Source organism: Acinetobacter sp. Tr-809 (assembly GCF_011753255.1).
In the GTDB taxonomy this organism is placed as follows: domain Bacteria; phylum Pseudomonadota; class Gammaproteobacteria; order Pseudomonadales; family Moraxellaceae; genus Acinetobacter.
Genome location: NZ_VWVZ01000006.1, coordinates 230,687 through 288,357, shown reverse-complemented (window position 1 = coordinate 288,357; position 57,671 = coordinate 230,687). Strand labels below are relative to the sequence as shown.

Here is a 57,671-nt window from a genome sequence, read left to right as displayed (position 1 = left end):
ATTGAAATGTTTCCGACTGCAAAAACAAAAAGAGCATGTAAAATACATGCCCTTGCTCACAGGCTAACCCGTTAGACTGTGGTTGAACTATGTGGTAACTGTTTAATGGCACCAGCAAAAGTCAGGTAATTAATTCCTTGAAATAGAATATCAATCGCAAGGAACATACCAAGTACCCAGAAAGGTGAATCTGGTGATGATAAAATGAGAATACCTGTTAGTAGTGTCAAGATACCTGAAAACAGTACCCAGCCCCAACCTGAAATAGGTCTGAGAATAAACGCGTTTACTGTACGAATAATCCCAGCAATGATTAATGCCACAGCTAAGAAACTGGTGAGCACCACCGCGGTAATTACGGGTGTGGTAAATGCAAAATAACCTGCTGCCAGATATAACACGCCAAACAAGGCCCATAACCACCGTGTGCCGCCTTTAAACACCATAAATGCGGCAACAAAATGCAAAATACCACCCAACATCATTAATACACCAAACAGCAATACTGCTGATAATGTAGCAAATGGTAAGGCGGCCAAAAGAACTAAGCCAAAAACAACCAATAATACGCCCAATAACAGATACCATTTACGATCAGCATGCAGCTGATTGCGAATCAGATCGTTACCCACTGTTTTCATCATTATTTACTCTTTTATCATCAATGTTATATCTCTATATTGATCGTGTTTTTCGCTGAGTTCTGTATAAGGCATGTTGAGAATTAATGACGGAATGTCAGAAAATTGATGTTTAAACTGATCTTTTTTCAGTTGAATTATTATTTTTAGAGATATGGATAAGTCGAAACTTATCCACAATTTATTTGACCCAACCTATTTCTTGTGCGGTGAGTACACTTATTACCGTCTGCTCTAAACTGTTTGGCATTTTACTTTTGTGCTCCGAGAGAGGAATACGCCCCCCATAATTTCAGCTTCGGTTTGTGGATAGAGCGGCTGTTTATCTGCCTGTGCATAGCCAATCGGGAAAATAGGTTCACCATTGCTTAAATTATATTTATCGGTCGCGCCAAAACCATGCAATAACTCATGTACCAATACCACATTGTTCTGTTCTGCTTGTTTTGCTGATGCAAATAAATTGACTGAACCAATACGTCCACGCTCCAATGCAGTCGAGTGTTTTAACTCACGTGTTTGCTTCGGATCATAGAAATTCAGATATAGAGTTAAACTCGGCGAACCATCTGAGGATTGATGCTGCTTCCATGCATAGAATCGGAATTTTAGACTCCACAGAATATTATTCAGAATACTCGGCTGTTCAGACATCTTCGGTGGTGCTTGCTGCAATTCCCGTCCGATTTGAACCATAAAGTAGCTGCTTTGCCCTCGATATTGCTGGCTATTTTTTTCCAGATACTGCTTCACCTCAGCAAAATCATCTTGCTGCAATTGTTGAATATATTGCTGTGTTGTAGGCAGCCCATCGGCATTAATCGGATGCAACAATACATTAATCGGCTGATTCCAATCCTGATTTTGATCACGATAAGCATTGATCGCAACGATCAACAATACCAGGAGTAAACAAGCGACTCGGATATTTTTCCACATGAACTTCGTCCCCAACCAAAAGTCATTATTATTTTTCTTTACTCAATAAAAAATGCCAGCAATTGCCAGCATTTTCTTAACACTTAAATAACTAAGCTTCTACCCATTTTCCATTTTGGAAAACCAGACTCCACTTGGTTTGTTTCCCTTCCGCTGTCTCAGAACCTACATACTGTGCTTGGTTCTTACGGCTGAATTTCACTACCGTTGGATTACCTTCTGGATCGACATCTGGAGCTTCTAACAAGAACTGGTATTTCGGATCAAGCTGCTCAGCAACACTGCGTAATTCAGCCACTTTCGGTGCACGTGTTTCACGAATTTTCGGGAATTTGCTGGCTGCTAAGAATAAACCTGCCGCGCCATCACGTAACACGAAGAAATCATCATGCTTGGCTGAACGTAAGTGTTCCATTTTGATTGGATCAACACGCGGTGGCGCTGGTTGACCGCTCTTTAATACTTTACGGGTATTGTCACAGCTTGAGCAGGCAAAGTACGGACCAAAACGACCTGTCTTTAACTGCATTTCACCATCACATTTATCACATGGAATGGTTGGACCATCATAGCCCTTAATCTTGAATTCGCCTTCCTCGACTTCGTAACCATCACAATCTGGGTTATTACCACAGACATGCAATTTACGACCACCATCGACCACATAGCTATCCATTGCTGTACCGCATTTAGGACAACGGTGTTTCGACATCAAATCAGCGGTTTCAGCACCATCATCATCCGACAAAGCTGCTAAAGACTCGACTGGTGTTAAGTTGAGTGTGCCTTTACAGCGCTCTTTCGGCGGCAAGTTATAACCTGAGCAACCCAAGAATACACCTGTTGTTCCGGTACGAACTTGCATTGGACGCGAACATTCAGGACATGATACATCGGCAACTTCGACTGGCTGATTACGGCGCATGCCGCTTTCACCCTGTGCATTGGTCAAACGTTTCTTGAAATCACCGTAGAAGGTATCCAGTAACTCTTTCCAATTACGCTCACCCATTGCAACACGGTCTAATTGACCTTCTAAATCAGCGGTAAAAGCATAATTCATCAGGTTATTAAAACTTTCATCCAAACGGTCTGTAACGATCTCACCCATCTTCTCTGCAAAGAGACGACGATTTTCCAGTTTTACATAACCGCGTTCTTGAATAGTCGAAATAATCGCAGCATAAGTCGATGGACGACCAATCCCTTTTTTCTCTAATTCTTTCACCAAAGACGCTTCAGTAAAGCGTGCAGGTGGCTTGGTAAAATGTTGACTCGGATCAAGTTTTTCTAACTTAAGTACTTCACCGACTTTCACCGCAGGCAATAAAATATCATCATCAGATTTATTGGCACCACGAACACGGGTAAAACCATCAAATACCAGTGTACGACCTTTCGCCTTTAACTCAACATTTGATGCTTCAACAGTCAATGTTGAAGATAAATATTCTGCTGGTGTCATTTGACAGGCAACAAATTGACGCCAAATCAAATCATATAAACGCTGTGCATCACGTTCTACACCTGCGAGTTTATCACCCGTCAAACCTACATCAGAAGGACGAATTGCTTCGTGGGCTTCTTGTGCACCCGCTTTATTGCCATAGCGATTTGGCTTGGCAGGGACATATTTTTCACCAAAATTTTGTTGAATATGGTTACGCACCATATTCACAGCGTCATCACTCAAAAAGGTGGAGTCTGTACGCATATAGGTAATAAAACCACCTTCATACAAGCGCTGCGCCAGCATCATGGTTTTCTTCACAGAAAAACCTAACCGCGTACTCGCTGCTTGTTGTAAAGTTGAAGTGATATACGGAGCGCTCGGATTAACTTTGGTTGGTTTATCTTCACGCAACGCCACTTTATATTCAGCATCTTTTAATACGCTGAGTAAGGCATCCGTTTCAGCTTTATTTTTAAGCTTGAGTGTTTTACCCGCTTGCTTAACCGCTTCAAGACGAATGTCTTCTTTCTTTGAAATGGTATCTGCAAAAACTTGCCAGTATTCTTCTGGAATAAATGCACGAATTTCACGTTCACGTTCAACCACCAGTTTCACAGCAACGGATTGCACACGTCCTGCTGATAAACCACGGGCAATTTTTTCCCACAGTAATGGCGACACCATAAAGCCCACTACACGGTCGAGGAAACGACGCGCCTGTTGAGCATTAACACGGTTTAAATCAAGTCGTGTTGGCTGTTTAAAGGCTTCCTGAATGGCATTTTTGGTAATTTCATTAAAGACCACACGATGGTAGCGACTATCATCGCCACCAATCACTTCTCTTAAATGCCAAGCAATTGCTTCCCCTTCTCTATCCAAATCCGTTGCGAGATAGATTGCATCTGCATCTTTGGCGAGTTTTTTTAGTTCGGCAACCACATGTTCTTTGCCTGGGAGCACTTCATAATGTGCGATCCAGTCATGCTCGGGATCGACACCCATACGATTGATCAGTGCAGACTGTGCTTTTTCGGCTTTCTGTTGATCCGTTAATTTGGCACGGGTTGCAGGCTTCTTTTCAGTGGATTTCGCCCCGCCTCCTGTCGGTAAATCACGCACATGACCGACCGATGACTTCACTACATATTGTGAACCCAAATATTTATTAATTGTTTTCGCTTTTGCAGGCGACTCCACAATCACTAAGGCACGTTTCTTTGCAGCAGATGCGGAAGCTGCTGTGCTTTCTGAAGCAGAGCGTGGAGTATTCGCCATAATAAATCGTTTTTCCTATGATCAATCAGAGAGTTAGCGCTGTGCTAACTCATGTAAATAAGCTTTCATATCTTCAAGCTGTGTGGCTCTTAGGTCAGTTTCTTCATCCCAATACAGTCCGACACAGTTTGCCTGCATATCAATAGCATAAACTCCTTTTAATGCAATGGTTAAATCATTAAATTTCTGATCACCCTGCACAACCTGAAGCTTGCCATCAACCACCCGTGCGCGCATCAAAGCTAAACGAGCATCTGGAATCAGCACACTATAATAAGCCACCATACTGGCACGTTTTTCCGATGCCATTGGAATCTTGGTCCATTCTGGCGCAGCGATTAAGCGTGGATGCAACCCCATTTTACGCGCCTGATCACGCATCATACCCAATGCTTTTTCTCGTGGACTGACACGCAAGCCAAAAATCGAGCCAAGTACAAACAGTACAATCGCAACGGCGATCCAAATTCCAATATTACTCATAAAGTAGCCCAAAACTTTCTTTTATTAGCGTTACATAAGTTGAATCCAAAAGGCAAGTTACAACGTAAAAAATAATCTTGTATTCAATTGCACTCTTTAAAGCATCCTTTTTCAGGCTGCCATAAACCCAAAGTAAAAATGCTTCTAACGCGCTTACTTTAATCGACTAAGGTTAATTTTCCGAATTGATCAAGATGTGCATCGCCCCAATTCTTTAATGCAACAATAATATGCTCCAGACTACGACCTAAATCAGTTAAACAATATTCAACTTTTGGAGGAACCTGAGGATAGACCTCTCGATGCAAAATGCCATCTTGTTCTAATTCACGTAACTGATTGGTCAGCATTCTCTGAGTAATACTCGGTACGCGCTTACGAATTTCATTAAAGCGCAAAGTGCCTTCATTAAATAAATGCCAGAGAATGACACATTTCCATTTACCATCAATCAAACTGATGGCTGCTTCAACGGAACAGCCTGGGGAACAATCAAAACTCGAATGTCGCATTTTTGCCATTTTACAGTATCCTTTTTGACACTATGAGCGTTATTTGTCTGTAGTCACTAAAATTAAGCTTAAGTTATGCTGAGATTCCAATCAAGTGGAAGCAGAACTATGAAAGCTGTGGCATATCAACAGGCAGGTGCAATTACATTAGACGATGCACTTGTAGACATTGAAATCGACTCACCTATTGCACATGGACATGATTTACTCATTCGTGTGCAAGCTGTTTCGGTCAATCCAGTCGACACCAAAATCCGAAACAATAAAAATGCAGAAGCTCATCAATGGAAAGTTCTGGGATGGGATGCGGTGGGCGTTGTTGAGGCGATTGGCGAGCAAGTCACTCAATTCAAAATTGGTGACCACGTTTGGTATGCAGGTGCCCTCAACCGACAAGGCAGTAATAGTGAATTACAATTGGTTGACGAACGTATTGTCGGGCATAAACCCAAGTCTCTCGATGCAAGTGAAGCGGCAGCACTGCCTTTAACCGCAATTACCGCATGGGAAATGCTGTTTGATCGTTTACAAGTTCCTCGAACTGCCGCTGAGAATACTTCAATTCTGATCATTGGCGGTGCTGGTGGGGTGGGCTCAATTACCATTCAATTGCTCAAACAATTAACCAATCTCACTGTGATCAGTACCGCATCTCGACCAGAAACGTCTGAATGGGTAAAACAGTTGGGTGCTGATTATGTCTTAGACCATCGTCAAGCTTTAGCCCCACAAATTCAACAGCTTGGCTTAAATGCCCCTTTATATGTATTTTCAACCACACAAACTGATCAGCATCTGGCTGATATTGCAGAACTGATCGCAGCACAAGGCCATTTCGGTTTAATTGATGATCCTGAGCAACTCGATATTAAGCCCTTTAAATCAAAGTCAGTTTCAGTTCACTGGGAGTTTATGTTCACACGCTCTATGTATCAGACGAAAGATATGATCCAACAGAGCCAACTTTTGAATCAAGTTGCAAGCTTAGTTGATGAAGGAAAGATTAAAACCACAGTGAGTCAGGTATTTTCGCCAATCAATGCAGAAAACCTAAAACGTGCACACCAACAAATCGAAAGTGGCACGACCAAAGGAAAAATAGTCCTGAATGGTTTTTAAACGCGATCATTCAACGTAAATCTTCCAGCAATACAATTCAGCATTGCTGGATGCTTTATTAATAATGTGGTGGTTTATCACTCACTGGGTCAAAAGCAGCAATTCCTTCCGATAAATCTGAAGATTCAACTCGACGATATAAAAGCTGCATTTGTTTTTTTAAATCAGCAATTTCTTGCGTTTGAATTGCGAGCTGTTGATTTAATTGTTCAACTAAATCATCCAAAAATGCAATTCGGACTTGCAAATCTTCAATGGGTGCGGAAAATGACGCGTGATCATCAAAATTTTGTGGTTTAGTCATTTCAGACCTCATCTGAACTCTTAGGAAACATTATGGCCTATATTACTTTAAGGGATGTCCATCTCGCATTTGGCGGACCTGCCTTACTCGACGGCGCGAACTTTAACCTAGAACGTGGCGAGCGAGTCTGTTTAATTGGTCGTAATGGAGAAGGTAAGTCTACTTTATTAAAACTAATTGAGGGAAGCTTGTTACCCGATAACGGTGAAGTTTCTATTCAAAATGGTTTAACTGTTTCAATGTTAGCCCAAGACGTTCCGATGGACTCAGGCAAAGTTGCAGACATCGTTGCCGATGGCGCAGGCGAAGCATCTATTGTATTGAAAGAATATCATGAAGCCAGTGATGCCTGCGTCTTAGGCGATATGGAAGCCTGTGACCGCATGGGCATGCTACAGCACAAACTGGATCAGTTGGATGGCTGGGCATTAGAAAATAAGGTCAACTCGATTCTCAGTAAAATGGGACTTGATCCAAATGCGGATCTAGCTGATTTATCAGGTGGTCGTAAACGTCGTGTACTCTTAGCACGTGCCCTGCTCACTCAACCAGATGTGTTGTTACTCGACGAACCGACCAACCATTTAGATGTCGAAAGTATCGAATGGTTAGAAAAGTTTTTATTGGATCAAAATAATCTGACCCTACTATTCATTTCGCATGACCGTTCATTTGTTGACAGCATTGCCACCCGTATCGTTGAGCTTGATCGTGGAGTTTTGCGTAGTTACGAAGGTAACTATTCACGCTATCTCGATCTAAAAGCACAACAAATGGAAGCTGAAGAAAAACAAAATGCTTTATTCGATAAAAAGTTAGCTGAAGAAGAGGCTTGGATTCGTCAAGGTATTAAGGCCCGTCGTACTCGTAACGAAGGTCGTGTCCGTGCATTAAAAGACTTACGTGAGCAATCTAAAGCGCGTCGTTCACAGCAGGGCAAAGTCAGCATGGCAACCCAAGAAGCACATCGTTCTGGTAAATTGGTGTTTGAGATTGAGAATCTCAGCGTCAGCTACGGTGAACAGCCATTAATTAAAGATTTCTCTGCCATTGTCCTACGTGGCGACCGTATCGGTTTAGTCGGTGACAACGGTGTCGGTAAAACCACTTTGATTAAAGCGATTCTAGGTGAAATTGAGCATGGTGGTTCTGTGAAAACAGGAACACAGCTCGAAGTCGCTTATTTTGACCAGTTGCGTAATGCCTTAGACCTTGAAAAAACCGTGATGGCCAACGTGTCGGAAGGTTCTGACTTTGTCGATGTGAATGGTAACCGCCGCCATATCTATAGTTATTTACAAGACTTTTTATTCTCTCCAGAACGTGCCCGCACACCAGTTAAAGCGCTTTCAGGAGGTGAAAGAAACCGTATCTTATTGGCAAAACTGTTACTCAAGCCATCGAATTTAATCGTGATGGATGAGCCAACCAATGACTTGGATATGGTGACACTTGAGCTACTTGAGGAAATGCTGTCTGACTATAAGGGTACTTTGCTGTTGATCTCGCATGACCGTGCCTTTATGGACAATGTCGTGACCTCGACATGGGTATTTGATGGTAAGGGTAACATTGATGAATATATCGGTGGCTATCAAGACTATTTGGAACAGCGCCCAGATCAGAAAGTGGTGGATCAAAAAAGTGATGTGAAAAAGGCACAAGCCAAAGCTGAGGCAGCGGCTGCCGCAGCATCAGCTCCGAAGAAGGTGAAGCTCAGTTATAAAGACCAGCGTGAGCTGGAACAACTCCCTGCTGAAATTGAAAAACTGGAAACTGAACAAGCAGAATTATCAGAAAAGTTAGCTGATGGTTCATGGTTTGTTTCAGATGCCAATGCCGCGACAGCAGCGAGTCAACGTCTGGCTGAAATTGAAGAAGTATTGCTTGAGAAATTGGAACGTTGGGACATTTTAGAAAATATGTCTAAAGGCAACTAAGCCTATGAAGCATTTACCCTATCGAGGGTAAATGCTTCACTTCTTCCAATTGAATTTATAGCAAATCAAAATCTTGTTGTAGTGATTGGTAAATATTAAAATTTTCATCATCAAAACAAACAAAAATGATCTGTTGTACAAACACTGCCTTACTTAATTCTTCAGCAATGGTTTTTAGTGCGATCTGTGCAGCAAGCGGTTTGGGAAAGCGATAAATCCCTGTTGAAATATTGGGAAATGCAAGGCTTTGTAGCTTCATCTCTTCTGCTAACTTAAAACTATTGCGGTAGGCACTTTCCAACAACCTCTCTTCCTGATGCTGCCCATCTACCCAAGTCGGTCCAACCGTATGGATGACATATTTAGCAGGTAGATTTCCTGCTGTGGTCACGACCGCTTCACCAACTGCACAACCACCTTGCTTGGCACGAATCTTTTGACAATCTGCCAAAATCGCTACACCACCACGACGATGAATTGCACCATCTACACCTCCACCACCTAATAGTGAAGTATTGGCCGCATTAACAATTGCATCTACCGTGATTTGGGTAATATCTCCTTTCATTATTTTTATACTTTTCAAAATCTTCTCCTCTTTATCAGAGCTGTTTAATGGCTGATTTACGCTACAACAACTGCGGTTTTATTTAACATTTAAATTACTAAACCGACTTCATGCTACACTGCTTCGAAATTCAACGTTATTCATATTTCGAGTTTATGAGTCAAAAGCAGTCTTATATCCCTGGCGAGTTTCAATGGGAATTTCTATTACCTAAATATTGGAAGATTTGGATCGCCATCACTTTTCTGATGCTATTGGCTATTCTTCCATGGGCAATTCAATGGCGCTTGGCGCATGGCTTAGCCAGTTTATGCTGGCATTTGCTCAAGTCACGCCGTAAAACCACACTGCGAAATTTAGAACTGTGTTTCCCTGAGTGGTCACCTGCTGAGGTTGAGGCACAAGCTAAACAAGTGTTTGTCGATATGATGCTCGGTGTGTTTGAAACACTGAATGCGTGGTACTGCCCCAAATGGTTTAAAGGTCGCCATAGCATTGAAGGCTTAGAGCATCTCAATGATGCAAAAGCACAAGGTAAAGGCATATTGCTACTTGGTACACACAGTACTCTACTCGATGCTGGTGGTTATATTTGTGCTCAATATTTCGAGCCTGATGTGGTTTATCGCCCACAGAATAATCCTATGCTGGACATGCTGATTCATCGTTGCCGCGCGACGATTTATCAACATCAAATTGACCATGATGACATGCGAGGTTTGATTCGTCGCCTAAAAGACGGTGGTGCAATCTGGTATAGCCCCGATCAGGATTTCGGTCTTAAACAAGGTGTGATGGCCCCCTTCTTTGGTGTACCTGCGGCAACCGTCACCGCGCATCGTCGTTTACTCAAAATATCGAAAGCCGTTGCGATTCCCTTATATTTCTATCGTTATGGCGATATCCGCAATCCACAATATAAAGTACTGATCGAACCGATTGTGGACAATATGCCAAGTGAAGATGAAGTTGATGATGCGATTCGAGTAAATCAAATTATCGAAGCCCAATTGCGTATTGCACCAACACAATGGATGTGGTTCCACCGTCGCTTCAAAACCCGTGCTGAAGGTTACGATAAAATTTATTAATACAAAAAAAGCCGCTCCATTCAACCATGGAGCGGCTCTTTACTAAAACAAGAACAACAATTAGTTAGGGAAAATAACGCCCGTATTTAAATCAAAATAAGTTGGTGTATTGCTATACACTGAGCCCAGTTTGACATTAATAAACCAACCTAAATTACCTTGGTCTTGTAAACGATTTTGAATTTCGCTCGGTAGATCTAGTTTATAGATTGCATCTTCTTTAAATACTTTGGATTCAATCGTGGCTGTACTTGCACTATCACGTTCAAATAAATAGCCTTTAGTATTATAGAATTCAACCGCATTGTCTTTATCAATCAAGTGATAACCTTCAGCTGCTTGTTGTTTAAGTAATAAATCAAGTTTGGTTGGATTATCCTCATAAAAGCCTGCGGGTGTGGTTGGCATTTCAAAATAACGATAACTATAAGTACCATTATGAGTACTACTGTTTACGCAGGTAGGGACATAAAACATATCATTGGTTGTGCCATTATTGGTATACGTGCTCCCAGCAAAAACTAGCTTACAACCCTGTGCCCCTAAAGTATTAAAAGCCTCTAAAATAACAGATCGGGTCGCCTGACTGGCGAATATGAACCGATTATCATAAGTATAGATTGCTGGTTTTTTATCATTTTTGACAAATAAATGTTTATAGGTATTGCTTGGATCTTCTCTCAGGTATGACTTATACGCAAAACCTAATGCACCTTGTTTTTTCATTTCTGCCAAACGCAGTAAATATCTATCTGCAACAACTTTGGTGGTTACATCTACAATTTTATAACTATAGGTATCCGTTGAAGCATTGTTTTTAACATACAAGTTTTTAGGTTCAGGGAAATCACTATTTGCTTTTTTCACATCCAAAGAAGTACCTGCCAAAGCAAAACCTTGTGTACCCTGCTCATTGGCTTGAGCCAAAAAGTTCGACCATGAACTTTGGTTATCTAACAAACGATAGCTTGCCGTTGCCTTTTTCGCTGTCGGTTTGAATAAACTATAACCTTCAACATTGGTGCGCGTATAGCAAGTAACAACTTTTGAAGGATCTATTGCATCCATAATGGTTTGGATGTCTTTGATCGTTGCGGTTGCTGGAACAGCACACATTCCATCACCTTTAAAAGCATAAGCAGAAGCAATAGCATTGCGGTATCTATCTGTATATTTCACCCGATTCGCTGTAGTTGTACCACTGGTTTCGGTCGGTGCGATATCAGTAATTAACGCATCATCTGAAGCAACAGCATAGTTTTTAATGACTGCACCCGTACAATCCTCTTTTTCAAACTGACGAGTTTCAATAGTAAAACGAACACTGTTTTCGGATGCTTTATGTACCGTTAAATTGGTTCGTGCGCCTTTATTGCAGAAACCACCCAACCAAGATCCCACAAAACGATCAGCTACGACTGGAGTTGGTGTTGGTGTCGGTGTAGGGGTTGGTGTAGGCGTTGGAGTCGGTGTAGGCGTTGGCGTCGGAGTCGGTGTAGGCGTCGGTGTAGGCGTTGGGCTTGAATCCGAATCATTATCCGATCCACAACCCACCAGGATTGCACAAGTTACGCTGAGTGCTAGTTGTGTCCATATATTTTTCATTGCATCACCCTCTGTGTGATTTTTTCACATATTTGTGTATGTGAAAATTTAACACTTTTATACTTGAGTGCAAATATGTTTATGCGTAAATTAATAACGAAAGGTCAAAATTATTTTTTATTGATGGTTCGAAAGTATGGATGCTCAAGAAAACCTAGCAAGACAATTTAGTGAGTTACCTGAAGCATGGCGTGCGTGGTTAGAGGAAAATTTAGAACGCGGCTGTGCTCCAATTGATTTGGCCAATATTCTGTTGCGTGAAGGTTTGATTGACCTGAATAAGGATTTTTCTGCTCCAATACATGTTGAAGAGCAACACTACCGAGAACTTGAACAGGCAGCTGCTGCTAGACAAACTCAATTCAGCAGTGTGTTTGCGCCTGAACAAAAGAAATGGTTGGCTCAGGCGGTACTTGATAACGTAAGCAAAGCAAATATTTATCAGTCATTAAGCGCACAAGGATTGAGTGAAATTGATATTGCCCTCGAATGGGTGCAACTCAAACAAGATCCTTATTTTCAAATTGCCCAAGAGCAGCATTTTTTAGTTAGAAAGCGCAATTGGCTACTGCATACCCTAGATCGTTTTGCCCGTTTAAATCCTGAATATCGGCAAATTACTCGAATTTCAAAGCCTGAATTTACAGATTTTATTCAACATTATTACAGTCGAAATTTGCCTGTGATTTTGACCGATGCCATTCAACATTGGCCTGCTTTACATAAATGGTCACCGCAATATTTCAAACAGACTGTAGGCACTCAAGAAATTGAAGTGCAGTTTAATCGTGAACAGGATCCTTTATTTGAACGCAACTCAATTCAACATAAAACCCAAATGCGAATGGATGAATATGTCGATTTAATTGAACAAACCCGACATTCCAATAATTTTTATATGACGGCAAATAATGCCAAGGCCAGCCAGTCCAGTCTGGCAGTATTGTTTCAAGATATCGGTCATTTTCATGGTTATACAGACCACTCGCAGGTCTATGATCGTAGCTTCATTTGGTTTGGACCCAAAGGGGCATTTACCCCTCTACATCATGATTTGACCAATAACCTACTGGTACAAATTTACGGACGAAAAAAAGTCACCCTGATCCCTGCACTACAAACGCCACATCTCTATAATGATGTCGCAGTATTTAGTAAAATTGCCAACCCTCATCTTCCCAATACAGTTGAGTTATTTCCAGATTTTGCTCAGAGCAGCAAAATCGAATGTATCCTGAATGAGGGGGAGGCTTTGTTTATCCCTCTCGGTTGGTGGCATTGTGTCGAAAGTTTGGATATTTCCATGAGTGTTTCTTTTACTCATTTTAGTATCGATAATACTGGGGCCGAATCATTTCCGTCTCCAGCCTAATGTTTAAATAAAGTCAGTTTATGGCTCATAACGAATCCGTTCTTAAGGTGATTTAATGGTAAAACCAACAACCCAAGTCATGATGAACAATGAACAATCTGCACTGAATACACAAGGTGTGATTCCGCAAGAAGCAGAAACAACATTGGAGAGTATCTTTCCAATGATGCAGCATATTGCACGTTGGCTCATCCATTCGGGTGTTGGCTATACTGATTTCGTAGCTGCACTTAAACCCATTTTTTATCAACAAGCATTAGTAGAATTAGAACGAATCCAACAAAATAAAACCGACTCAGCCGTGAGTTTGTTATCTGGTCTACATCGCAAAGATGTCAGTGCGTTTAGATTACAGGCCAATCAAACATCAACTGAAGCCCCCAATTTTGCCATTAGTGTGCCTGCCCGCGTTATTGCCCGCTGGATTGCACTCGACCTACCCCATCAAATTCCTGTTTCTGGTGAAGACAACAGCTTCGAGGCTTTGGTTAAGCATATTTCAACCGAGAAACATCCACGGTCAATCTTATTTGAGTTACAACGTCTAGGCGTGGTTGAGCAAATAGGCCAAGATGTACTGTTGCAACAAAATAGCTTTACCCCAGATAACCAAATGCAAGAAAGTAAAGCCCTCTTCTCAGCCAATCTCACAGACCATTTGGCTGCTGGTGTGGATAACTTTATTAGTGAGAAACCTTTTACTCATCTTGAGCAAGCTGTACATGCCGAAAATTTAACACCCCAATCGGTTGAAGCACTTCGACAGTTAAGTATCGAACTTTGGCAAGACATGGCAAAACAACTCTTAAATGCCGCGATCCAACATTGTGAACAAGACCAAGAAAAAGATGATGCACATTATCAATTTCGATTTGGCGTTTACCAATACGATAGTCAGATAAAACTACAAGTGCCTTATATCTTTAAGGAAAAATAAAAAATGCGAAGCTTACTGCTCCCTCTCGTTTCTCTCATTCCAGTGCTTAGCCTTACGGCTTGTGGAGAAAATTTTTCTGTCGCTAATGTCAGTCTGGGTGGAAGTGGATCTGGTACCCAAAAGCCACTTCCTGGTGGTGACACTGGGGGAATTTCAAACCCATCTACGGGTGACAAGGATGAAGTCTATGAATATGTGGTCACTGTTCCACAGGAAACGCAAGACACCTGTATGGGCATACAACGCAATATGCGCTTGATCGATTGGGAAACCAAACAGGCTTTGCCAATAGGCCTCACTCAGCCGATTAACATCACACCATTACAAATTGAGATTAAAAACACCACACCGAATTATGTCTATCAACTGGTTCCACTATGCAGCCCTATCGAGTTTCAGCTTGACCAAACACCTATGGCCTTTGGGCAATCGTTAAGATGTGGCGCCGATCAAGATGAACTGCAATTACTTCGGCCATATGAAACACGTACCTACGAGCTGAGCTTAAGCTTTGCAGAAACTGAACTTCCGTTCATCGTAAGTTACAACGCCTTTTATCAGACAGAATTACCAAAGGCTGACACGGTATGGAAAAAATGTGATGCCGTAAAAATGGTCGTCCCTATTCATAAACGTCGTGTTCCAAAAGTGATTGGAACAGAAGAGCCACCTATTACTAACCCAGAGATACCTACAGGTGAACATCCTGAAATACTTGCTGGGGAAACTGCGGATTAATATTTACTAAGACCAAAAATTAAAACCCGAGTTTTGCATCCTGCAAAACTCGGGCAAATGAGGTTGTGCTTTCAAACTTTTTATTATCCTGCGTCCATCGCATGCATCATATCCATGATGACTTTTCCATCTCAGCGTCGCTATCCCTAAGCGGAAGTCCATTCCTGCGTCCTTGTGCTGATGTATTTAGAATAAACCTTTTATCAAGGTCCGACTATTCGTTGCAGACTTAAATCCATGTACGAAATAACGTACATTAATTAGTTAAACTTTAAAATCAGTCGATTGCACGAGTGCTCCAGACATTGTGTCAATTTTGCATTTGTTGCTTATGTGGTTGAGCTAAAGAATCTGTCACCTGCTTTTCCTCTTGTTCCGCCTTTTCGATTCCGTCTTGTATTGCTTGTTGAGCTTCTTTTTCATCCTCTGCTGTCTGTTCCAATGCCTCTTGCTGCTGTTCAAAGACACGCCCTGTTTGTAATACCACATAGACTGGAAAATGATCAGAACCGATATGTGGCAGGCGCTTCATCTCAACTAAACCAAAATCGGTACTATGAAAGATATGATCAAGCGACCATCTCAATAAAGGATAATCTGCATGGAAGGTATTCATAAAATGGCGTCCGACTCGAGGATCAAGCAAACCACTAATACGCTGAAATAAACGCGTTGTTCTCGACCAAGCCACATCGTTTAAATCCCCCATCACAATACAACTCTGATCCAAATCTTTAATTTGATCACCAACAATTAACAATTCTGCATCTCTTAGTGTTGAATCTTTTGCTTCTGTTGGACTTGGTGGTTTTGGATGCAAACAATACAACTGCACCTGCACGCCCGATGGCAAAGTCAAACATGTATGAATAGAAGGAATTTCATCACTTAAGATAAATTTAACTTCAGTATTATTTAAAGGTAAACGGCTATACAGATGCATTCCGTACAAATTTTCTAAGGGAACAGGTACTCGAAATGGATAATCTTGCTCAATCTTACTCAAGGCTTGTTGCCAAGCTGAATTAGATTCAAGTGTAAGAACAAGATCAGGTTTTAACGTTTCAATATGCTCGATCAGCAGATGATATTTATGATTTGGTGTCAGGACATTTGCAACCAGTAGTGAAATTTGTTGCTCAGGATTGAATTGTTCCTTTTTCACTTTCTGGACTTGTTTTCGCCATAACGGGGTATAAGGCAGAACCATTTTTAATTGATAAGCAAGCGCAGCCACTAGACCAATAAACAGTAATTCTGTACTCAAAGTCCAATCAGAAAGCACAAATAACATTGCAAAAAATGTGATGATGCCGAGTGACAATATTTGTAATCTGGGAAAGTCTGCCCCACGAAACCACCATTCATCTCTGGGGATCAAAGACCAAAATGAAAGCCATATCACCAGTGCTGCACAAATCTGAATCCATATCATGTTCATTTTTCTCTTTAGGGTAGCATAGATTTACAATAAAGTTTCCGCTTTATCAATTTTCTATCTAATATAAACAAGTTATTCCACTCAATAAACGCACTGTTTTATTTCAGTAAAGCTTGCAGTTGTGGGCACTTTTGATACACTCAAACCCCTTTAAATTTTTTTACATACCGAGGCACAATGACATGAAAGTAGGTCTGGTCGGTTGGCGTGGGATGGTTGGTTCTGTCCTGATGCAACGTATGGTTGAAGAGAATGATTTTGCTCATATTGAGCCATTCTATTTCTCTACCAGTAATGCAGGTGGCGAAGCACCTTCATTTGGTGGTAAGACTGCCCCAGCACTTATGGATGCAACAGACATTAACAGTCTGAAGCAAATGGATGTCATTTTAACCTGCCAAGGTGGTGATTATACTTCAGAAGTTTTCCCTAAGCTTAAAGCTGAAGGTTGGGATGGCTATTGGATTGATGCTGCATCAACGCTGCGTATGGCAGATGACGCAATCATCGTTCTTGATCCAGTTAACTTGAATGTGATCAAAGATGGTTTGGTCAATGGCACTAAGACTTTCGTTGGCGGTAACTGTACCGTTTCATTGATGTTGATGGGCTTAGGTTCACTATTCCAAAATAACTTGGTGGAATGGGCAACTTCAATGACCTATCAGGCAGCGTCTGGTGCAGGTGCGCAGAACATGCGTGAACTAATCACTGGCATGGGCTATTTGTATAACAATACTAAGACATTATTGGATGACCCTAAATCTGCAATTCTTGATATTGACCGTCAAATCGCAGACTTACAACGTGGCGAAGGCTTCCCGAAAGCAAACTTTGGTGTGCCATTAGCGGGTTCATTGATCCCGTATATCGACAAACAACTCGAAAGTGGTCAATCAAAAGAAGAATGGAAAGGTCAAGTTGAAACCAACAAGATCTTGGGTAACCAGCAAATCGTTCCGATTGATGGTCACTGTGTCCGTATTGGTGCAATGCGTTGCCATTCTCAAGCGATTACTTTGAAACTGAAAAAAGATGTCCCGCTTGATGAAATCGAAGATATGATTCGTAACTCTAGCCAATGGGCAAAAGTAGTTCCAAATACCCGCGAAGCATCAATGACTGATCTAACCCCTGTTGCTGTAACTGGTACCTTAACTGTTCCTGTGGGCCGTTTACGTAAACTGAATATGGGTAAAGAATACCTCGGTGCATTTACTGTAGGTGACCAACTGCTTTGGGGTGCTGCTGAACCATTACGTCGTATGCTTCGTATTCTCGTAGAATACAAGAACGCTTAAGCAAAAATTCCTAAAAATCAAAAGCCGATCACATTTGATCGGCTTTTTTCTTGCGATGAAAGATGAATAATTTACAATTCATTTACATCACGGTAATGTATACTTTTTCCTGACTATAACATCACTTTTTCATGGATCGAGATGACTGTTTATAACAAATTAAAAATTGCCATTTTAGCCATCATTTCTTCGCAACACCTTTATGCAATTACGCTTGATCCAATTCAAATCCAGTCTGCACCTGGTGAACTTCTCTATGCAGAAATGAGTTTCCACCAAGCAGATGCCAACTCTAAATTAGATGTCAGTTTGGCAACACCTGAAGATTTACTGATGATTGGTGCTGCACATCAGCCACCCTCTAGTCTCAATTTTTTTACGCGTCGCAATAATCAAGGCGAAGGTGTGATTGTGATCACCTCTACACGCCCAATGACCGATGCGGAATTGAATATTATTTTAAAAATTCAGGAAGGTGGCGCATCTCATTTAAAACATATTCGCCAACCGATGCGTCAAGTCGCGAAAGCACCTTTAGCAAAGAATGCCAATGAAAAATCACTGACGCCCAAATTTATTGTTAGTGAAAAAGATATTGCTTTAAACCTACCTGAAAGTACACGCTTTAATGTTGCGAACTCAAATCCGCAGGTGCAAAGTTTAAAACAAGAAACGCTCCTGAATGCACCATTTACCCTTCCACCAGTATTAGAAACACCGAAAGCAACGGCTACAGCAGCAGTTAGTGCCAGCGCTGTTTCGATTGTTCCACCTGTAAAAGTAGAAACAACAACAGCAGCCATTACTTCGCCAATGCCACAACCAGCGAAACCTGTCGCGGAAAAAGTACAGCAACAACCGAAAGCAGCACCGCTCAAGCAGGAAATGAACCAAACTGCAAATGCGGCGACCACCGCCAAGCAAAATGCGGCAGTGGATCAGGAACAGAAAGCAGCAGACCTAAAAACGGTCGAAACCAAAGAGAAAAATAAAGCTGCTGATCCAGTTAAACAAACTGTACAAGCAACTAAGAAAAAAACGCCATCTACTACACCAAGCAACGACAAAGCCCAGCAACATGTGGTGCAGCGTAATGAGTCGTTATGGAGTATTGCACAACATGTTGCAGCACAAACACAGCAACCTGTTGCTCAGGTCATGAATCAAATCAAAGCACAAAATGAACATGCCTTTATTGGTGGTAATGCCAACCGCCTTAGACAGGGCTCACATTTAAACTTTAATCTCGCTGCAACATCTACACAGCAAAATAAAAACACCAATCAAATTGCAACACAAACACAGCGTCCTACCGTTGGAAAAGCCAAATATCGCTTACAACAAGCTGAAATGTCTCTGCTGGCTGAGAGTAATCAAGATTCCAGTACTGGAAGTGCCAAAAAAGACACATTACAGCAAAAAACCAGTGCTGATTTATCATTAAAAGTTATGACAGCACGAGAAAAAACCGTTACATTACAAAGAAACGTAACACAGTTAGAATTGGCACTACGTCAGAAGGAACAACGTATTCAGCTGTTAAATGCTCGGCTTGCCGAACTGCAAGATCAGTTGAAAGCGCAACAGGACACTAAAAAGCCAACACGCTAGGTTACGAGATTATTCTCATAAATTTGCACAAAAGCGGCTCTATCTTTAAGGGGTATAGATCATGTCAACTATAATCATTGTACTGCTCGTCATTGTACTGATTGTAGCTATCGTTTTAAAAAAACGTGAAAGCAATCAAGCCAATACTGCACCTAAAAAAGGTGCAAGTAAAACGACAAAAAAAGCAGCGACACGATCTGCTTCACGAACCACACTGGTACGTGAAGAGCAAGAGCCAGCAGCACCTCCAACAACTACGGTGATTTCTGAAAGCTTACGCCAAAAACTTGAACAACAAATTCAAAGTGGTAACTTCCAAGCTGCCGAGGCGCAAATCAATCAAGCCTTAAAACAAGACAATTCTCAACATGAACTGTATTTGTTTTTACTTGATATTCACTTAAAGCAAAAAGATGATTTGGCAATTGATCAGTTGATCAAGCATATTCATGCCTTAAAACTTGAAGATATTGCGCAAGCAGCTGAAGCGAAGTACCGTGAATATGAGCAGAATAAACAACCTGACTCAATTGAATTTAACTTAGCATCGCATAGCTTTCAGCAAACACCTGCATCTGAACCACAGGTTCAAAGCAACATCGCTGACTTTGATGCTTTAGTCCAAACACCAGCAGCACAATCATTTGATGACCTACAATCAGAATATGCTGCTCCTGCGGAAGAAACCAAGCCAGCAGAACCTGTACCAGACGTACAACCTTTAGACTTCAACTTTTCTTTTGAACAAAAACAAGCAGTTGAATCGGTGCCTGCACCCGTTGAAGCATCTGAAAGCAAAGAACAGCAACCACTTGAGTTTTCTTTTAACTTAGAATCAACAACACCAAGCGCTGAAGAACCGAAAGTTGAAGAAATAAAGCCAGCGTTAGATTTTGACTTCGCCAACTTAGAAGTAGCGTCAAATCAAACCGAAGAAAAAACACCTGTTGAAGAAGCTGCACCAAGTTTAGATTTTAATTTTGAACCAACAATTGAAAAAACTGAGCAGCCTGCACCGCTAAAGACAGCAGAATTTTCGTTTGAAGTTGAAAAACCTGCAGCAGTAGTTGAACCTCAACCTGAGTTTATTGCCCCTGTAGCTCCTACTCCTGCTGTTGCTATCCATGATCCATTGGCACAATCTTTCCCAGACCTACAACAACTTGATGAAGCACAACTGAATTTAGAGCTTGCAGAGCAGTATATTGAATTAGGTGCATATGATTCTGCGCGCGAATTGTTAAAAAACAACTCGTCGTTTAGTGCAGAACAACAGCAACGTTCAGAAAATTTACTGAATAAAATAGCTTCCTGAATTTGATCAGTCTAATATAAGCAGTCTCTCAGACTGCTTTTTTTATGATGAAAACAATCGCTTTAATTTATATGGGTGGGACGTTTGGTTGTATTGGTGAGCCATTAATGCCAATGCCTGAACAGGATTTTTTGCCTTTATTGAGTCAGGTCATTCCCCCTCATTTACAAGTCGAATGTTTTGCTGCACCTAGTATTAAAGACAGTAGTGCGTGCACCGCAACAGATTGGTTAAAACTAGTACAACAAATCCAGCAATTACAGCTCAATGGCTTTCAGCATTTTGTCATTATTCATGGAACAGACACCCTGAGTTATGCTGCAGCAACATTAGCACGTTTTTTAGGTCATTCTTGCCACGCGATTATTACCGGTAGCCAGTATCCATTACTCAATACCGATGGCAACAATACTCGAGAATTTACCGATGCGATTGCTAATCTCTATTTAGCACTGGAACAGGTTCTCAGCTTGCCAAGTGGTGCCTACCTCGCCTTTCATCAGCAAGTCTTTCATGCACAAACCACTTTAAAAGCACATACGACTGAGTTAGATGCATTTGTCGGTGTTAAGGCAGAACAAAACTGTTCAACCACCACTGCCTATTTTATTGTACAAAATGAACACCTTGAGCAAGCAGCTCAACTGAGTGTACTGAATCTAATGCTACAACCGGTTGCAAAAGAGCAGTTGATCCAACAGTTAAAAAATCTTCTATTTTCACCTCCAAACTTTTTAGTTCTACAGGGTTTTGGCACAGGTAATATTGCTGTGAATGATGAAATCCTAGCGTTATTTGAGCAGCTCTATCAGCAGCAGTGCTTAGCTATTATCAGCACCCAAGTAACTTTTGGACAAATCGATCAACGCTATGCTGTCAGCTCATGGATTCAATCTGCCAAAGTTTTAGTCGATGATTGCCATAGCCATGCCGATTTATATGCAAAAGTCTTGCAAATGTATTTAAAATACCCGACCCACGAACAATGGTTCGCGCATTGGCATCAACATTAATTCTGAGGTTAGAACATGCAACGTTATGCAATCGGTATTGAATTTTGCGGTACTCAATACCGTGGTTGGCAAACCCAGCAGGCTGGCGTGATCACTGTTCAGGAAACCATAGAAAAAGTTCTCAGCACCATTGCCAATGAACCCATCATTTTGCATGGTGCTGGACGAACCGATGCAGGCGTGCATGCAACCAATATGGTGGCGCATTTCGATACCGAAGCCATTCGCCCAGAACAAGGCTGGATTCGTGGTGCAAACAGTCAACTACCTAAAGATATTTCAATCCAATGGATTAAATCTATGGATGAAGATTTCCATGCGCGTTTCAAAGCAGTGGCGCGTCGTTATCGCTATGTAGTGTATAACGCTCCGACTCGCCCTGCCTTGTTATATAAACAGGTCACCCATCTTTATCAAACGCTTGATGTACAAAAGATGATTGCGGCGGCAGCAAAATTTGAGGGTACCCATAATTTCGAGACTTTCCGCGCTGCAGCCTGTCAATCCAACCAACCAGTACGCCATGTAAAACACTGTCGTTTATTCGAACATGGTCGTTATCTGGTCTTAGATATTCAAGCAGATGGCTTCTTGCACCATATGGTGCGTAATATTATGGGATGCCTGCTTGAAATTGGGCAAGGTATGTATGAGATTGATCATATTGATACTATGTTTGCAGCAGAAGACCGCACCGCTGCAGGCATAACCGCTCCACCTGATGGTTTATATTTTATTCAGTCTTACTATCCTGATGAGTTTGATTTACCACAGCTACCCTTAGGTCCACACTGGTTAAATTTAGCTGAATAACAAAAAAAGCCTTATCACAATGATAAGGCTTTTTATTTAGAATCAATTAACGTTGTTTGCGCTTGCGATATTCGACTGGGGTTTCATTGGTCCAACGCTTAAAGGCACGATAGAAAGTACTTGGTTCAGAGAAACCTGTTAAATATACGATACGCTCGACGCTTTCATTGGTATTTGCTAATAATTTTTTCGCTAAACGACAACGATAATCAGAAAGAATCTGCTGGAAGCTGGTATTGGCTTCACTCAGTTGTGTTCTTAAACGACGAGGAGTGATATTCAACTGAGCTGCCACCGTTTCCAAAGTGGTTTCACCACTTTCAAGAGTTGATCCAATCGCTCGACGAACTTCACCCACCAGATCATACCGCGCCAGTTCTTGTAATTTCTCAATCGCTAATTGTTCATGCAATTGTAGCAATTCAGGCTCTGCTTGCCAGAGTGGATAATCAAGTACGGCAGCATCAAAATAAAGACGGGTTTCTTTTTGCCCTAAACTAACAGGACAGCCATACACTCTAAAGTATTCATCATCATCAGCACCCTCATTGAAGTTAAAATCAATGTAAATTGGATGAAACTGACCTTCAGTAATAAATTTAAAGAAACGTAAAATGCCTGACATAGCACATTCAGAAAAATGGCGATTCACCAAATTATCTGGCCAATACTGTTCACCATTACTCAGATAACAACGACCATCTTCGATCACCAATTTGGCATCGAAAGCATCACTAATCAGGCGTTGATAAGCCAAAGCTCGCTTTAAGCCTTCGCCAAAGGTTTCACTACTAATAAAGAGATGTTCAATCACTTGCCCACGATAAAGAGGTAAGTGTTCACCAAGATGAAGTCCGATATCAGGATCGTTACTGACATCCTGTGCAGCGATCCAAAACGCATTTTGTGCACTGAGTGGCGTTCTTGCATTGGTATCCACCTGATTTAATGCCACACCAGCCTTTGTTAAAATCTCTTCAGTTGGTAATCCTGCTTTACGAATTGCCTGATAACCAAAGCGCAATACAACTGATGCATCTGTTAGCTGACCCACGCTGTGCCCTTCCCTGTAGATACGTTATTATGACAATGAACAACAATTTTAGATTAACGTTGATTGACCAAACTGACAACAATATTCTGCTTATTTTGTTAAAAAAATTCATAGATTGTCTGACAGTTCCTTTCGGTTAATAACTGACAGCCTCTCACAGACTTGATCTTGTAAATTTTAAATAAATTGTCTATAATTTGCGCCTTCCCAATTTGATCTCAGGTAGGCTATGGCCAATAAAGAGGAACTCATTGAGTTCGAAGGCGTTGTCACCGAAACGCTTCCTAATACGATGTTCCGTGTACGTTTAGAAAACGGTCACGAAGTTATTGCTCACATTTCTGGTAAAATGCGTAAACACTATATTCGTATTTTGACAGGTGACAGTGTTAAAGTTGAAATGACACCTTATGATTTAACTAAGGGTCGTATCACTTATCGTGCGCGCTAAGTCAGATTAGTGAATGCAAAAAAGCCACATTATGTGGCTTTTTTTATTTTTATATCAATTATTTGAGTTTATTCACTTAGGCGCGTGGTTTTACAGCCCACCGTCTGGCATTCACGTATACGTTCTTGCAACCAATTATTACGCTCTTGGGTCGTGGTTAAACGGCACTGAACATTAACTGAACTTTGTACATCATCAGTGCATTCTGCATCACGATGGCGAATCCAGGCCAGTTGCGATTTTTTCAAAATTTTTTGTTGTGTGTCGTTCAGTTGCTTACGCAATTGCTGATAGTTTTTATTTAAATCGGCATCAGCACTGGCATAAATTTTATTGGTACAGTAGATATCATCATAAGTGTTGCGAGCATTGTCGCAATTATCTGCATAGCTCAATGTCGCCATTGCCCCACAGATCAAGCCAAATATTATTTTGCGCATGAAATTGTCCAAATCGCTTAATTATCATTGCTATCTAAGCATATTTTACTGAGCTTGAACATTGCCCAAAAGTAGGTAGCTTTATACATTTTTGTCTTTGCATTGTTCTGTCGTTAGAATAGTTAAATTGACTATACATTAAGGAAAATAAGATGGCGAATTATAAAATATACCTAGCTGCTCTCATTTTAGGACTACAAGGATGTGCAACTTCTGGATGGCAATCAGTTCGACTTCAAGACTATTTACAGCCTTATATTGGACAATCAGCAGATCAAATTCAGCAGAATCTCAATCTGAGAACTTTAGGTTTTCAAACCTTAAAACAACCTCAAAGAAGCGATGAAAATTTAGTCTTTACGGTGCTTCGCCCAATCAATATTCCAGTCCCTATCGCACAGTCTTATGGTGATGCCAGTTCACCTATGAGCGGTTCAGTCCGTTTAGGCTCCATTTCAACCAGCCAACAGTCCTATGACGTTAATTTTTATTGCCACATTATCTTTGAACTGGATCAACAACAAATTGCACGCTCCATTCGTTATGAAGGTAAAGCCTGCTAATTCATTCAATAAAAAAACGCAGCTATAGCTGCGTTTTTTATTGGCTTTAATGCTTCTTAGTTCAATGCTGTCACTACAGCTTCGCCCATCGCATCAGTACCGACCTTGCTCATACCTTCTGACATGATATCGGCAGTACGTAAGCCTTGATCTAAAACCTGACCGACTGCATCTTCAATCGCTTTCGCAGCAGCTTCCTCACGGAAGGTATAACGCAACATCATCGCCACTGAAAGCACTGTTGCGAGTGGGTTAGCAATATTTTGACCTGCGATATCTGGTGCAGAACCATGACATGGTTCGTACATCCCTTTGCCATTTTCGTCTAAAGACGCAGATGGCAACATACCGATTGAACCGGTTAACATCGCGGCTTCATCGGAGAGAATATCCCCGAACAAATTACCTGTGACAATCACATCAAACTGCTTCGGCGCACGCACCAATTGCATCGCAGCATTATCCACATACATATGCGACAACTGAATATTTGAATACTGTGCTTGCTGTAAATCCGTAACCGTTTGCTTCCACAACTCCGTCACTTCAAGTACATTAGCTTTATCTACTGAACATACTTTACCACCACGTAATCCAGCCAGTTCAAAAGCAACTTTAGCGATGCGCTTGATTTCACTTTCTGAATAAACGTCAGTGTTATAACCCTGCTTTTCACCATTTTCAAGTTCTCGAATACCACGTGGTTGACCAAAGTAGATCCCACCTGTTAATTCACGAACAATCAAAATATCAAGGCCTGCAACAATTTCTGGCTTCAAGCTTGAAGCATCTGCCAATTGCGGGTACAGAATTGCAGGACGTAAATTAGCAAATAAGTTTAATTCGCTACGAATTTTTAATAAGCCACGTTCAGGGCGGATTGAGCGTTCGATGGTATCCCACTTAGGCCCACCAACAGCACCAAGTAAAATCGCATCCGCTTTTTTTGCCTGTTCACTGGTCACAGTTGGGTACGGTTCACCATGTGCATCAATTGCTGAGCCACCCAGTAAACCATGTTCCCATGTCAAACCTAGATTAAATTTATCATTGACCTTGGTTAAAACCTTTTCAGCAGCAGCTACGATTTCAGGACCAATGCCATCACCCGCTAAAATTAAAATATGCTTAGACATCTATTTTTCCAGTTTCCTATGTGCAGCTTTGACACTGCGAGCCGATTAAATCTTTTTCTCAACAAACTCACCTAGTCCCGTACTCACGTCAAACGGACGGCAAAAACGGCGAATGGTGTGTTGCTCTTGTTGTAAATCCACGCACAACGGATCAGGTACAGAAACATTAAGTAAGCTGCCTGAACGACGTGTTCGGTCTCGGTACATTTTAAAGGTATAGCGCACATGCGGTTTAAATGCATGAATCACATGGAAAGTCTCAGCACGATCAGGTGAGATTGGGTAAAAACGAATCACAACTTCATATTGCTTGGCAGGCACACTTAAGTAGACCTGCTGTTTACGACTAAATACTGAGCCATGTAATCGTACAATGCCACGTTCCATTGCCTGTTGGCTAATTCGGCGGGTCTTTGCATCAATGACCGCAATATCACCGATTCGTTCAAACTCACAATTCTCAACGCCTGAACAATATAAAGTTGTGTTGTCCGCCTTACTTTCTAACGTGTTTTGTGCGATACGAACTTGATCCACCACATTGGGTGCATTTTGACACGCGGTCAATGTCGTAACAGCGCATAGACACAGTAAAATACTGCGAGCGAGTCTTCTTTTCATTATTCAAGCCCAGTCCTCATGTCTTGTTAACATGTAAGCAAAATATTATCCGCTAGCATGTTAACAAGAGTTCAATCTCTGCGCTATGCCTATGTTAAAAATGTCTAAAACCCAAGTTTTGTTTGTTGCACCCAAACTTAAGCTTGAATATCCTGAAATACCCAAGGACGTGCTTGTTTTGCTTTCTCTTCAAAAGCACGAATATCATCTGCAACTTGTAAAGTTAAGCCAATATCATCCAAACCATTCAATAAGCAATGTTTACGGAATGGATCGATTTCAAACTTAAATGCTTCACCTGCGGGCGTACGAACTTCCTGTGCTTCTAAATCAATCGTAAGTTGATAACCTTCTGTTTCGGCACACTCTTTAAATAACTGATCCACAGTCTGTTCAGATAAGATCACAGGTAACATGCCATTTTTAAAGCAGTTATTAAAGAAAATATCGGCAAAGCTAGGCGCAATTACGGTACGGAATCCGTATTCATTCAATGCCCATGGCGCATGCTCACGGCTTGAACCACAACCAAAGTTAGTACGTGCCAATAAAATACTTGAACCTTGATAGCGCGGTTGATTTAACACGAAATCAGGATTCTTTGGACGTTTACTAATGTCTTGGCCTAAGAAACCTTCGTCTAAATAGCGCAACTCATCAAATAAGTTGTCACCAAAACCTGTGCGTTTAATCGATTTCAAAAACTGCTTTGGAATGATTAAATCAGTATCCACATTGGCACGATCTAAAGGTCCAACAATACCTTGTTCTACAGTGTATTTTTCCATGATCTTGCTCCCTTAGAATGAACGAACGTCAACAAAATGACCTGCAATGGCGGCTGCGGCTGCCATCGCTGGACTCACTAAATGCGTCCGTCCACCATTGCCTTGACGACCTTCAAAATTACGATTCGAGGTTGAAGCACAATGTTCACCCGGTTGTAACTTGTCAGCATTCATCGCCAAACACATTGAACAACCCGGTTCACGCCACTCAAAACCTGCTGCCAAGAAAATTTGATCTAAACCTTCTTGCTCAGCTTGCTGTTTCACCAAACCAGAACCCGGAACAATCATCGCCTGCTTAATACTTGAAGCAACTGTACGACCTTTTACGACATCTGCAGCAGCTCGGATATCTTCAATACGCGAGTTAGTACATGAGCCAATGAAAACACGATCTAACTGAATATCCGCCAAAGCTTGACCAGCAGTTAAACCCATATATTGATAAGCACGGGTCCAGTCATTACGTTGGACATCATCTTTGGCTTGTTCTAAGGTTGGTACTGCCTGCGAAACAGGAATCACCATTTCTGGAGAAGTTCCCCAAGATACTTGTGGCTCAATCTCTGCACCATTCAATACCACTACGGCATCAAATACAGCATCTTCATCCGAATGCAAGGTATCCCAGTATGCGACTGCTTGATCCCACTGCTCACCTTTAGGTGCATAGTTACGGTCTTTCACATAGGCAATGGTTTTGTCATCGACTGCAACCATTCCAACACGAGCACCTGCTTCGATTGCCATATTACATACGGTCATACGGCCTTCGATTGACATGTCACGGAATACTTGCCCGCCAAACTCAATGGCATAACCTGTACCACCGGCAGTACCAATCTTGCCGATAATTGCTAACACAACATCTTTCGAAGTCACGCCTTTGCCTAATACACCATCGACACGAACCAACATGTTCTTCGATTTTTTCTGTACTAAACATTGTGTTGCCAACACATGCTCAACTTCCGATGTTCCAATCCCGTGTGCTAAACATCCGAAAGCACCATGCGTTGCGGTATGCGAATCACCACAGACTACGGTCATACCAGGTAAAGTCAAGCCTTGCTCTGGACCAACGACATGGGCAATCCCTTGACGGATATCATTAATACCAAACTCAACGATATTAAAGGTTTTGCAATTGTCATCTAAGGTTTGTACTTGAATACGCGAGGTATCGTCCTCAATCCCAGCAATCCCCTGTTCGCGTTCTTTTTTAGAGGTGGGCACGTTATGGTCAGGCGTCGCCACATTGGCACTCAAACGCCAAGGTTGACGATCAGCAAGCTGTAAGCCTTCGAAAGCTTGAGGACTGGTCACTTCATGTAATAAATGGCGATCGATATAAATTAAGCTCGAACCATCATCACGTTGTTTTACTAAATGGTCATCCCATAATTTGTCATACAAGGTTTTGCCTGTTTGGGTCTTGCCTGCCATGTCCTCGCCTCCATCGTGCTTGCCATTGGTCTGGGTATTTTCATCTTGAATTAATTATAGCAACCACTTCACATAAATCTAATTTATCATTTTTATAAATTAACAAACTTTTAGGAATGATAAATTGGAATTTTATATCTTGATCATCTCATTTTAAATTAAAAATTTAAATCATCTTGGCTTAGTGCATTTCATACACACCATAGCTTTGAGTGGCTTATTTTAAATGAATCATCTCACGATTTATAAATCCAATCGTCCTAAATTGAAATTTCTTTTTTACATTTTATTCGATAATGATTATTATTTACATATATAGAGATTCTTAAGGGCATCCCCATGACTCGTATTAAAAAATTTGTACATAACAATCGTCGAACTTTTAAAAAAACTTTAAGTTATTATATTGTGCATATCAGTGTTGCAATGATGGTTGCTTATGTGATTACAGGAAACTTTTGGATTGCAGCGACCTTAAGTTTGCTTGAACCAACGGTACAAGCCTTTGCTTTTTTCTTTCATGAAAAGATTTGGAATCATTTCGAATTTAAATTAAATAAAGATACTCAACAGCTTTAAAATTTCTTTGGATACTCTTGTATGAATCTCGCTGCTTTTGAAGCATTTGTAAAAGTCATGGAAACAGGTTCGATTTCCATTGCAGCAGAACAATTATTTATTACCCAACCCGCAGTCACCAAACGGATTCATAGCTTAGAAGACTACTTCGGGGTCAAGCTGTTTGAATCTGCAGGTCGGGGAATTCAGCCCACCCATGCAGCGCATTCTCTATTACCTAAAGTTCGTACTTGGTTAAATGAATTAGGGGAAATTCACCATACCTTAAGTCATGAACAAGCGCAGGTCCAAGGCCGCTTAAAAATAGGTACTAGCCATCATATTGGCTTACATCATCTAGCGGAACCACTTAAAAACTTTGTTCAGCATTATCCTCAAGTGACCTTAGATGTGCATTTTGTCGACTCTGAGCAAGCGCATGAACAAGTTTTGGCAGGTGAACTGGAACTGGCTTTTTTAACCTTACCACCAGTTGGAGATGATCGCCTTAAATACGTCACCATCTGGAATGATCCATTGGTTTTTGTTACTGCTCCGTTTCATCCTTTGGCTCAGCAAGCACAACTAAAACTCGAAGACCTGATTGCCTACCCAAGCCTTTTACCAGCAGCACAAACCTATACCAGTCAAATTACCCTTTCAGAATTTGAAAAAAATAACTTAAAACCGAAAATTACCATGAGCAATAATCCTCTTGAGTCAATCAGAATGCTGGTGTCGATTGGTTTAGGTTGGTCAGTTTTACCCAAAACTTTGGTCAATCAAGATTTAAAACAACTCGATTTAAAGCTGGATATGCAGCGTCAGCTCGGTATGGTTTGGCATCCTTCACGGATTCAGTCTAAAGCGGCTGAGGAGTTAATTCGAATGATGCATGTTGGCTAGCGAAATCTTTAATCGCCACCGCCACCACCACAGCTGCTGCAACTACTACAGCTACTGCTACTTCCGCAACTCGAAGAGGATGACGAAGACTGAGCTTGCAGATACTGTGCATAATCCTTGGTCATCAACTCTAAATTAAAATATTGCCCATCCTGCCAATTTAAGGCCTGATCAATCGCAAACAGTCTAGGTAACAGTGTGGTATTTCTTGGCTGATAGGCATGTAAACTACAGCTATTTCGCCATGCTTCAAATAGCTGTTGGGCTTGTTGCTTAGACGTGATGTTGCCGTCATAAGGATTATGCTGTAGTTGACGACCAATCGTTTGTTGACATAACTGCTGATATTGTTTTGGAAACTCCAACATCACATGCCATAAAGAATCAACCGCATGTGAAGGCATGGCATACGCTTGTTTTTGCATAACATGCAAAGCCAAGTAATCCTTAAATCCTACTTCGATCAATTGTCGTTGTTTTAGCCCTAATTCTGGGTAGTAATATCTAAATTGACTCCAGAACATTGGATCAAATTTGAGTTGCTCAATCTTTTGTAGTTTCTTGAACTTGGAACGCGCAATCAAGGCAAGATTTAGCACAATCACAGTCCAAAGCAAAGGTAAGATTACCCAAGCAGTAAAAAGCTGTTGCTGCCAACTGTACATAACTATCAATAGCAAGATCGGGAGAGCGATCCATCGCTTTTTGATCATCGGTTGTTGTCGTTTTAATTGCAGTAATGCATCAATTGAAATAGAAGTCGGTACTTCCTGATTTATTTTTATTTTCATAAAATGATATTAAAAATAAATGATGACATTAATATGACAAAAAAATCCACCTTTGAGGAGACCCTCTTCAAGTTAAGTAAGCGATCGAGTCATTTATTTTGTTGATGCTAACACCTGCCTACTATTAAAGAGCATCCTCTCCAGCGAGCTGAATTTTAGCATCCGCAATCGCATGCATAAATTGCTGATAGTCATTTAAGTTACGAGCCTCATACTGTAATGCATACTCCTGCAGTACCTTGATAATGGTATCACCCTCACCTAAATACCCTCTCAAGACATCAGCATTACCTGCTTTGGCGTGTGCATGGGCCAAAGCCAGACCACAACTATCAGCATATTCTTGAAAAAAAGCATCATCCATGCCAGCCAAATCAATAGATACTTTCATATCACGCAGTTGGCGAACCAAATAATCTTGTTGTTGCGCACTTGAATATCCTAAGAAAATATCACTCGCAGCTTGCATGAGTTGCTGACCATAGACCACTCGCTCCCCTTCATGTGGAACTTTCTGTAAAAACAATGGACTTAAAATCGAAGGATTGGCTTCTTTCATCTGTAAAATAAGAGGTTCACGATCCGCATCTTCAAACAAGGCAATGGCTGAGCGCGTCCCGACACTCCCCACGCCAACAACTTTCAAAGCCACATCAGTACATTGATAGCGGTCAAATAAAACTTGGCGATCATATTTCAGTGTGCTGCGATATTTCTCAAAAAAAGCATCAACGCCTTCAGCAAAGGGCTCATCTGTTTGAGGATGCCAAAGTAAAGGTTCATCATCAATAAAATGGCGAAACCCTGTGGCTTCATCCTGTTGCGTCAATTTTGGTAAAATTGAAGAACTATTCCGACGTGATGCAGTACTGACTTTTTTTTCTAATTTTTTACGGACTTTCTGGTTTTCAGTTTTTTCCAATAAGGTCGTGGCATCAATTTTTTCATACCAAATTTGTAAAGGAGATAATACGATTTGTTGTTCTAAATGAGTGATATATGCATTTAACATCCGTTGAATTGCTTTTAAACCAGCCTCCTCTCCCAAACCTATATCTTTCGCGGCAATCACAAAGCTGGTCACCAAGCGCTTTAGATCCCATTCAAACGGCGCAACCAATGTTTCATCAAAGTCATTAATACCAAATAACAGATTACGCTCTGGACTGGCAAATCCCCCAAAGTTGCTCAAATGGCAATCGCCACAAATTTGCTGAAACAGGCCTGAATTGCTCTGCTCCCAAACTTGGTCAAATAACATCAGGGCTGGCATACCACGATAGAAGGTAAATGGAGATACACTCATCCGCTTGGCACGAATTGGTTTTAGCCGCTCCAAGCGCCCCTCATTACTCCAATCATAAAGGGTTAAAGCTGTAATCTCTTTTGGGCGTTCTGATAGCTGTGCCAATTGTTCACGTGGAATTCTTTTCCGTTGCGATTTCCCAAAAGCAAAACCTTCGCTTTTGGTCAGCAACTTACCTTGATAGCGGTGTCGCGTCAGATCAACACTTTGTTCTGTCCACAGTTGTTTTGGTAATTTAATTTGTAGTTTTGACATATCACGCTCTCAATCTATTTAGTCAGAATTTCTATATTTCTCTAGATATAATGCGTCATTCAATATTTTTTATTGTTGTTCATACATTGCCAAATACCCCCACTTACAGCAGGTGATATTTGACATCAAATCATCAGTTTATATCGACCAGTCCTGGATCTCCCAAGCTTGCTGTTGTGCCAGTTTTTCTAAACGATCATCTGGATTCACAGCAATCGCATGCGTGGCATATTCAAGCAAGAAACGATCATTAATTGAATCAGAATAAGCCCATGACTCTATGACTGATCGTCCATCGAGCCATTGATCTAAACGTGCGAGCTTGCCTTTTTGATAACACGGAATCCCCGTCACTTTGCCTGTATATTGACCATCCACCACTTCAGCATTGGTTGCAATAATTTCAGTAATGCCAAATTCACGGAAAATCGGTGCGGTAATAAAGTCACTTGTTGCGGTAATTCCAACCAGCACATGTCCTAGATCCTGATGTCTTTTAATCGCATCAAAACCCTTAGGACGCATTTGTGGACGGATTACTTTTTGCATAAACAACTGATGTAACTCAGTTAAATAATTATTATCGTGTTTAGTCAGAAATTCAAAAACAAATTCGTTATAGGCAATCGGGTCAAGTTGCCCTGCTTTATAATCCTCATAGAACTTGTCATTCATTTGACGATGATGAACTGGATCAACCAAACCTTCATTGACCAAAAATTCACCCCAAGAGTGATCAGAGTCAGTATTTAACAGGGTGTGATCTAAATCAAACAAAGCCAATTGCATAGAATTTCTCGTTTAAACTGAAAATTAAGAAAAAAAATGTAAATCTATCTCCGCTAGTCGATAGAAATTCGTTAAGATCATAGCAATTTTTAAACATTTTACTTTGACCTTTTTCGAGTTGGGCAAAAGAGTGACTGTCCCCGAGATCAAAGTCAACGATATAGACAAAATTTAGGTAGCCAAATGATCGACTCAGAAGGTTTCCGACCCAACGTCGGGATCATTTTGGCAAACGATGACGGACAAGTTTTATGGGCAAAGCGCATTGGTCACAATGCTTGGCAATTTCCACAAGGAGGTATCCAATTTGGAGAAACCCCTGAACAGGCACTTTTTCGTGAACTGAGAGAAGAAGTCGGTTTATTGCCCGAACACGTCCAAATTATAGCGCAAACAAAAGGCTGGCTGCGTTATCGTTTGCCACATCGGTACATTCGGTCAGATTCAGATCCGGTATGTATTGGTCAAAAGCAAAAATGGTTTTTACTGAAATTAACGGCATCGCCTCATCATATTCAGTTAAACCTCTCAGACCCACCCGAATTCGATGAGTGGCAATGGGTGAGTTATTGGTATCCATTAGGTCAAGTGGTCAACTTCAAACGAGATGTTTACCGAAAAGCCATGATGGAGTTATGTTTACAACTACCTCAGCGACAATAAGCTTCAGTTGATATTTCAACCACTCTCGTTGCCGCAAACATCTGTAAAAAATCAATAGTGTCTCTTGTTAAATCATCATTTTAAGCAATGATTTTTAGCAAGAGAGCTGTTATAACTAGGCCTATAATGATTCAATAAATTGGAGTAAACATCCATGTCAAACATGCAACTCGACACGCTTAGACGCATTGTGCAAGAAATAAATGCGTCCGTCAGTTTGCATGATTCTTTGGATATTATGGTCAATCATGTGGCCGATGCCATGCATGTCGATGTTTGTTCAATCTACTTGTTGGACGAGCGTAATCGTCGTTATGTGCTCATGGCCTCTAAAGGCTTAAAACCTGAAGCTGTGGGTACCGTCTCACTCAGTGTTGGTGAAGGTCTGGTGGGACTGGTCGGTCAACGAGAAGAAATCGTTAACTTAGACAATGCACCCAAACACGAACGTTTCGCTTATTTACCCGAAACAGGTGAAGAGCTATTTAACTCTTTCCTTGGTGTGCCTGTCATGTACCGCCGTAAGGTGATGGGTGTTTTAGTTGTTCAAAACAAAGAGTCTCAAGATTTTAGTGAAGCTGCTGAATCCTTTTTAGTGACGCTTTGCGCGCAGCTTTCAGGTGTTATTGCCCATGCACATGCGGTAGGAAATATTGATGTATTCCGCAAACCCAGCAATGGTCCTAGCTATAAAACCTTCCAAGGTGTTTCAGGTGCTGGCGGTGTCGCTTTAGGTCGTGCCATCGTGTTGTACCCTCCTGCTGACCTTGCTGCGATTCCAGATCGTGAAGCAGAAGACATTAGCGATGAATTAGAATTATTGGATCAAGCTATTGCTGCGGTACGTTTAGAGATTCAGTCCTTAGACGAGAAAATGCAAGACTCACTGATGTCCGAAGAACGTGCCTTATTTAGCGTGTTCTTGCGCATGTTGGATGAAAATGCTTTACCAAGTGAAATTAAAGACCATATTCGTGTCGGTAGTTGGGCTCAAGGTGCTGTACGCAAAGTCATCGATAAACATGTTGCGCTGTTTGCACAAATGGAAGATGACTACCTGCGTGAACGCGTCTCTGATCTGAAAGACCTCGGTCGTCGAATTTTGGCTTGCTTGCAAGAAAATGATACCAGCCACCGTGAACTCAGCCCTGACAGTATTTTGATTGGAGAAGAAATCAGTACTGCAGCCTTAGTTGAGCTCCCTGTAGATAATATTGCTGCGATAGTGACCTCTGAAGGTGCCGCCAACTCGCATATGGTGATCGTGGCACGTGCGCTCGGTATTCCAACTGTAGTCGGCGTGACTGAATTACCCATCACCACACTTGATGATATCGAGATGATTGTCGATGCCTATCAAGGACGTGTCTTCGTCAATCCACCGCGTCGCCTACGTCAACGTTATAAAGAGGTACAAAAAGAAGAAGAACAAATTGCTAAAGATTTGAAGCAATACGAAACCAAAGATGCGATTACGCCTGATGGTGTATCAATTCCTTTATTCGTCAATACAGGCTTGATGATTGACGTTGTTCGTGGTGTACAACGTGGTGCCAAAGGTGTCGGTTTATATCGCAGTGAAATCCCATTCATGCTACGTGAACGTTTCCCTGGTGAAGAAGAACAACGCGCTATCTACCGTCAACAGCTGAGTCATTTTGCGAACAAACCTGTGATTATGCGAACCCTCGATATTGGTGCGGATAAAGATTTGCCTTACTTCAGCATTGAAGAGGAAAACTCAGCATTGGGCTGGCGTGGCTTACGCTTTACCCTAGATCATCCTGAAATTTTCTCTGCGCAAATTCGTGCGATGCTGAAAGCCAGCATTGGTCTAAATAATTTGCATATCCTATTGCCGATGGTGACCAGCGTCAGTGAAGTCGAAGAAGTACTGTATCTGTTAGAACGTGACTGGATTGCGGTACAAGAAGAAGAGCAAGTCAAAATCACCAAACCAAAAATCGGGATTATGGTTGAAGTACCAAGCGTACTTTTACAGATCGATGAATTTGCTGAATTAGTCGACTTTTTCTCGGTGGGTTCTAACGATTTGACCCAGTATTTACTGGCTGTGGATCGTAATAACCCACATGTTGCCAACGTCTATTCGCACTTCCATCCATCCGTACTACGTGCCTTAAAACGTTTGGTTCAAGACTGTCATGTCCATCAAAAACCAGTTAGCGTTTGTGGTGAAATGGCGGGGGATCCATTATCAGCAATTCTACTCATGGCAATGGGCTTTAATACCCTTTCAATGAGTTCGAGCAATATTCTCAGAGTACGCAAAGCGATTTGCCATGTACCAATGACTGATGCAAAGAAACTATTGGATGATGTGTTACAAATGAATAATCCACTGGTGATTAAAAGCTGGCTTGAACATTATTTTAAAACACATGGTCTTGCCGACATGGTCAAATCTAATCGTATGTTGAATGTCTGAAACAGACTTCAACTGGTAAAAAATGCAAACATAAAAAAGGCGACTTTCTATAAAGTCGCCTTTTTTATTACAGTATTTATTTAGCTGAACGCAGGTAAATCTGCTGTTTACCGCCATTCAAAGTCACGCTTGGAAATTTACGATCGTAATCAATCACAATCGCATCTTTACCAGTTAGATTCTTGGCATCCGATTCCCAAGTCACATAGTACTTGATTTGAGCATCATCTCGAACTGAAGGTTGAATAAGCTTGCGGTGATCTGCTGGGACAGTAAAATCAACTGCAAATGGTACTTGAGAAATCTGGACTTTTTTCTGCTGAATCAAAGTCGCTGGAACATCTGCGATCTGACTGTCCACTGCATATAAACTTACAGTACCCTGCTGTTGCGTAACCGTATAATTACCTTGTCCAACAAACTCAACATTCAATGAATTTGCTTTAGTCTCATCTTTTTGTGGCATGGAAGTACAACCTGCTAAAACAGTTAAAGACAACCCGAAACTCAATGCTAACTTCTTCATTTTTTTAATCTCTTAAAAGATAAGCACAAAATAACATAGCGCACATTAAAATCCTGAGGATTTACATATCTCCTACCGAGCATATCGTTTCAGACAGTCGAATCGTTTGAATAAAGTGCAATCGTTTAAAATACGGCAGTTAAAGCCAGTCTAAATTCAACCGAGGTAAAAGGATTACGGAAATGTCCTAACTTACTTTTACATAACTCCAACATGTAAAAGTAGCTGCTCCTCATGCACGTTAAGCCATTTTTGTTTCTTCTAACCAAGTCTTATATTGATACTCGATCAAAACCAAGTAATACAGTAAGTCTTTATTTTTTATTTATCTTTTATCTTTTTTTAACAAATCTAACATTCAAAAAAACCCAGTTCATGTTTAAGATTTAGACAGCTTCAATCGAATAAAGCATTTATGACATCAACTTTAATCCATTGGAAAAAAAGCTTTCATCAACCTACAGTAAAAATACAAAGGATGTGAACTTGATCATTATAAATCGCATTTAGGCATCTGAAATTTCGATACCCAATTTGCACATGAGACAGTTAAACATTCATATCTTTGAACGGTCAAACAGTTGAGATGGTCTCACTCACGGGTCATCTTGATGGAGATAGAACATGAGCCAAGACGATAAAAAATGTCCTTATAGCCACTTAACTACTGACTTCGGCGCACCTGTCGTCGACAACCAAAATAGTATGACCGCTGGCGCTAGAGGACCATTATTAGCCCAGGATTTATGGCTGAATGAAAAACTTGCCAACTTTGTCCGTGAAGTCATTCCTGAACGTCGTATGCATGCCAAAGGTTCTGGTGCATTTGGCACATTCACCGTAACCCATGACATTACCCAATATACTCGCGCTAAAATTTTTAGCGAAATCGGTAAAAAAACTGAGATGTTTGCACGTTTTACTACGGTTGCAGGGGAACGTGGTGCAGCGGATGCAGAACGAGATATCCGAGGTTTTGCCTTAAAGTTTTACACTGAAGAAGGTAACTGGGACATGGTCGGGAACAATACTCCTGTGTTCTTCTTACGTGATCCACGTAAGTTCCCAGATTTAAACAAAGCGGTAAAACGCGATCCTAAAACCAACATGCGTAGTGCAACCAACAACTGGGATTTCTGGACATTACTTCCAGAAGCCTTGCACCAAGTGACGATCGTGATGTCTGATCGCGGTATTCCTTCAAGCTACCGCCATATGCATGGATTTAGTAGCCATACCTATAGTTTTATTAATGCAGACAATGAACGTTTCTGGGTGAAATTCCATTTTAGAACACAGCAAGGTATTAAAAACCTAACTGATGCTGAAGCTGGCGAATTAGTTGGTCAAGATCGTGAAAGTCATCAACGAGATTTATTTGATGCAATTGAGCGCCAAGATTATCCAAAATGGACGCTTTTTGTACAAATTATGCCAGAGCAAGATGCAGAAAAAGTTCCTTACCACCCATTCGACTTAACCAAAGTGTGGCCTCACGGCGACTATCCATTGATTGAAGTTGGTGAGTTTGAATTAAACCGCAATTCAGAGAACTTCTTCTTGGATGTGGAACAATCTGCTTTTGCACCAAGCAACTTGGTGCCAGGTATCAGTGTTTCACCAGACCGTATGTTACAAGCACGTTTGTTTAACTATGCGGATGCTCAACGCTACCGTCTCGGTGTGAACTACCAACAAATTCCAGTCAATGCAGCGCGTTGCCCTGTGCACAGTAATCACCGCGATGGTCAAGGTCGTACGGATGCAAACTATGGTGGCTTACCACATTATGAGCCAAACAGCTTCGGTCAGTGGCAAGAGCAGCCTCAGTACAAAGAGCCACCATTGAAAATTAATGGTGATGCTGATTTCTGGGACTATCGTGAAGATGACAGCGACTACTTCAGTCAACCACGTGCCTTGTTTGAATTGATGACACCAGAGCAACAACAAGCATTGTTTGGCAATACTGCACGTGCGATGGGTGATGCTTTAGACTTCATCAAGTATCGTCATATCCGTAACTGCTATGCTTGCCATCCAGCTTATGGTGAAGGTGTTGCAGCAGCACTAGGGCTTAGCGTTGCCGATGCTCAGGCAGCACGTGAAACTGATCCAGCACGTCATTTGCCAAGTTTTCTCTAAACTTTAAACCTCGAAAACAAAAAGCCATCTTCGGATGGCTTTTTTTATGGAACTGGGTGACAATTTATTCAAAACAACATCAGAAAAATAACCATGCAAAATCGATTAGAACAACTGATTCAAACTCATAACATCATCCTATTTGATGCCGAATGTGTGTTGTGCTCAGCATGGGCTGGCTTTATGATCAAACATGATGTTGAGTACCTGTTCAAACTGGTCTCTGTTCAATCCAATATTGGGCAGCAACTCCTTACCTATTGCCATCTTCCTACTGATCATTTTGAAACAATGGTCTTACTGGAGAATGGTCAATGCTATACCGAATCGAACGCATTTCTACGCATCATTCAACGGCTAGACTCCCCTTACGCCAGTTTAAAATATGCGCGTGTTATCCCTAAAGTCATCCGTGATTTTGCTTATCGTCGTATTGCACTCAATCGTTATCGCTTATTTGGTCAAAATGAACAATGCTATCGAGTGACACCTGAAACTCAGCAACATTTTCTCTTGGATGAGGTCTGCACATGAATCACGAGAACCTGACCATTCAACGGATTTTGAAGTTTTGTCAGTTGATTATTGCAAGTCTCTGGATTTATCAAGGACTCATTCCGAAACTGATTTTTCAAGTCGAAGGTGAACAATATGTTTGGCAGCAACTTCATGTGCCTGCGCCTTATATTGCATGGATGATTTCACTGTCCGGCATTGCCGAGATCATTTTTGGTAGTCTGTTTTTATTTTTAACTCACAAATATTTGCATTGGCTCAGCATTATCAGCCTGATTGGGCTATTTATTTTCGTTTTGTTTATTTATCCCAATCAGATCTATCAAGCCTTTAATCCTGTAGTCATGAATATTGCGCTGGCAAGTCTTTCGATGATTTCAATTTGGTGTCTTGACACCCTTCGAGATACTAAGCACGAATAAAGTGCCCTTCGCGGATACAATAGAAGGGATTCACCAATTTCGAGGATGATTTCATTGCTTGTTGAAGTTCATGCTCAGGAGCATCTCGATCTTCGTCAGTCAGTTGAAAAGTTCGATAATGAATCGCCAGAGAACGGTGAGCGTGTAAGTCTAAATGGGCATGGAATGCATCTTGAGGGTTCATATGGACATATCGCATCAACATCCGCGGTTCATAAGCCCCTATCGGCAATAATGCCACCCGAACATCGCCATAACGCTCATGGATTTGTTTGAAGTGTGTGGAATAACCCGTATCCCCAGCAAAGAAACAATGTCCTGTTTTAGCAAGTAAGGAAAAACCACCCCACAATGCTCTGTTCTGATCACGCACCCCACGTCCAGAAGTATGCTGTGCAGGTGTATAGGCAATCTTCAACTCATCATGAAACGGGATTTCCTGCCACCAATCCATTTCAATCACATGCAAATGTTTAGGTAGGTAATAACCATTGCCTAAGCCCGTATAAATCGGCATTTCAAATTTTTGATGCAACCACTCTAAAGTTGCCAAATCCATATGATCATAATGGTTATGACTGAGTAGCACGCCATGAATGGTCGGCAAGTGCTCTAAGGCAATCCCTGCTGGGCAAACACGCTGTGGGCCATTGCCCTGTTTCGGGCTAACATACTCACACCAGACTGGATCGGTCAGAAAATTATAGGGTCCGATTTGAATTAACACCGTCGCATGACCGACAAACCAGATTTGCCAATCATTCATATCAGCATGTGGGCGATTCTGTGGAAGTTCCAGCATGTGATTACGCATGTTCCATTCATGCGAACGATCTACAGTCCAAGTCGATGATTTACGTGTTGCCAACCATTTGAGTAAGCCTTTACGATCAAATGGTGTTAAGGGTTTCTGTAAATTATAGAAACGATCAATCCCACAATGATCAGAAGCTTCATGTGGAAAAGGAGGTTTCCCCCAAGTATGGCTCAAGCAAGATTGTGTCGGCAATTGGTAGGTTAATGTCGGCTTATCTTTCATGTACGTCTTCTTTGGTGGAATCTCATCGCATGAGGTGAATGGTTTGGTATCCCGTTTAGGTCATGGATTATTTTTTAACGCGATAGCCTTTCAAATCATGATGATTTTTTTAGGATTCTCGTCTTATTCCAAATCACTATAATCGGTCTTTGATCCTAACATAAGCTTGTTAGTTATGCTGATTTTCTCTGGTAGAGTCAACACAATTTTACCGAACTAATAACGCATAATCACAATTTAGGTCACGGCCTAAATTTCATCTTTTACTCTATTTCTTTTATTTTATAAAAAAGCATATTGTATATAAAACCACCTCAGATATAATGCGGCAACAACATGATGTTCTCATCACGATAACTAAAATAATAGTAAGACACTCTTGGACCAGTCTTATGGAATTACGTCATTTACGCTATTTCATTACCGTTGCTGAAGAGCTAAGTTTCAGTAAAGCAGCGCTTAAATTACACACGTCTCAGCCTTCACTCAGTCAGCAAATTAAAGATCTCGAAGATGATGTTGGGGTGCAACTGTTGCATCGTACCAAACGCAAAGTGGAGTTAACCGACGAAGGTCAAGTTTTTCTGGAACAAGCACGTTTAACCCTCACTCAAGCTGACAAAGCTGTCACCATGGCGCGACAGGTTGCTGCGGCCAAAGTACAATGCTTAAAAATCGGCTTTGTCCCTTCTGCGGAAATTCGTATTTTCCCTTATATTTTGCCGCGCTTAAGAGTTCGACTGCCCAAACTGCAAATTCGTACACTTAATCTCAAAGAAAGCGATCAAATCGCCAAGCTTAAAAAAGGTGAGCTGGACATTATTTTTATTAATCAAAAATTTGAAAATGAAGCTTTTGCCAGTCAACTGGTGTTAAGAGAACCTTTGATGTTTATGCTTCCCAAGCAGCATCCTTTAGCACAATATTCAGAAATCACTACAGCCCAACTCAAAGATTTTCCATTAACGATTCTGACCCATAAGCTCTCCCAGCCTTTAGCTCGAACAATTACACAGTTCATTAAACAACAGCAAATTCATTTTCAAAGTATCGATGAAGCCAATAGTATTGCCGAAGCGCTCCAAGCCGTACATTCGGGGCATGGTTGCGCCATTTTACCCGCCTATATCCAAGCCTTGGCCACTGACCAGATCGTCGTCAGACCATTGCATCACCCATTGCCCTGTCTCGATGTTTTTATGAGTTATCCAAAAAATGAATTGAACCTTGCCACACAGCAATTCCTAGAAGAAATTCGGCATATATTTGGCTTAGATGGTTCCCATTTGAATTCGCACTAAATTTCTCATAAATAAAAAAGCCGAATCAATCGGCTTCGTTATTCTTTAAGCAAAGCCAATTGGCCTAGGCATTACTAAAAAATGCAGCGAATTTTTGGTAACTTGGTCGCTGTTTAATGTTTTCTAAATAGTGTTCAATCGCTGGATGAGACTGTACCTCTCCCATCTTAAGCTGCCAAAATAACATCGCAGCAACCGTCACATCTGCAGCCGTAAACTGTTTACCACATAAATAGGGATCAACTTCACTGAGTCCTTGCACAAAGGCGTTATAGGCATCTTGATAATCACCATATCCTACAGAACCTTTCTGATCGGGTTTCACTTCAACGCCCAGCATTTTATTAGTTGAAGCTGCTTCCCAAGGCCCAGAGATGAAGAATAACCAACGATAATACACGCCACGTTTTGGATCATTCAATGCGGGCGCCAAGCCTTTATCCGCAAATTTATCGGCCAAATAAGCACAAATTGCATCTAGCTCATACACCACCACATCACCATCGACAAGCACAGGTACTTTGCCAAAAGGATTAATTTTTAGGTATTCAGGGGCTTTCATTTCCGTTTGGAAAGCCACCTCAATGCGTTCACATTGCACACCTAACTCGATGAGTAACCAGTCGACAACGACGCCACGTGAAAAACTATTGGTATAAAGTTTAAGTGCCATTTTGATATTTCCTTGGTGAGTTATTCTTATTTCAATGTAATTGTTTTGATTGTCAGTTTATGTCAGTAGTCGAACGACAAACTTCTTGTGTCCACCATTGTTGAAATAATTGCTGTTTGAATTGCGGGTAAAGCTCCTGACTTAAGCTCAGCGCTCGAATTCGATCAATACGGAAGTGACGAAAACTTTTACGTAGCTCACACCATGCCGCCAATACAATTCGATCATTAAAATAACCTAGCGCAAATGGCCACAAAATACGAGAGCTTACCCGTTGTTGTTCATCGGCATAATCTACGGTAATTTTTAACTGCTGACGGATGGCTAAACGCACTTGCTCCACCAAAGTTTCATCAACAGGCAACCAAACATTGATGGATCTTAAAGTGGTTTGTTTAAGTTGCTGCTGACAATGTTCAGGCAGTACCGCATTGAGCTTTGCCAACACCGAAGTCGAGGCTGATTTCAACGCCAGATCAGGAATATCGTTCAACCAATTTAAAGCTAAAAAAATTGCTTCGATCTCAGTTTCATTCAGCGTCATGGGTGGCAATAAGAAATCTTGTTTCAGTTGAAACCCTAGTCCAGCGGCAGCATCAATACACACGCCCTGCTCACGTAAGGTTTCAATATCACGATAAACACTGCGCTGACTGATCTGCAAACGCTCTGCCAACACCTGCGCGGTCACAGGATAGCGATATTCTCTGAGCAACTGTAATAGATTGAGCAAACGGATTGAACGACTCATACGATCCCTATTGTTATTATGGATGATGGGAGTGTGAACACTCCCATCATTGTCGTTTCATATGATGTGGATGGATTAATTCTCGGTCAAGGCAGCAACATTTAGCATACTTTTCAAATAAGCATGCAAATCATGCACATTGTGCGCGATGGCGAGTGGCTGAAATTGCTGCAAGGTTTCAATGCTATGCACACCATAACTCACCCCAATACGCGGCATATTCAGATTTCGAGCCATTTCTAGATCATAACTGGTATCACCCACCATAACAGCACGATCAGCAGCTACATCCATTTCAGTCAAAATTTCCTGCAACATCAATGGATCAGGTTTAGATTTGGTTTCACTGGCTGCACGGGTAATATCAAAGATCTCATAACTATTGGTTTGTGCTAAAACTCGATCTAAACCCTTACGACTTTTGCCTGTTGCCACAGCGAGCTTTAAGCCTTGCTGTTTTAGATCAGCCAGTAACTCTGCAACACCGCTAAACCATGCGTCCTCTTTGGAGTTCGCGACATAATGATCTGCATAACACTGCAAAATGTCTTGCTGTAAATGCGGCACTTGTGGAAACAAGATCTGCATGACTTCGGGTAAACCTAAGCCAATAATGCTTTTTGCTGCTTCATCTGTCAGCGGTTGTTCAAATTGTTGTGCTGCATATTGCAGGCTTGCCACGATTTGCCCAACCGAATCGAATAAAGTGCCATCCCAGTCGAAAATCACTAACTCGATATTTTGATTCATTTCTGCTTTCTCAACTGATCGATCACCTGTTGCATATCTTCAGGCATTGGCGCTTCAATGGTTGGATAGTTTGGAATCTCTAAACGCATTGCATGTAGACACAAACGACGCGCTTCAGGGCCTGTATATGCCGTATTGTGCCCATATTTATCATCCCCGACTAAAGGATGACCAATACTTAAACCATGCACACGAATTTGATGGGTCCGCCCCGATAACGGTGACGCATGTACCAAAGTAGCTGATTTAAAGCGTTCAACTACTTTCCAATCGGTCTTACTCGGCTTACCTTCTTTGGTCACACGAACGCGACGTTCGCCATTGGCAAGTTCATAACGCAACAATGGTGCATCAATCAATTGCTGATCCAGACTGACTTGTCCTTTGACGATCGCAGCATACGTTTTTTGAATTTTATGCTCACGCAATAAGTCTTGCAGCAGCTTTAAAGTACTACGCTTTTTACTGATCATGACCAAGCCTGAAGTATCTCGGTCAATCCGATGGATCAGCTCCAGATATTTTTTACCTGTCGCGGCACGTAGAGCTTCGATTAAGCCATAAGCCACACCACTACCCCCATGTACGGCAATACCTGAAGGTTTATTCACAACCAATAGCCCTTCGTCCTCATATACCACACGGCTGAGTAGGCTTTGTGCCACGCCATCACTAACTGGTGCCGCAGTTTCATCCTTTTGTTCATAGCGGATTGGTGCGACACGAATCTGGTCGCCAATATTCAAACGTGTTTCTGCTTTTATTCTTTTTTTATTAACGCGTACTTGCCCTTCACGAATCAAACGGTAGATTCGACTTTTTGGAACACCTTTTAATCGGGTAAATAAAAAATTATCTATTCGCTGCCCGTCTTGATGCTCATCCACGTCAAACCAAGTGACACTTTGCCATTGTTGTGTAGAATTCATACGCTCGATTAATCCAAGATTTGCTAAATATGATTAAAAAATGATCATTTAGCTAAGTTATTTCACAAGAAACCTAAACTTAGCCCATAGGCAGATGCTGCAAGGTTTGGTATATTCAGCGCACGGATACCACCGTAAGTGAGCATCAAATCAGAAATTTTATTTAGATAAAATTTTCAATCGATGAGATATTCACCAACAACTCGGATAGGTCCTAAAGAATTATGCCGACGCCGAAGGCTTATTATATCGGCAAAATGGCAAACTGTTGCGTTTAATTGTGCATATGCACATACAGTTTGTTCAGAAAAAATATGTCGCCAGCAATTTGCTGGTTATTAAACGTAAACTGATCCACATCAGACAATTTGCTCCCTGATGTCGCATTCAGGCTAAAGCGTTGATGCATTGGAACTGCTAAGCAGAGATACGATGATCATTCCGTATCAAGACTTCCAGATGGATCGACTTCAATGCTTAATGACAGTGAAAGTCACCATCCAATGCACCGCTCACCCGCCAGTGAAGCGTACAGGAAACTTTGATTATGTCGGATCTAGTGATATTTCACAGATGTAAGACATACATGAAATATCAACGGATTCAAGATTGAAGCAGTATTGCCGACATCAAAATAACCGTATCAAAACCCCAGCTGGATATTTACAGTCAGTGGTTTCAGAGCTTCCTACACAAAGTTGCTTCTGAGTCTTGATCGCGCCAATTTGATGTTTGCTCAAAAATATTGAGCTTGTTGTTTGTGTGCATCACTATTAGGTGTCACACCCATGAAACGTATGTTGATTAATGCAACCCACGCCGAAGAAGTTCGCGTTGCACTTATCACTGGTAATCGTCTTTACGATTTCGATTTAGAGAATCGTACTCGCGAACAAAAAAAATCAAATATCTATAAAGGTCACGTCACTCGCGTTGAACCATCTTTAGAAGCGGTTTTCGTTGAGTACGGCGCACAGCGTCAAGGCTTTTTGTCTATGCGAGAAATTGCAAACTCGTATTTCAAAGCTGACCCTCGTCAAACTTCAAATATTCGTGAACTCATCACTGAAGGCACTGAATTACTGGTTCAAGTTGAGAAAGAAGAGCGTGGCAATAAAGGTGCTGCCCTTTCTACTTTTATCTCACTTGCTGGTCGTTATTTAGTTCTCATGCCAAATAACCCGAAAGGTGGTGGCATCAGCCGTCAAATTTCGGGTTCAGTACGTGAAGAGCTAAAAGAAATTTTAGCGTCTTTAAATGTACCGCGTGGCATGAGTGTGATCGTTCGTACTGCGGGTATTGGTCGCACACAGGAAGAGTTACAACTCGACTTGCAACATTTGCTTGACCTTTGGGCGCAAATCCAAGGTTCTGCAAGCACTGGTCCATCACCAATGCTGGTTCATCAAGAAGCTGGTGTGGTGACACGTGCCATCCGTGATTATTTACGTGATGATGTGGCTGAAATCCTGATTGATAGCGAGCAAGCCTATAACGAAGCTTATAACTTCGTAAAAGCAGTCATGCCGCGTCAACTCGACAAACTCAAAACCTATACCTTGAACGAGCCATTATTTGCTCATTTTGGTATCGAAAGCCAAATCCAGACTGCCTATGAACGTGAAGTAAAACTTCCTTCAGGTGGTTCAATCGTGATTGACCAAACAGAAGCATTGGTATCGATCGATATCAACTCTGCGAAATCAACCCGCGGTCATGATGTTGAAGAAACAGCTTTAAATACCAATTTAGAAGCTGCCGAAGAAATCGCACGTCAACTTCGTTTACGCGATATTGGTGGCTTAGTCGTAATCGACTTCATCGACATGACTAAAGACCGCAACCAGCGTATGGTTGAAGCGAAATTACGTGAAGCAACGCAAAGCGATCGCGCACGTATTCAATTCGGTCAACTGTCACGTTTTGGTCTCATGGAAATGAGTCGTCAACGTTTACGTCCTTCTTTAGAAGAAGCGACTGGCTACGTTTGCCCACGCTGTCATGGCACAGGTATGGTACGTGACTTACGCTCACTATCACTTTCGATTATGCGTAAGGTTGAAGAAATTGCACTACGCGAGCGTCAAGGTGAAGTTCAAGTTGAAGTCCCTGTAGAAATTGCAGCATTCTTATTGAATGAAAAGCGTCACAGCTTGGTTTATTTAGAACAAACCTCGAATGTACGTGTTACCGTGTTGCCTCACCCGCACTTAGAAACACCACACTACCAAATCCAGTTCAATCCAGATGGTTTTGCGCCTTCTAGCTATGAACGTACAGAAGCAACCCGTTCAAGCGAAAAAGAACTTGGTTATGAGTCTTCTGACTGGCATTTAGAAGATGCAGAGCATCATCATGCTGCACCTTCACAAAATCAAGCAGCTGCACCACAGAAGAAAGCAAACCAGCAACACGCTGCGCAAGCAAAACAGACTCAAGCAACGACACAAAAGTCAGCGAGTCCTTGTGCTTGGTTAGAGAACCTATTTGTTCAAAAACAAGCGCAAACCACTGATCAATCTCGTTCTGCACAAAATGCAGCAGCCGCGATTGAACAAATGGTGAACAATGGTGCTGTGAGCCGTGGTCAATTTGGTCAAGTGACTACACCTGTTGTCGCTGAAGTTGCTGCTCCAGCTGCAAACAATGCTTATATTTCACAAAATCCTGTGAAACAAGAAGCGCGTGAAACATTTGAGAAAGACGAAAAATCACATCGTCCAAATCAAAACCAGAAGAAACGCAAACACAAAGAGCAACGTGAACAACATGTTCATGCGCATGAACAACAAAATCAAGTGCATGAAGAAGTCGTTCAACTGTCACGTCAAGAACAGCGCCAAGAACAACGTGAGCTAAAACGTCAACAAAAACGTCAGCAGCCACAAGAATCTCAAAACCAGCAACAGCATCATGATGCTGCTCAAGGCAATGAGTCTGCGCCTTTACCACGTCGTGACCGTAACCAGCAACGTCCAAATCGACCGAACCGCCACCGTGATCAAAGTGTTTTAAACGAAACACCTGCTGCACCTGAAACTGCAGTAAATTCACAGCAAGTGAAAGTTGATGTTATTGATACACCACGCGTAGAGCCAATGAACACTGCGTTGATCGTGAATCTTGATCAAGGTCAAAGTGAAATTGTTGCATTGAATCCACAACAGGCACCAACACCGACTGCTAAAGCAGAAAAGGTAAAACCTGTAGTCGAGAAAGTTGAAACGCCAGCACCAGCTCAAGTAGAACAAACAGCTACTGAAAAGGCAGCAGACGAAGAAACTGTACAAGCACCTGCACAACGTGCCAGCAATGATCCTCGTTCACGTCGTCGTCAGCGCAATAATCAAACTGCACCGAAAACGGCTACAGTCAAAGTTGCTCTATCACAGACGCCTACACTTGGTCAGTACACAATGGGTAGCTTAATCCGCCATGTCTATGGTGATGATTGCACAATCCTGATTGAGCAATTTGGCTTAGTTACAACCTTCAACCGTGCTTTACAAAAGTTCGCTGAACAACATGCAAGTAGCTTAGTGACGGAAACTGTAGTTGAGAAAGAAAAGCGTCCTGTAACACGCGATGCTGAACTTCCGACGCAAAAACCAACTGAAGAAGCTGAACCAGCGCCAGTGTTAGCATTAACACCACCAGACGCAGCGGCAGTTCGTGTTGCCAATGACCCTCGTGAGCGCCGTCGTTTAGCGAAACTTGCTGCGGAACAAGCGAAAGAAGCACATGTTGCCTCAAATGCGACGCCAGCTGCTGTAGAAAGCACTGAATCGAAAGAAGAAGTGAAACAAGCAGACGATGCAGTCGTCACAGAAGCAACCGTAATTGCACCTGAGCAACAACCTTTAGAACTTGCCAGTACAGATGCTGTAGCTGATGTTGCACCAGTTGAGGCTGAAGTAGTTGAACCTGCTGTAACTGCTGAAGTTGAAACCGTAAGCGAGACTGTTGCAGAAGTTACTGAATCTACTCAAGCTGTTGAAAAAGCTGAATCTACGGCTGAAACGGAAGCAGAAGATGAAGCAGCGAAAGCGGAAAAAGAGAAATCAAACCGCCCTCGCCGCCCTCGCGGACGCCCACCGAAAAAGACCACCGCTGAGTGAGTAATTTGCTAAATTGCACTCAATAAGGCTAAGCCTAGTCATTTCGATGACTAGGCTTTTTTGTTATTTTGTCAAATTAGGTTGATTGCTCTAGGCACTTACCATTACAAAACAGCATTAACAAAATGGTGTGAATGGTTGTGTTCTAACGGATAGCCATTTCTTGGATTGATCGAAAAATAAATAGGATTGATATGAGCCAAACTACGCAGACCGATATTATTACCCTTGGTGATGTCGCTACTCGACTTCCTAACTTCATCACTAAAGTACCTCATATCCTCAATGGTCTTAAACAAGCATATTTGCGAACGCCAACATCTCCTGCTGGTTTAGGTATTGCCTTTGAAAAAGCAGTCAAGCGTAACCCTCAAGGCATCGCACTGTTATTTGAAGATCAAAGCTATAGCTATCAAGCACTCAATGAATGGGCAAACCAGATTGCACATTACTACTTATCACTTGGGGCAAAGAAAGGCGACGTGATTGCAGTGATGGTTGAAAACCGTCCAGAGCTGATCGCTTCTATTGTTGCTTTGGCAAAAATTGGCGTCACTATTGCACTCGTCAATACCTCACAAGTCGGTAAAGTGCTTGCACACAGTATCAACTTGGTGAACCCAATTGCAGTCATTGCAGGGGAAGAAGTCCGTGCTGCGATTGATGAAGCACGCCAAGACTTAAAAGTTGCTCAAGATCGTTTCCACTGGTTTGCCGATCAAGAAACGCGTAAAAATGCAGGGATTGCACCACAAGGTTATGTGAACCTTGCGCAACAAATTGACCAATTTCCAAAATTCAATCCATCGACTACCCGCACCGTGACAGGTAAAGATGGTTTGTTCTACATCTATACCTCTGGTACAACAGGCTTACCAAAAGCCGTGATTTTCACCCATAGCCGCTGGACACTTGCTTATGGCACCTATGGTCATATCCTGAACTTAGGTAAAGATGATGTGATGTACGTGACCCTCCCGCTTTACCATGCAACAGGTGTAGTCGTGTGCTGGTGTGGTGTGATTGCAGGCAGTGCAACACTTGCCGTACGCCGCAAGTATTCAACCAGTGCATTCTGGAAAGATGTACAGAAATTCAATGCCTCTGCAATTGGTTATGTCGGTGAACTGTGTCGTTACTTGATTGATGCACCTGTCACAGAACAAGATCGTGCCCATCGCGTGACTAAGATGATTGGTAATGGCATGCGTCCAAATATCTGGGGCAAGTTTAAAGAACGTTTTGGTGTTGAAGAAGTACTTGAACTTTACGCATCTAGCGAAGGTAACGTTGGTTTTAGCAACATCTTCAACTTTGACAACACTGTAGGCTTCTCTCCAACACCATACGCGATCGTTGAATTTGACAAAGAAAAGAATGAATTAGTTCGCGATAAGAAAGGTCACTGCAAGAAAGTGAAGACTGGTGAGGTTGGCTTACTGATTGGTAAGATCACCAGCCGTTCACCATTTGATGGCTACACCGATCCAGAAAAGAACAAATCTGTGATTTTGAAAGATGTGTTTACCCAAGGTGACTCATATTTTAATACTGGAGACTTGGTCCGTGATATTGGTTTCCGCCATGCACAGTTTGTTGACCGTCTAGGTGATACATTCCGCTGGAAAGGTGAAAACGTTTCTACAACAGAAGTAGAAAACATGGTCTGCGAATATGAAAAGATTGCCGAAGCAGTGGTATACGGTGTTGAAATTCCAAATACCAATGGTCGTGCAGGTATGGCTGCGATTACCTTGATCGACGGTGCAGAACTGAATGAAGCGGATTTAAGCGACATGGTTAATGTGTTTAAAAAATGCTTACCATCTTATGCCATTCCTGTTTTCTTACGTGTTCAAGAGAAAGTGGAAACGACTGGGACATTTAAATACCAGAAGAATAAACTGAAAGAAGACTCATTTAATCCAAGCAAAACTTCTGAACGTTTACTGGTTTTATTACCTGGTGCAAGCAGCTATAGTGATGTAAATACTGAGATCTTTGATAATATTCAAAGCTATCAATACCGTTTCTAGTTTATTTTTTAGCTAAATAAGAGGAAATCGTGCTTTTTATAAACAATCATGCACATGTTTTTTAATTTCCTCTTGTGTTAGCTGAATAAGTTGCTAGAATACGCAACATCAAAACGAAGACGCATTTAGAACAAATTAGTTTTTCTTGCGAAGCTTGTTGAAACACTTGCTTAGGGTCGTTAGCTCAGCTGGTAGAGCAGCGGACTTTTAATCCGTTGGTCCCGCGTTCGAATCGCGGACGACCCACCATCTAATGTTTTGATAGTTTGTAAAATGTATTTTACAAATGCCTGTTAGAGGTTAAGCTACAGAAAATCATAGATTTTCTCTTGCGCTCAGGTAAAACGTTGTTTTACTTACCCTCGCTCAGGGTCGTTAGCTCAGCTGGTAGAGCAGCGGACTTTTAATCCGTTGGTCCCGCGTTCGAATCGCGGACGACCCACCAAATTCTAAAAAGCCTCATCATTGATGAGGCTTTTTTATTTTCTATTTAAGTTCTTTCTAAAAGATGACAACAGAACTGGTTTTACTCTAAGCATCCTTGCTCAAAGTCATCATGTGTTGAAATTATAAAAACGCTTCTAATACCGAATTTAAAAAGATATGCCCCTGCTCGGTACAGGCAATTCGATCCTGATCAGCAATGAGCAGTTTTTTCTCACGCAACTGATGCAACGTCTCATTCAAATCTTCCAACGCCAGCCCTGTACGTTGAGCATAAGATGCAGCAGCAATACCATCATTTAAACGCAAAGCATTCATCATAAATTCAAAAGGTAATTCCTCAGCTTCAATAGGCTTCATTTGCACATGCTCTGCTGGAACTTTGGCTAAATAATCTTTCGGCAAGCGGGTTTTCTGGAACCGATAAACCCCATCTGGTCGGGTAACTTTGCCATGTGCACCTGCACCAATCGCCAGATAATCACCAAATTGCCAATAATTCAAATTATGTGCAGATGGTTGTTCTTTACGCCATGCTGAAACTTCATAATTCACATAACCATTGGCTTTTAAATACGCCTCACCCTTCTCTTGAATATGTTCTAAAACTTCATCTTGAGGCAATACAGGCTGGGTGCGGAAGAAAACCGTATTTGGCTCAATGGTCAGTTGATACCAGCTAATATGTGTTGCACCCTGCTCCACAGCCAATCTCAGGTCGGTTAAGGCCTGCTCCTCAGTCTGTTGGGGTAAACCATGCATCAGATCGACATTGACGCGCTCAAAGCCTGCCTGACGCGCCTGCTGAATGGCATCCAATGCATTATTGGCTGAGTGGATACGACCTAAGCGCTGTAAATGTTCAGGATCAAAACTTTGAACACCCAATGACAAACGATTAATGCCCACCGCCAGATAATCAGCAAATGGATCATGCTCAACCGTCCCAGGATTAGCTTCCAGTGTAATTTCACAGCCAGCTTCAAAGTCTAAACGTGCTTTGAGTTGATCAAACAACCATTGATAACCTTGTGCAGAAATCAGTGACGGTGTCCCGCCACCAATAAACACACTATGAATGGATCTGCCTTGCGCCATTTCAACCTGAGTCTCAAAGTCAGCCACCAGTGCAGCAAGATATTGCTGTTCCAAATCCAACGACAATTGCCCATCAGGTACAGCGTGCGAATTAAAGTCACAATAAGGACATTTACGTACACACCATGGCATATGGATATACAAGGACAGTGGGATATTTGCTGGATTTAACGGACTCAAAATACAAGCTCAATGACAGAACCTGATTATTTTAACATGACTCGACTCGGCACGGTTGCAGCATCAATACGCATACGGCTTATCATCCCCTATGTATTCAGTTAGACTGAAAGCATAAAGAACAATTAGACCGATAATATGATGAAAATTTCCAGCCAATTGCTATTTATACTGCCCCTCGCTTTAGGGATTGGCATAGCAATGGCCTTTCAAACGGCGATCAATGCACAACTTCGAGAGTATCTGAACTCACCACTACAAGCCGCGTTGCTTTCCTTCTTGATTGGGACGATTATTCTAGCCTTGCTGGTTTATTTTCAAGGTGCAGACAAACCCAGTTTAGTTGAACTTTCACAAATTCCTTGGTATCTGTGGTTAGGTGGTTGTCTTGGGGTTTATGCAATTAGCATGAGCATTTATACTGCACCTAAACTCGGATTTTTAACTTTTTCAGGTTTAGTGATTTTTGGACAATTGGTGATTTCCATGTTGATTGATCACTTTGGCTGGTTAGGTACAGACAAAACACCGATCAATTGGCAACGTCTACTGGGTAGCATTGTGATTTTTATTGGTGTGTTATTAACACTACAACGCTAATTCCCCCATTTTAATAAGAGTATTTTTTGTGTCCCATGCCACAACCAAGCGCTTTGAACTCAAACAGCTATTTCATTTGATGTTTCCAATTCTAATTACACAGTTTGCCCAAGCTGGATTAGGTTTAATCGATACCATTATGGCAGGTCATCTTTCTGCTACGGATTTGGCAGCGATTGCAGTCGGTGTTGGACTATGGATTCCGGTCATGCTGCTCTTTGCAGGAATAATGTTGGCAACAACACCTTTGGTTGCTGAGGCACGTGGTGCAAGAACACCCGAAAAAATTCCAACCATTGCCCGCCAGTCTTTATGGGTTGCTGTCATTCTCGGTATTGTTGCGATGCTAATTCTGCAATGTATGCCAATGTTCCTGCCCCTGTTTGGTGTGCCTGAAAGCTTAATACCGAAAGCAAGCCTGTTCTTACATGCAATTGGCTTTGGTATGCCTGCAGTGATGATGTATGCAGCTCTACGAAGTTATTCAGAAGCGTTGGGACATCCACGTCCTGTCACAGCCATTAGCTTGATTGCCTTACTGGTATTGATTCCACTGAACTTTATCTTTATGTATGGCTTTGGGCCAATTCCAGCATTGGGCAGCGCAGGTTGTGGTTTTGCAACAGCGATCTTGCAATGGCTGATGTTTATCACTTTGGCCATTTATATTTCCAAAGCCAAAGCCTATAAACAGGCACCAGTCTTCACAAAATGGGAAAGAATTGATCCAGTTTGGATTAAACGCATTTTAAAACTGGGTTTACCCATTGGGCTTGCTGTATTTTTTGAAGTCAGTATTTTCAGTACAGGTGCGATTGTACTGGGTCCGCTTGGTGAAAATGCGATTGCAGCTCATCAGATTGCGATCTCAGTCACTTCTCAGCTGTTTATGATCCCACTGTCTTTAGCCATTGCATTAACCATTCGTGTTGGCATGTATTACGGTGAACAAAACTGGCATGCAATGCGCCAAGTACAAATCGTGGGATTGATTACGGCCACGATCTTTGCAGCCTTGACCATGACATTGATTGCGCTTGCGCGCCCCTATATCGTTGCGATCTATACCACGGATATTAATGTCATTCCTGTGGCGATGTACCTACTCTGGTTTGCGATGGCCTATCAGCTAATGGATGCATGGCAAGTTAGTGCGGCAGGTTGTTTACGTGGTATGCAAGACACTCAAGCCCCGATGTGGATCACCTTAATGGCGTATTGGATCGTCGCCTTCCCGATTGGTTTATACCTTGCTCGCTATACAGTTTGGGGCGCTGCTGGTGTCTGGCTCGGTCTGATTATTGGTTTAACTATTGCCTGTGTACTACTGATCGGCCGTTTATATTTGAACAATAAACGTTTGGCACAACGAGCAGGTTTCAATACATAAAATTTTACACGTATTTAGTGTTATTGATTAAGGGTAGTAAGGATGCTGCTCTTAATCTCATCCCCTCATCGATACATCTTTTATATCCGCTCTTCGCTGCATGCTTACATCACTTAACATTTTGGTATAGGCAATTTAAGTTTTGTCGCCTATGATCAAAGAATCTCTTTAAAACTGGATCGCCCGAGGTCAAGTACATATGGCAAAACATGCAAGCTCTCCCAGTAAGCGTTTTTTAAAACTGGCTGGTATGACCGCAAGTATTGCCAGCAAAAGTGTTGCCAACACCATTCGTAATCTAACTGCAGATGAGGAACAAAAAAATGCTGCACGTAGCAAACTGTTCCAAGACATTGGCTTACAGATCGCAGACACTTTAGGTGAAATGAAAGGCGCAGTGATGAAAGTCGGACAAATCGCCTCGCAATATAAAGATATCTTCCCACCAGAAGTGGCAAAGGCAATTGCCAAACTACAACGCCAAGCACCTGCAATGCCATTTACAGCGATTCAGCAACAAGTCGAAAAAGAGTTGGGCAAACCTTTAGACCAGATTTTTAGTTCTTTTGAAGCAGAACCTTTTGCCGCAGCTTCAATTGGACAAGTACACCGTGCAGTACTGCCAAATGGTCAGGCTGTCGTAGTGAAAGTGCAATATCCAGGTGTTGACCAAGCTTGTGAAAGCGACTTAAAACAAGTCCGTCTGGCTTTGCGATTGATGGGTGTTTTAAAGATTGATAAGAAGCTGCAAGATCAACTGTTTCAGGAGATTCAGGACAGTTTGTCTGCCGAGCTCAACTACGAAATTGAAGCACAAAACCTAGAAGTATTTAAAACCTTCCATGAAAAGCTCGATGATCAAATCATTATCCCAACCGTATACAAAGATTATTCTTCTCGTCGCGTACTGACACTCAGCCTTGAACAAGGCGAGTCAATTGAAACGGCAAGCACATGGTCAGTTGAAACCCGCAATCAAATTGGTCGTCGTCTGATTCGTGCTTTAGGACAGGAAATGTTTTTCTTGAAGCGTTTCCATTGTGACCCACATCCAGGCAACTTTGCTTTCCGTGAAGATGGCAGTGTCATTATTTATGATTATGGCAGCGTTAAGACCCTTTCGCCTGAAATCATTCAACATTTCAAAGCACTGGTGAATGCTGCTCGCCAAGAAGATATTGCTCAGGTCGAAGATCTGTTGGTGGAATTACATTCGATTGCTGAAAAGCAGAAATTCCCAAGCGAGCTATATACACAATGGATTGAAATCCTGTTGCGTCCTTTAAGCACGCATTATGATTTTGCTGAAAATTCATCGCATCATGATGGTATGCGCTTAGTGAAACAATCATTGAAATACTGGGATGTGTTTAAACCCTCTCCTGATACTTTAATGGTCAATCGAACTATTTCAGGACATTACTGGAACCTGATTCACCTCAAAGTACATGACAATCTTAATGATTTATTTGAAGAGTTAGTCCCGAACTAAACTTCATAAAAAATGCCAATCATCTGATTGGCATTTTTTATTTCACTCATATTCAAGCCTCTAACAAATCAAATGGCTTGAACAAAGTTCCATATGCCATGCTCACTGATTCATTGTTTACAAATAAATTTCAATAAAACTTGAAATGAATAAGATTGACTGCACATATTGTTATGTTATAACATTTCTATAAATAATAGGAGCCATTCCAAATGCGTAAAGATATCCACCCTGCTTATCAACAAGTCTTGTTCCATGATACCAATGCAGATGCCTACTTCTTAATTGGTAGTACACTGCAAACGAAACAAACTAAAGAATATCAAGGTCAAGTCTACCCTTACGTCACCCTTGATATTTCTAGTGCATCACACCCGTTTTATACAGGTGAAGTACGCCAAGCAAGCAATGAAGGCCGTGTTGCAAGCTTTAACAAACGCTTTGCACGTTTTAACCGCAAAGGTTAATTTTCATTTAAGTTTCACACATTAGGCTGTAAGCATTAGGAGTCTAAGCTTATCTCTCCTCCACTTAGACTTCTTTTTTTATACCTAACATTTACCCTCTAAGA

The 57,671-nt window shown here is 41.7% G+C and carries 53 protein-coding genes, 2 tRNA genes and 1 pseudogene (1 of these 56 cut by a window edge); 30 read left to right on the top strand and 26 right to left on the bottom strand.

What is annotated here, in order from left to right; translation table 11 throughout:
• Positions 1–71: 71 nt before the first annotated feature.
• The 5 genes and pseudogenes from F3J02_RS14990 to F3J02_RS14970 all read right to left on the bottom strand — a co-directional run bounded on the left by F3J02_RS14990 (position 72) and on the right by F3J02_RS14970 (position 5,315).
• On the bottom strand, positions 72–644 hold the full coding sequence (locus F3J02_RS14990; RefSeq protein ID WP_032864881.1) for an HdeD family acid-resistance protein: 573 nt from the start codon (positions 642–644) through the stop codon (positions 72–74).
• A gap of 178 nt (positions 645–822) precedes the next feature.
• Positions 823–1,580 (bottom strand): annotated as a pseudogene (locus F3J02_RS14985) (hypothetical protein).
• Between the two features lie 91 nt (positions 1,581–1,671).
• Complete coding sequence (topA, locus tag F3J02_RS14980) at positions 1,672–4,311, bottom strand: type I DNA topoisomerase (RefSeq protein WP_167250524.1); 2,640 nt, start codon at positions 4,309–4,311, stop codon at positions 1,672–1,674.
• 33 nt (positions 4,312–4,344) lie between these two features.
• Complete coding sequence (locus F3J02_RS14975) at positions 4,345–4,794, bottom strand: ammonium transporter (RefSeq protein ID WP_167250522.1); 450 nt, start codon at positions 4,792–4,794, stop codon at positions 4,345–4,347.
• A 158-nt stretch (positions 4,795–4,952) separates the two neighbouring features.
• Positions 4,953–5,315: a winged helix-turn-helix transcriptional regulator gene (locus F3J02_RS14970; protein ID WP_167250520.1), complete on the bottom strand. Its 363-nt coding sequence runs from the start codon at positions 5,313–5,315 to the stop codon at positions 4,953–4,955.
• A 99-nt stretch (positions 5,316–5,414) separates the two neighbouring features.
• Here F3J02_RS14970 and F3J02_RS14965 point away from each other — a divergent pair, with 99 nt between their 5' ends.
• Positions 5,415–6,425, top strand: a complete 1,011-nt coding sequence (locus F3J02_RS14965) for a zinc-binding alcohol dehydrogenase family protein (RefSeq protein WP_167250518.1) — start codon at positions 5,415–5,417, stop codon at positions 6,423–6,425.
• Positions 6,426–6,483: 58 nt separating this feature from the next.
• On the opposite strand, the gene F3J02_RS14960 is transcribed toward F3J02_RS14965, so the two are convergent.
• Positions 6,484–6,729: a SlyX family protein gene (locus F3J02_RS14960; RefSeq protein ID WP_167250516.1), complete on the bottom strand. Its 246-nt coding sequence runs from the start codon at positions 6,727–6,729 to the stop codon at positions 6,484–6,486.
• Between the two features lie 32 nt (positions 6,730–6,761).
• Here F3J02_RS14960 and F3J02_RS14955 point away from each other — a divergent pair, with 32 nt between their 5' ends.
• A complete protein-coding gene (locus F3J02_RS14955) occupies positions 6,762–8,669 on the top strand; it encodes an ATP-binding cassette domain-containing protein (protein ID WP_167250514.1) in 1,908 nt (635 codons plus the stop codon).
• A gap of 55 nt (positions 8,670–8,724) precedes the next feature.
• On the opposite strand, the gene F3J02_RS14950 is transcribed toward F3J02_RS14955, so the two are convergent.
• Positions 8,725–9,255, bottom strand: a complete 531-nt coding sequence (locus F3J02_RS14950; protein WP_167250512.1) for an O-acetyl-ADP-ribose deacetylase — start codon at positions 9,253–9,255, stop codon at positions 8,725–8,727.
• A gap of 137 nt (positions 9,256–9,392) precedes the next feature.
• Between F3J02_RS14950 and F3J02_RS14945 the strand changes: the two genes are divergently transcribed.
• Positions 9,393–10,328 (top strand): lauroyl acyltransferase, encoded by a 936-nt coding sequence (locus tag F3J02_RS14945; protein ID WP_167250510.1) that lies wholly within the window; start codon positions 9,393–9,395, stop codon positions 10,326–10,328.
• A gap of 60 nt (positions 10,329–10,388) precedes the next feature.
• Here the strand turns inward: F3J02_RS14945 and F3J02_RS14940 are convergent, their stop codons facing one another.
• A complete protein-coding gene (locus tag F3J02_RS14940) occupies positions 10,389–11,933 on the bottom strand; it encodes a PT dipeptide repeat lipoprotein (protein ID WP_167250508.1) in 1,545 nt (514 codons plus the stop codon).
• 136 nt (positions 11,934–12,069) lie between these two features.
• On the opposite strand from F3J02_RS14940, the gene F3J02_RS14935 reads away from it, so the two are divergent.
• The 3 genes from F3J02_RS14935 to F3J02_RS14925 are packed head-to-tail and all read left to right on the top strand — an operon-like array spanning position 12,070 to position 14,980.
• The gene (locus F3J02_RS14935) at positions 12,070–13,305 is read left to right on the top strand and encodes a cupin-like domain-containing protein (RefSeq protein ID WP_167250506.1); all 1,236 of its coding nucleotides are present in this window, start codon (positions 12,070–12,072) and stop codon (positions 13,303–13,305) included.
• Between the two features lie 55 nt (positions 13,306–13,360).
• Positions 13,361–14,242: a DUF6502 family protein gene (locus tag F3J02_RS14930; protein ID WP_167250504.1), complete on the top strand. Its 882-nt coding sequence runs from the start codon at positions 13,361–13,363 to the stop codon at positions 14,240–14,242.
• 3 nt (positions 14,243–14,245) lie between these two features.
• Positions 14,246–14,980, top strand: coding sequence for a hypothetical protein (locus F3J02_RS14925; protein WP_167250502.1), 735 nt, complete (start codon positions 14,246–14,248; stop codon positions 14,978–14,980).
• Positions 14,981–15,290: 310 nt separating this feature from the next.
• Here F3J02_RS14925 and F3J02_RS14920 read toward each other — a convergent pair whose 3' ends face one another.
• Positions 15,291–16,415: an endonuclease/exonuclease/phosphatase family protein gene (locus F3J02_RS14920; RefSeq protein ID WP_167250596.1), complete on the bottom strand. Its 1,125-nt coding sequence runs from the start codon at positions 16,413–16,415 to the stop codon at positions 15,291–15,293.
• 188 nt (positions 16,416–16,603) lie between these two features.
• Between F3J02_RS14920 and asd the strand changes: the two genes are divergently transcribed.
• From asd to truA, 5 genes are all read left to right on the top strand, one after another.
• Complete coding sequence (gene asd, locus F3J02_RS14915) at positions 16,604–17,722, top strand: aspartate-semialdehyde dehydrogenase (RefSeq protein WP_005210320.1); 1,119 nt, start codon at positions 16,604–16,606, stop codon at positions 17,720–17,722.
• Positions 17,723–17,863: 141 nt separating this feature from the next.
• Positions 17,864–19,333 carry a FimV domain-containing protein gene (locus F3J02_RS14910; protein WP_167250500.1) on the top strand — a complete coding sequence of 490 codons (1,470 nt, stop codon included), beginning with the start codon at positions 17,864–17,866 and terminating at the stop codon, positions 19,331–19,333.
• 61 nt (positions 19,334–19,394) lie between these two features.
• Positions 19,395–20,648, top strand: a complete 1,254-nt coding sequence (locus F3J02_RS14905) for a FimV domain-containing protein (RefSeq protein ID WP_167250498.1) — start codon at positions 19,395–19,397, stop codon at positions 20,646–20,648.
• 44 nt (positions 20,649–20,692) lie between these two features.
• Complete coding sequence (locus tag F3J02_RS14900) at positions 20,693–21,661, top strand: asparaginase domain-containing protein (RefSeq protein WP_171526135.1); 969 nt, start codon at positions 20,693–20,695, stop codon at positions 21,659–21,661.
• 15 nt (positions 21,662–21,676) lie between these two features.
• Complete coding sequence (gene truA, locus F3J02_RS14895; protein WP_167250496.1) at positions 21,677–22,474, top strand: tRNA pseudouridine(38-40) synthase TruA; 798 nt, start codon at positions 21,677–21,679, stop codon at positions 22,472–22,474.
• Positions 22,475–22,520: 46 nt separating this feature from the next.
• Here truA and F3J02_RS14890 read toward each other — a convergent pair whose 3' ends face one another.
• Positions 22,521–23,528: an AraC family transcriptional regulator gene (locus F3J02_RS14890; protein WP_167250494.1), complete on the bottom strand. Its 1,008-nt coding sequence runs from the start codon at positions 23,526–23,528 to the stop codon at positions 22,521–22,523.
• Between the two features lie 229 nt (positions 23,529–23,757).
• Here F3J02_RS14890 and infA point away from each other — a divergent pair, with 229 nt between their 5' ends.
• A complete protein-coding gene (gene infA / locus F3J02_RS14885) occupies positions 23,758–23,979 on the top strand; it encodes a translation initiation factor IF-1 (protein ID WP_001284370.1) in 222 nt (73 codons plus the stop codon).
• A gap of 68 nt (positions 23,980–24,047) precedes the next feature.
• Here infA and F3J02_RS14880 read toward each other — a convergent pair whose 3' ends face one another.
• The gene (locus F3J02_RS14880) at positions 24,048–24,419 is read right to left on the bottom strand and encodes a lysozyme inhibitor LprI family protein (protein ID WP_167250492.1); all 372 of its coding nucleotides are present in this window, start codon (positions 24,417–24,419) and stop codon (positions 24,048–24,050) included.
• A 152-nt stretch (positions 24,420–24,571) separates the two neighbouring features.
• On the opposite strand from F3J02_RS14880, the gene F3J02_RS14875 reads away from it, so the two are divergent.
• Positions 24,572–24,982 (top strand): hypothetical protein, encoded by a 411-nt coding sequence (locus F3J02_RS14875; protein ID WP_167250490.1) that lies wholly within the window; start codon positions 24,572–24,574, stop codon positions 24,980–24,982.
• Positions 24,983–25,038: 56 nt separating this feature from the next.
• Here the strand turns inward: F3J02_RS14875 and leuB are convergent, their stop codons facing one another.
• From leuB to leuC, 4 genes are all read right to left on the bottom strand, one after another.
• Positions 25,039–26,118: a 3-isopropylmalate dehydrogenase gene (gene leuB / locus F3J02_RS14870; protein WP_167250488.1), complete on the bottom strand. Its 1,080-nt coding sequence runs from the start codon at positions 26,116–26,118 to the stop codon at positions 25,039–25,041.
• A 45-nt stretch (positions 26,119–26,163) separates the two neighbouring features.
• Positions 26,164–26,739, bottom strand: coding sequence for a hypothetical protein (locus F3J02_RS14865; RefSeq protein ID WP_167250487.1), 576 nt, complete (start codon positions 26,737–26,739; stop codon positions 26,164–26,166).
• Positions 26,740–26,876: 137 nt separating this feature from the next.
• Positions 26,877–27,527 carry a 3-isopropylmalate dehydratase small subunit gene (gene leuD / locus F3J02_RS14860; protein ID WP_167250485.1) on the bottom strand — a complete coding sequence of 217 codons (651 nt, stop codon included), beginning with the start codon at positions 27,525–27,527 and terminating at the stop codon, positions 26,877–26,879.
• A 12-nt stretch (positions 27,528–27,539) separates the two neighbouring features.
• Complete coding sequence (leuC, locus tag F3J02_RS14855; RefSeq protein ID WP_167250483.1) at positions 27,540–28,973, bottom strand: 3-isopropylmalate dehydratase large subunit; 1,434 nt, start codon at positions 28,971–28,973, stop codon at positions 27,540–27,542.
• A 339-nt stretch (positions 28,974–29,312) separates the two neighbouring features.
• Here leuC and F3J02_RS14850 point away from each other — a divergent pair, with 339 nt between their 5' ends.
• Positions 29,313–29,552 carry a DUF2061 domain-containing protein gene (locus F3J02_RS14850; RefSeq protein ID WP_005192174.1) on the top strand — a complete coding sequence of 80 codons (240 nt, stop codon included), beginning with the start codon at positions 29,313–29,315 and terminating at the stop codon, positions 29,550–29,552.
• Between the two features lie 21 nt (positions 29,553–29,573).
• Positions 29,574–30,437 carry a LysR family transcriptional regulator gene (locus tag F3J02_RS14845; protein WP_167250480.1) on the top strand — a complete coding sequence of 288 codons (864 nt, stop codon included), beginning with the start codon at positions 29,574–29,576 and terminating at the stop codon, positions 30,435–30,437.
• A gap of 8 nt (positions 30,438–30,445) precedes the next feature.
• Here F3J02_RS14845 and F3J02_RS14840 read toward each other — a convergent pair whose 3' ends face one another.
• The 3 genes from F3J02_RS14840 to F3J02_RS14830 form a co-directional block, all read right to left on the bottom strand.
• Positions 30,446–31,228, bottom strand: a complete 783-nt coding sequence (locus tag F3J02_RS14840) for a hypothetical protein (RefSeq protein ID WP_167250478.1) — start codon at positions 31,226–31,228, stop codon at positions 30,446–30,448.
• A gap of 124 nt (positions 31,229–31,352) precedes the next feature.
• On the bottom strand, positions 31,353–32,789 hold the full coding sequence (locus F3J02_RS14835) for a DUF2252 domain-containing protein (RefSeq protein WP_167250476.1): 1,437 nt from the start codon (positions 32,787–32,789) through the stop codon (positions 31,353–31,355).
• 138 nt (positions 32,790–32,927) lie between these two features.
• Positions 32,928–33,578, bottom strand: a complete 651-nt coding sequence (locus F3J02_RS14830; RefSeq protein ID WP_167250474.1) for an HAD family hydrolase — start codon at positions 33,576–33,578, stop codon at positions 32,928–32,930.
• A gap of 183 nt (positions 33,579–33,761) precedes the next feature.
• On the opposite strand from F3J02_RS14830, the gene F3J02_RS14825 reads away from it, so the two are divergent.
• Complete coding sequence (locus F3J02_RS14825) at positions 33,762–34,241, top strand: RNA pyrophosphohydrolase (protein ID WP_167250473.1); 480 nt, start codon at positions 33,762–33,764, stop codon at positions 34,239–34,241.
• A 154-nt stretch (positions 34,242–34,395) separates the two neighbouring features.
• Positions 34,396–36,690: a phosphoenolpyruvate--protein phosphotransferase gene (gene ptsP, locus F3J02_RS14820; protein ID WP_167250471.1), complete on the top strand. Its 2,295-nt coding sequence runs from the start codon at positions 34,396–34,398 to the stop codon at positions 36,688–36,690.
• A gap of 76 nt (positions 36,691–36,766) precedes the next feature.
• Here ptsP and F3J02_RS14815 read toward each other — a convergent pair whose 3' ends face one another.
• A complete protein-coding gene (locus tag F3J02_RS14815; protein ID WP_167250469.1) occupies positions 36,767–37,216 on the bottom strand; it encodes a hypothetical protein in 450 nt (149 codons plus the stop codon).
• A 624-nt stretch (positions 37,217–37,840) separates the two neighbouring features.
• Between F3J02_RS14815 and F3J02_RS14810 the strand changes: the two genes are divergently transcribed.
• The 3 genes from F3J02_RS14810 (at position 37,841) to F3J02_RS14800 (ending at position 40,299) form a co-directional block, all read left to right on the top strand.
• Complete coding sequence (locus tag F3J02_RS14810) at positions 37,841–39,361, top strand: catalase (protein ID WP_167250467.1); 1,521 nt, start codon at positions 37,841–37,843, stop codon at positions 39,359–39,361.
• Positions 39,362–39,454: 93 nt separating this feature from the next.
• On the top strand, positions 39,455–39,895 hold the full coding sequence (locus F3J02_RS14805) for a thiol-disulfide oxidoreductase DCC family protein (protein WP_167250465.1): 441 nt from the start codon (positions 39,455–39,457) through the stop codon (positions 39,893–39,895).
• On the top strand, positions 39,892–40,299 hold the full coding sequence (locus tag F3J02_RS14800; protein ID WP_167250463.1) for a DoxX-like family protein: 408 nt from the start codon (positions 39,892–39,894) through the stop codon (positions 40,297–40,299). The genes F3J02_RS14805 and F3J02_RS14800 overlap by 4 nt, the downstream gene beginning before the upstream one ends.
• Here the strand turns inward: F3J02_RS14800 and F3J02_RS14795 are convergent.
• Entirely contained in the window at positions 40,286–41,338 is a 1,053-nt protein-coding gene (locus F3J02_RS14795) for an MBL fold metallo-hydrolase (RefSeq protein WP_167250461.1), read from the bottom strand. The genes F3J02_RS14800 and F3J02_RS14795 overlap by 14 nt on opposite strands.
• A gap of 392 nt (positions 41,339–41,730) precedes the next feature.
• On the opposite strand from F3J02_RS14795, the gene hcaR reads away from it, so the two are divergent.
• A complete protein-coding gene (gene hcaR, locus F3J02_RS14790; RefSeq protein WP_167250459.1) occupies positions 41,731–42,639 on the top strand; it encodes a DNA-binding transcriptional regulator HcaR in 909 nt (302 codons plus the stop codon).
• 64 nt (positions 42,640–42,703) lie between these two features.
• Here hcaR and F3J02_RS14785 read toward each other — a convergent pair whose 3' ends face one another.
• From F3J02_RS14785 to F3J02_RS14770, 4 genes are all read right to left on the bottom strand, one after another.
• Positions 42,704–43,312, bottom strand: coding sequence for a glutathione S-transferase family protein (locus F3J02_RS14785; protein ID WP_167250457.1), 609 nt, complete (start codon positions 43,310–43,312; stop codon positions 42,704–42,706).
• Between the two features lie 52 nt (positions 43,313–43,364).
• Positions 43,365–44,063, bottom strand: coding sequence for a helix-turn-helix transcriptional regulator (locus tag F3J02_RS14780; protein WP_167250455.1), 699 nt, complete (start codon positions 44,061–44,063; stop codon positions 43,365–43,367).
• A 75-nt stretch (positions 44,064–44,138) separates the two neighbouring features.
• Positions 44,139–44,813: an HAD family hydrolase gene (locus F3J02_RS14775; RefSeq protein WP_167250453.1), complete on the bottom strand. Its 675-nt coding sequence runs from the start codon at positions 44,811–44,813 to the stop codon at positions 44,139–44,141.
• Positions 44,810–45,742 (bottom strand): RluA family pseudouridine synthase, encoded by a 933-nt coding sequence (locus tag F3J02_RS14770; protein WP_167250451.1) that lies wholly within the window; start codon positions 45,740–45,742, stop codon positions 44,810–44,812. The genes F3J02_RS14775 and F3J02_RS14770 overlap by 4 nt, the downstream gene beginning before the upstream one ends.
• 432 nt (positions 45,743–46,174) lie before the next feature.
• On the opposite strand from F3J02_RS14770, the gene F3J02_RS14765 reads away from it, so the two are divergent.
• The 5 genes from F3J02_RS14765 to F3J02_RS14745 all read left to right on the top strand — a co-directional run bounded on the left by F3J02_RS14765 (position 46,175) and on the right by F3J02_RS14745 (position 52,341).
• The gene (locus F3J02_RS14765) at positions 46,175–46,321 is read left to right on the top strand and encodes a hypothetical protein (RefSeq protein WP_004637771.1); all 147 of its coding nucleotides are present in this window, start codon (positions 46,175–46,177) and stop codon (positions 46,319–46,321) included.
• 209 nt (positions 46,322–46,530) lie between these two features.
• Positions 46,531–49,860, top strand: a complete 3,330-nt coding sequence (locus tag F3J02_RS14760) for an Rne/Rng family ribonuclease (protein WP_167250449.1) — start codon at positions 46,531–46,533, stop codon at positions 49,858–49,860.
• Between the two features lie 194 nt (positions 49,861–50,054).
• Positions 50,055–51,896 carry a long-chain-acyl-CoA synthetase gene (locus tag F3J02_RS14755; protein ID WP_167250448.1) on the top strand — a complete coding sequence of 614 codons (1,842 nt, stop codon included), beginning with the start codon at positions 50,055–50,057 and terminating at the stop codon, positions 51,894–51,896.
• A 173-nt stretch (positions 51,897–52,069) separates the two neighbouring features.
• Positions 52,070–52,145 (top strand) — tRNA-Lys (locus tag F3J02_RS14750).
• A gap of 120 nt (positions 52,146–52,265) precedes the next feature.
• Positions 52,266–52,341, top strand: a tRNA-Lys gene (locus tag F3J02_RS14745).
• A gap of 122 nt (positions 52,342–52,463) precedes the next feature.
• On the opposite strand, the gene hemW is transcribed toward F3J02_RS14745, so the two are convergent.
• Positions 52,464–53,618, bottom strand: a complete 1,155-nt coding sequence (gene hemW / locus F3J02_RS14740; RefSeq protein ID WP_167250446.1) for a radical SAM family heme chaperone HemW — start codon at positions 53,616–53,618, stop codon at positions 52,464–52,466.
• A 138-nt stretch (positions 53,619–53,756) separates the two neighbouring features.
• Between hemW and F3J02_RS14735 the strand changes: the two genes are divergently transcribed.
• The 4 genes from F3J02_RS14735 to F3J02_RS14720 all read left to right on the top strand — a co-directional run bounded on the left by F3J02_RS14735 (position 53,757) and on the right by F3J02_RS14720 (position 57,567).
• Complete coding sequence (locus tag F3J02_RS14735; protein WP_167250444.1) at positions 53,757–54,218, top strand: DMT family transporter; 462 nt, start codon at positions 53,757–53,759, stop codon at positions 54,216–54,218.
• A 28-nt stretch (positions 54,219–54,246) separates the two neighbouring features.
• Positions 54,247–55,608 carry an MATE family efflux transporter gene (locus F3J02_RS14730; protein WP_251110203.1) on the top strand — a complete coding sequence of 454 codons (1,362 nt, stop codon included), beginning with the start codon at positions 54,247–54,249 and terminating at the stop codon, positions 55,606–55,608.
• A 199-nt stretch (positions 55,609–55,807) separates the two neighbouring features.
• Entirely contained in the window at positions 55,808–57,100 is a 1,293-nt protein-coding gene (locus F3J02_RS14725) for an ABC1 kinase family protein (protein ID WP_167250442.1), read from the top strand.
• Positions 57,101–57,312: 212 nt separating this feature from the next.
• Entirely contained in the window at positions 57,313–57,567 is a 255-nt protein-coding gene (locus F3J02_RS14720; RefSeq protein WP_005239968.1) for a type B 50S ribosomal protein L31, read from the top strand.
• Between the two features lie 98 nt (positions 57,568–57,665).
• Here the strand turns inward: F3J02_RS14720 and F3J02_RS14715 are convergent, their stop codons facing one another.
• A protein-coding gene (locus F3J02_RS14715; protein WP_167250440.1) for a DUF190 domain-containing protein crosses the window boundary here: on the bottom strand, positions 57,666–57,671 show its 3' end. Its footprint extends 324 nt past the window's final position; 6 of the gene's 330 nt are visible here — the last part of the coding sequence; its start codon lies off the right edge, out of view — the gene reads right to left on this strand; it ends in the stop codon at positions 57,666–57,668.

Excerpts from the sequence above, each read along its gene's own strand:
- F3J02_RS14775 (WP_167250453.1), bottom strand. The coding sequence starts at position 44,813 with ATGAATCAAAATATCGAGTTAGTGATTTTCGACTGGGATGGCACTTTA.
- F3J02_RS14875 (WP_167250490.1), top strand. The coding sequence starts at position 24,572 with ATGGCGAATTATAAAATATACCTAGCTGCTCTCATTTTAGGACTACAA.
- F3J02_RS14825 (WP_167250473.1), top strand. The coding sequence starts at position 33,762 with ATGATCGACTCAGAAGGTTTCCGACCCAACGTCGGGATCATTTTGGCA.
- F3J02_RS14770 (WP_167250451.1), bottom strand. The coding sequence starts at position 45,742 with ATGAATTCTACACAACAATGGCAAAGTGTCACTTGGTTTGACGTGGAT.
- F3J02_RS14830 (WP_167250474.1), bottom strand. The coding sequence starts at position 33,578 with ATGCAATTGGCTTTGTTTGATTTAGATCACACCCTGTTAAATACTGAC.
- F3J02_RS14970 (WP_167250520.1), bottom strand. The coding sequence starts at position 5,315 with ATGGCAAAAATGCGACATTCGAGTTTTGATTGTTCCCCAGGCTGTTCC.
- leuC (WP_167250483.1), bottom strand. The coding sequence starts at position 28,973 with ATGGCAGGCAAGACCCAAACAGGCAAAACCTTGTATGACAAATTATGG.
- F3J02_RS14955 (WP_167250514.1), top strand. The coding sequence starts at position 6,762 with ATGGCCTATATTACTTTAAGGGATGTCCATCTCGCATTTGGCGGACCT.
- F3J02_RS14785 (WP_167250457.1), bottom strand. The coding sequence starts at position 43,312 with ATGGCACTTAAACTTTATACCAATAGTTTTTCACGTGGCGTCGTTGTC.
- F3J02_RS14850 (WP_005192174.1), top strand. The coding sequence starts at position 29,313 with ATGACTCGTATTAAAAAATTTGTACATAACAATCGTCGAACTTTTAAA.
- F3J02_RS14725 (WP_167250442.1), top strand. The coding sequence starts at position 55,808 with ATGGCAAAACATGCAAGCTCTCCCAGTAAGCGTTTTTTAAAACTGGCT.
- F3J02_RS14990 (WP_032864881.1), bottom strand. The coding sequence starts at position 644 with ATGATGAAAACAGTGGGTAACGATCTGATTCGCAATCAGCTGCATGCT.
- F3J02_RS14930 (WP_167250504.1), top strand. The coding sequence starts at position 13,361 with ATGGTAAAACCAACAACCCAAGTCATGATGAACAATGAACAATCTGCA.
- F3J02_RS14900 (WP_171526135.1), top strand. The coding sequence starts at position 20,693 with ATGATGAAAACAATCGCTTTAATTTATATGGGTGGGACGTTTGGTTGT.
- leuD (WP_167250485.1), bottom strand. The coding sequence starts at position 27,527 with ATGGAAAAATACACTGTAGAACAAGGTATTGTTGGACCTTTAGATCGT.
- ptsP (WP_167250471.1), top strand. The coding sequence starts at position 34,396 with ATGTCAAACATGCAACTCGACACGCTTAGACGCATTGTGCAAGAAATA.
- F3J02_RS14795 (WP_167250461.1), bottom strand. The coding sequence starts at position 41,338 with ATGAAAGATAAGCCGACATTAACCTACCAATTGCCGACACAATCTTGC.
- F3J02_RS14810 (WP_167250467.1), top strand. The coding sequence starts at position 37,841 with ATGAGCCAAGACGATAAAAAATGTCCTTATAGCCACTTAACTACTGAC.
- F3J02_RS14800 (WP_167250463.1), top strand. The coding sequence starts at position 39,892 with ATGAATCACGAGAACCTGACCATTCAACGGATTTTGAAGTTTTGTCAG.
- F3J02_RS14840 (WP_167250478.1), bottom strand. The coding sequence starts at position 31,228 with ATGAAAATAAAAATAAATCAGGAAGTACCGACTTCTATTTCAATTGAT.
- F3J02_RS14735 (WP_167250444.1), top strand. The coding sequence starts at position 53,757 with ATGATGAAAATTTCCAGCCAATTGCTATTTATACTGCCCCTCGCTTTA.
- F3J02_RS14765 (WP_004637771.1), top strand. The coding sequence starts at position 46,175 with ATGATCATTCCGTATCAAGACTTCCAGATGGATCGACTTCAATGCTTA.
- leuB (WP_167250488.1), bottom strand. The coding sequence starts at position 26,118 with ATGTCTAAGCATATTTTAATTTTAGCGGGTGATGGCATTGGTCCTGAA.
- F3J02_RS14835 (WP_167250476.1), bottom strand. The coding sequence starts at position 32,789 with ATGTCAAAACTACAAATTAAATTACCAAAACAACTGTGGACAGAACAA.
- F3J02_RS14815 (WP_167250469.1), bottom strand. The coding sequence starts at position 37,216 with ATGAAGAAGTTAGCATTGAGTTTCGGGTTGTCTTTAACTGTTTTAGCA.
- F3J02_RS14805 (WP_167250465.1), top strand. The coding sequence starts at position 39,455 with ATGCAAAATCGATTAGAACAACTGATTCAAACTCATAACATCATCCTA.
- truA (WP_167250496.1), top strand. The coding sequence starts at position 21,677 with ATGCAACGTTATGCAATCGGTATTGAATTTTGCGGTACTCAATACCGT.
- F3J02_RS14845 (WP_167250480.1), top strand. The coding sequence starts at position 29,574 with ATGAATCTCGCTGCTTTTGAAGCATTTGTAAAAGTCATGGAAACAGGT.
- F3J02_RS14975 (WP_167250522.1), bottom strand. The coding sequence starts at position 4,794 with ATGAGTAATATTGGAATTTGGATCGCCGTTGCGATTGTACTGTTTGTA.
- F3J02_RS14935 (WP_167250506.1), top strand. The coding sequence starts at position 12,070 with ATGGATGCTCAAGAAAACCTAGCAAGACAATTTAGTGAGTTACCTGAA.
- F3J02_RS14755 (WP_167250448.1), top strand. The coding sequence starts at position 50,055 with ATGAGCCAAACTACGCAGACCGATATTATTACCCTTGGTGATGTCGCT.
- F3J02_RS14880 (WP_167250492.1), bottom strand. The coding sequence starts at position 24,419 with ATGCGCAAAATAATATTTGGCTTGATCTGTGGGGCAATGGCGACATTG.
- F3J02_RS14965 (WP_167250518.1), top strand. The coding sequence starts at position 5,415 with ATGAAAGCTGTGGCATATCAACAGGCAGGTGCAATTACATTAGACGAT.
- F3J02_RS14945 (WP_167250510.1), top strand. The coding sequence starts at position 9,393 with ATGAGTCAAAAGCAGTCTTATATCCCTGGCGAGTTTCAATGGGAATTT.
- hcaR (WP_167250459.1), top strand. The coding sequence starts at position 41,731 with ATGGAATTACGTCATTTACGCTATTTCATTACCGTTGCTGAAGAGCTA.
- F3J02_RS14760 (WP_167250449.1), top strand. The coding sequence starts at position 46,531 with ATGAAACGTATGTTGATTAATGCAACCCACGCCGAAGAAGTTCGCGTT.
- F3J02_RS14720 (WP_005239968.1), top strand. The coding sequence starts at position 57,313 with ATGCGTAAAGATATCCACCCTGCTTATCAACAAGTCTTGTTCCATGAT.
- F3J02_RS14940 (WP_167250508.1), bottom strand. The coding sequence starts at position 11,933 with ATGAAAAATATATGGACACAACTAGCACTCAGCGTAACTTGTGCAATC.
- F3J02_RS14925 (WP_167250502.1), top strand. The coding sequence starts at position 14,246 with ATGCGAAGCTTACTGCTCCCTCTCGTTTCTCTCATTCCAGTGCTTAGC.
- topA (WP_167250524.1), bottom strand. The coding sequence starts at position 4,311 with ATGGCGAATACTCCACGCTCTGCTTCAGAAAGCACAGCAGCTTCCGCA.
- F3J02_RS14920 (WP_167250596.1), bottom strand. The coding sequence starts at position 16,415 with ATGATATGGATTCAGATTTGTGCAGCACTGGTGATATGGCTTTCATTT.
- infA (WP_001284370.1), top strand. The coding sequence starts at position 23,758 with ATGGCCAATAAAGAGGAACTCATTGAGTTCGAAGGCGTTGTCACCGAA.
- F3J02_RS14865 (WP_167250487.1), bottom strand. The coding sequence starts at position 26,739 with ATGAAAAGAAGACTCGCTCGCAGTATTTTACTGTGTCTATGCGCTGTT.
- F3J02_RS14960 (WP_167250516.1), bottom strand. The coding sequence starts at position 6,729 with ATGACTAAACCACAAAATTTTGATGATCACGCGTCATTTTCCGCACCC.
- F3J02_RS14780 (WP_167250455.1), bottom strand. The coding sequence starts at position 44,063 with ATGAGTCGTTCAATCCGTTTGCTCAATCTATTACAGTTGCTCAGAGAA.
- asd (WP_005210320.1), top strand. The coding sequence starts at position 16,604 with ATGAAAGTAGGTCTGGTCGGTTGGCGTGGGATGGTTGGTTCTGTCCTG.
- F3J02_RS14905 (WP_167250498.1), top strand. The coding sequence starts at position 19,395 with ATGTCAACTATAATCATTGTACTGCTCGTCATTGTACTGATTGTAGCT.
- F3J02_RS14910 (WP_167250500.1), top strand. The coding sequence starts at position 17,864 with ATGACTGTTTATAACAAATTAAAAATTGCCATTTTAGCCATCATTTCT.